The 57671-nt window shown below is 50.6% G+C and carries 52 protein-coding genes, 1 tRNA gene and 1 riboswitch (1 of these 54 running past the window's edge); of the genes, 39 read left to right on the top strand and 14 right to left on the bottom strand.

The window, feature by feature from the left end:
- From R2I50_RS01365 to R2I50_RS01330, 8 genes are all read left to right on the top strand, one after another.
- Nucleotides 1-5684: the 3' portion of a hypothetical protein gene (locus R2I50_RS01365; protein WP_316607282.1), read on the top strand. 1567 nt of this gene lie to the left of the window's left edge; 5684 of the gene's 7251 nt are visible here — the last part of the coding sequence; its start codon lies off the left edge, out of view; its stop codon occupies nucleotides 5682-5684.
- Between the two features lie 13 nt (nucleotides 5685-5697).
- Complete coding sequence (locus tag R2I50_RS01360) at nucleotides 5698-5856, top strand: hypothetical protein (RefSeq protein ID WP_316607281.1); 159 nt, start codon at nucleotides 5698-5700, stop codon at nucleotides 5854-5856.
- Between the two features lie 115 nt (nucleotides 5857-5971).
- On the top strand, nucleotides 5972-6994 hold the full coding sequence (locus tag R2I50_RS01355; RefSeq protein WP_316607280.1) for a leucine-rich repeat protein: 1023 nt from the start codon (nucleotides 5972-5974) through the stop codon (nucleotides 6992-6994).
- Between the two features lie 281 nt (nucleotides 6995-7275).
- Nucleotides 7276-7515 (top strand): PqqD family protein, encoded by a 240-nt coding sequence (locus tag R2I50_RS01350; RefSeq protein ID WP_316607279.1) that lies wholly within the window; start codon nucleotides 7276-7278, stop codon nucleotides 7513-7515.
- A complete protein-coding gene (locus R2I50_RS01345) occupies nucleotides 7508-7960 on the top strand; it encodes a S24/S26 family peptidase (protein WP_316607278.1) in 453 nt (150 codons plus the stop codon). The genes R2I50_RS01350 and R2I50_RS01345 overlap by 8 nt, the downstream gene beginning before the upstream one ends.
- Nucleotides 7961-7972: 12 nt before the next feature.
- Nucleotides 7973-8644, top strand: coding sequence for a hypothetical protein (locus R2I50_RS01340; RefSeq protein WP_316607277.1), 672 nt, complete (start codon nucleotides 7973-7975; stop codon nucleotides 8642-8644).
- A gap of 104 nt (nucleotides 8645-8748) precedes the next feature.
- Nucleotides 8749-10425, top strand: a complete 1677-nt coding sequence (locus tag R2I50_RS01335) for an ABC transporter ATP-binding protein (RefSeq protein WP_316607276.1) — start codon at nucleotides 8749-8751, stop codon at nucleotides 10423-10425.
- Between the two features lie 54 nt (nucleotides 10426-10479).
- Entirely contained in the window at nucleotides 10480-11124 is a 645-nt protein-coding gene (locus R2I50_RS01330) for a hypothetical protein (protein WP_316607275.1), read from the top strand.
- A gap of 90 nt (nucleotides 11125-11214) precedes the next feature.
- Here the strand turns inward: R2I50_RS01330 and R2I50_RS01325 are convergent, their stop codons facing one another.
- The 3 genes from R2I50_RS01325 to R2I50_RS01315 all read right to left on the bottom strand — a co-directional run bounded on the left by R2I50_RS01325 (nucleotide 11215) and on the right by R2I50_RS01315 (nucleotide 15088).
- A complete protein-coding gene (locus R2I50_RS01325; RefSeq protein WP_316607274.1) occupies nucleotides 11215-11871 on the bottom strand; it encodes a redox-sensing transcriptional repressor Rex in 657 nt (218 codons plus the stop codon).
- 10 nt (nucleotides 11872-11881) lie between these two features.
- Nucleotides 11882-13093 carry an NADP-dependent isocitrate dehydrogenase gene (locus tag R2I50_RS01320; protein WP_316607273.1) on the bottom strand — a complete coding sequence of 404 codons (1212 nt, stop codon included), beginning with the start codon at nucleotides 13091-13093 and terminating at the stop codon, nucleotides 11882-11884.
- Nucleotides 13094-13159: 66 nt separating this feature from the next.
- The gene (locus R2I50_RS01315) at nucleotides 13160-15088 is read right to left on the bottom strand and encodes an aconitate hydratase (RefSeq protein ID WP_316607271.1); all 1929 of its coding nucleotides are present in this window, start codon (nucleotides 15086-15088) and stop codon (nucleotides 13160-13162) included.
- A gap of 303 nt (nucleotides 15089-15391) precedes the next feature.
- Between R2I50_RS01315 and typA the strand changes: the two genes are divergently transcribed.
- From typA to R2I50_RS01295, 4 genes are all read left to right on the top strand, one after another.
- On the top strand, nucleotides 15392-17212 hold the full coding sequence (gene typA / locus R2I50_RS01310; RefSeq protein ID WP_316607270.1) for a translational GTPase TypA: 1821 nt from the start codon (nucleotides 15392-15394) through the stop codon (nucleotides 17210-17212).
- A 71-nt stretch (nucleotides 17213-17283) separates the two neighbouring features.
- Entirely contained in the window at nucleotides 17284-18171 is an 888-nt protein-coding gene (locus R2I50_RS01305; protein ID WP_316607268.1) for a 3'-5' exonuclease, read from the top strand.
- Nucleotides 18172-18389: 218 nt separating this feature from the next.
- A complete protein-coding gene (locus R2I50_RS01300) occupies nucleotides 18390-18611 on the top strand; it encodes a hypothetical protein (protein ID WP_316607267.1) in 222 nt (73 codons plus the stop codon).
- Nucleotides 18601-18897: a sigma-70 family RNA polymerase sigma factor gene (locus R2I50_RS01295; RefSeq protein WP_316607266.1), complete on the top strand. Its 297-nt coding sequence runs from the start codon at nucleotides 18601-18603 to the stop codon at nucleotides 18895-18897. The genes R2I50_RS01300 and R2I50_RS01295 overlap by 11 nt, the downstream gene beginning before the upstream one ends.
- A gap of 48 nt (nucleotides 18898-18945) precedes the next feature.
- On the opposite strand, the gene R2I50_RS01290 is transcribed toward R2I50_RS01295, so the two are convergent.
- The gene (locus R2I50_RS01290; protein ID WP_316607265.1) at nucleotides 18946-20571 is read right to left on the bottom strand and encodes a hypothetical protein; all 1626 of its coding nucleotides are present in this window, start codon (nucleotides 20569-20571) and stop codon (nucleotides 18946-18948) included.
- Between the two features lie 47 nt (nucleotides 20572-20618).
- Nucleotides 20619-20825, bottom strand: coding sequence for a hypothetical protein (locus R2I50_RS01285; protein ID WP_316607264.1), 207 nt, complete (start codon nucleotides 20823-20825; stop codon nucleotides 20619-20621).
- A gap of 164 nt (nucleotides 20826-20989) precedes the next feature.
- Here R2I50_RS01285 and pgeF point away from each other — a divergent pair, with 164 nt between their 5' ends.
- The gene (gene pgeF, locus R2I50_RS01280; protein WP_316607263.1) at nucleotides 20990-21820 is read left to right on the top strand and encodes a peptidoglycan editing factor PgeF; all 831 of its coding nucleotides are present in this window, start codon (nucleotides 20990-20992) and stop codon (nucleotides 21818-21820) included.
- A 16-nt stretch (nucleotides 21821-21836) separates the two neighbouring features.
- Here the strand turns inward: pgeF and R2I50_RS01275 are convergent, their stop codons facing one another.
- A complete protein-coding gene (locus R2I50_RS01275; RefSeq protein WP_316607262.1) occupies nucleotides 21837-22805 on the bottom strand; it encodes an RluA family pseudouridine synthase in 969 nt (322 codons plus the stop codon).
- A 151-nt stretch (nucleotides 22806-22956) separates the two neighbouring features.
- Here R2I50_RS01275 and R2I50_RS01270 point away from each other — a divergent pair, with 151 nt between their 5' ends.
- Both R2I50_RS01270 and spoVM read left to right on the top strand, forming a co-directional pair.
- Nucleotides 22957-23100: a hypothetical protein gene (locus R2I50_RS01270; protein ID WP_316607261.1), complete on the top strand. Its 144-nt coding sequence runs from the start codon at nucleotides 22957-22959 to the stop codon at nucleotides 23098-23100.
- Nucleotides 23097-23189: a stage V sporulation protein SpoVM gene (gene spoVM, locus R2I50_RS01265; protein ID WP_316607260.1), complete on the top strand. Its 93-nt coding sequence runs from the start codon at nucleotides 23097-23099 to the stop codon at nucleotides 23187-23189. The genes R2I50_RS01270 and spoVM overlap by 4 nt, the downstream gene beginning before the upstream one ends.
- A gap of 94 nt (nucleotides 23190-23283) precedes the next feature.
- Here spoVM and R2I50_RS01260 read toward each other — a convergent pair whose 3' ends face one another.
- Nucleotides 23284-23589 (bottom strand): LysM peptidoglycan-binding domain-containing protein, encoded by a 306-nt coding sequence (locus R2I50_RS01260; RefSeq protein WP_316607259.1) that lies wholly within the window; start codon nucleotides 23587-23589, stop codon nucleotides 23284-23286.
- Nucleotides 23590-23881: 292 nt separating this feature from the next.
- Between R2I50_RS01260 and pulA (R2I50_RS01255) the strand changes: the two genes are divergently transcribed.
- The 3 genes from pulA (R2I50_RS01255) to thrH all read left to right on the top strand — a co-directional run bounded on the left by pulA (R2I50_RS01255) (nucleotide 23882) and on the right by thrH (nucleotide 30804).
- Entirely contained in the window at nucleotides 23882-26734 is a 2853-nt protein-coding gene (pulA, locus tag R2I50_RS01255; protein ID WP_316607258.1) for a type I pullulanase, read from the top strand.
- A 53-nt stretch (nucleotides 26735-26787) separates the two neighbouring features.
- The gene (gene pulA / locus R2I50_RS01250; protein ID WP_316607257.1) at nucleotides 26788-29949 is read left to right on the top strand and encodes a type I pullulanase; all 3162 of its coding nucleotides are present in this window, start codon (nucleotides 26788-26790) and stop codon (nucleotides 29947-29949) included.
- Nucleotides 29950-30204: 255 nt separating this feature from the next.
- Nucleotides 30205-30804: a bifunctional phosphoserine phosphatase/homoserine phosphotransferase ThrH gene (thrH, locus tag R2I50_RS01245; RefSeq protein ID WP_316607256.1), complete on the top strand. Its 600-nt coding sequence runs from the start codon at nucleotides 30205-30207 to the stop codon at nucleotides 30802-30804.
- A 46-nt stretch (nucleotides 30805-30850) separates the two neighbouring features.
- Here the strand turns inward: thrH and R2I50_RS01240 are convergent, their stop codons facing one another.
- From R2I50_RS01240 to R2I50_RS01215, 6 genes are all read right to left on the bottom strand, one after another.
- Entirely contained in the window at nucleotides 30851-31405 is a 555-nt protein-coding gene (locus R2I50_RS01240; RefSeq protein WP_316607255.1) for a folate family ECF transporter S component, read from the bottom strand.
- Nucleotides 31406-31454: 49 nt separating this feature from the next.
- Nucleotides 31455-31623, bottom strand: a riboswitch (THF riboswitch).
- Between the two features lie 23 nt (nucleotides 31624-31646).
- Nucleotides 31647-32651 carry a LicD family protein gene (locus R2I50_RS01235; protein WP_316607253.1) on the bottom strand — a complete coding sequence of 335 codons (1005 nt, stop codon included), beginning with the start codon at nucleotides 32649-32651 and terminating at the stop codon, nucleotides 31647-31649.
- The gene (locus tag R2I50_RS01230; RefSeq protein ID WP_316607252.1) at nucleotides 32648-33742 is read right to left on the bottom strand and encodes a glycosyltransferase family 2 protein; all 1095 of its coding nucleotides are present in this window, start codon (nucleotides 33740-33742) and stop codon (nucleotides 32648-32650) included. The genes R2I50_RS01235 and R2I50_RS01230 overlap by 4 nt, the downstream gene beginning before the upstream one ends.
- A gap of 1 nt (nucleotide 33743) precedes the next feature.
- Nucleotides 33744-34514 (bottom strand): DUF975 family protein, encoded by a 771-nt coding sequence (locus tag R2I50_RS01225; RefSeq protein WP_316607251.1) that lies wholly within the window; start codon nucleotides 34512-34514, stop codon nucleotides 33744-33746.
- Nucleotides 34515-34519: 5 nt separating this feature from the next.
- Nucleotides 34520-35881, bottom strand: coding sequence for a Sapep family Mn(2+)-dependent dipeptidase (locus tag R2I50_RS01220; protein ID WP_316607250.1), 1362 nt, complete (start codon nucleotides 35879-35881; stop codon nucleotides 34520-34522).
- Nucleotides 35878-38394, bottom strand: coding sequence for a YfhO family protein (locus R2I50_RS01215; protein ID WP_316607249.1), 2517 nt, complete (start codon nucleotides 38392-38394; stop codon nucleotides 35878-35880). Before R2I50_RS01215 ends, R2I50_RS01220 begins: the two co-directional genes overlap by 4 nt.
- 185 nt (nucleotides 38395-38579) lie before the next feature.
- Here R2I50_RS01215 and yfbR point away from each other — a divergent pair, with 185 nt between their 5' ends.
- The 3 genes from yfbR (at nucleotide 38580) to R2I50_RS01200 (ending at nucleotide 41132) form a co-directional block, all read left to right on the top strand.
- Nucleotides 38580-39152 carry a 5'-deoxynucleotidase gene (yfbR, locus tag R2I50_RS01210; RefSeq protein WP_316607248.1) on the top strand — a complete coding sequence of 191 codons (573 nt, stop codon included), beginning with the start codon at nucleotides 38580-38582 and terminating at the stop codon, nucleotides 39150-39152.
- Nucleotides 39153-39356: 204 nt separating this feature from the next.
- Nucleotides 39357-40580, top strand: a complete 1224-nt coding sequence (locus R2I50_RS01205) for an LCP family protein (RefSeq protein ID WP_316607247.1) — start codon at nucleotides 39357-39359, stop codon at nucleotides 40578-40580.
- A gap of 78 nt (nucleotides 40581-40658) precedes the next feature.
- The gene (locus R2I50_RS01200) at nucleotides 40659-41132 is read left to right on the top strand and encodes a GtrA family protein (RefSeq protein WP_316607246.1); all 474 of its coding nucleotides are present in this window, start codon (nucleotides 40659-40661) and stop codon (nucleotides 41130-41132) included.
- A 62-nt stretch (nucleotides 41133-41194) separates the two neighbouring features.
- On the opposite strand, the gene R2I50_RS01195 is transcribed toward R2I50_RS01200, so the two are convergent.
- Nucleotides 41195-42841 carry a DUF1653 domain-containing protein gene (locus R2I50_RS01195; protein ID WP_316607245.1) on the bottom strand — a complete coding sequence of 549 codons (1647 nt, stop codon included), beginning with the start codon at nucleotides 42839-42841 and terminating at the stop codon, nucleotides 41195-41197.
- A 252-nt stretch (nucleotides 42842-43093) separates the two neighbouring features.
- On the opposite strand from R2I50_RS01195, the gene R2I50_RS01190 reads away from it, so the two are divergent.
- The 18 genes from R2I50_RS01190 (at nucleotide 43094) to R2I50_RS01105 (ending at nucleotide 57438) form a co-directional block, all read left to right on the top strand.
- Nucleotides 43094-43555 carry a hypothetical protein gene (locus tag R2I50_RS01190; RefSeq protein ID WP_316607244.1) on the top strand — a complete coding sequence of 154 codons (462 nt, stop codon included), beginning with the start codon at nucleotides 43094-43096 and terminating at the stop codon, nucleotides 43553-43555.
- 45 nt (nucleotides 43556-43600) lie between these two features.
- Entirely contained in the window at nucleotides 43601-43960 is a 360-nt protein-coding gene (locus R2I50_RS01185; RefSeq protein WP_316607243.1) for a hypothetical protein, read from the top strand.
- Between the two features lie 2 nt (nucleotides 43961-43962).
- Nucleotides 43963-44598, top strand: a complete 636-nt coding sequence (locus R2I50_RS01180; protein ID WP_316607242.1) for a formate/nitrite transporter family protein — start codon at nucleotides 43963-43965, stop codon at nucleotides 44596-44598.
- 149 nt (nucleotides 44599-44747) lie between these two features.
- Entirely contained in the window at nucleotides 44748-45257 is a 510-nt protein-coding gene (gene ruvC, locus R2I50_RS01175) for a crossover junction endodeoxyribonuclease RuvC (protein ID WP_316607241.1), read from the top strand.
- A complete protein-coding gene (ruvA, locus tag R2I50_RS01170; RefSeq protein WP_316607240.1) occupies nucleotides 45257-45850 on the top strand; it encodes a Holliday junction branch migration protein RuvA in 594 nt (197 codons plus the stop codon). Before ruvC ends, ruvA begins: the two co-directional genes overlap by 1 nt.
- Nucleotides 45851-45923: 73 nt before the next feature.
- Nucleotides 45924-46988, top strand: a complete 1065-nt coding sequence (gene ruvB / locus R2I50_RS01165) for a Holliday junction branch migration DNA helicase RuvB (RefSeq protein WP_316607239.1) — start codon at nucleotides 45924-45926, stop codon at nucleotides 46986-46988.
- A gap of 80 nt (nucleotides 46989-47068) precedes the next feature.
- Entirely contained in the window at nucleotides 47069-47932 is an 864-nt protein-coding gene (locus tag R2I50_RS01160) for a class I SAM-dependent methyltransferase (RefSeq protein ID WP_316607237.1), read from the top strand.
- A 23-nt stretch (nucleotides 47933-47955) separates the two neighbouring features.
- Entirely contained in the window at nucleotides 47956-48792 is an 837-nt protein-coding gene (locus R2I50_RS01155; protein WP_316607236.1) for an energy-coupling factor transporter ATPase, read from the top strand.
- On the top strand, nucleotides 48789-49652 hold the full coding sequence (locus tag R2I50_RS01150; RefSeq protein ID WP_316607235.1) for an energy-coupling factor transporter ATPase: 864 nt from the start codon (nucleotides 48789-48791) through the stop codon (nucleotides 49650-49652). The genes R2I50_RS01155 and R2I50_RS01150 overlap by 4 nt, the downstream gene beginning before the upstream one ends.
- Nucleotides 49649-50458: an energy-coupling factor transporter transmembrane component T gene (locus R2I50_RS01145; protein WP_316607234.1), complete on the top strand. Its 810-nt coding sequence runs from the start codon at nucleotides 49649-49651 to the stop codon at nucleotides 50456-50458. Before R2I50_RS01150 ends, R2I50_RS01145 begins: the two co-directional genes overlap by 4 nt.
- Nucleotides 50455-51192, top strand: a complete 738-nt coding sequence (gene truA / locus R2I50_RS01140; protein ID WP_316607233.1) for a tRNA pseudouridine(38-40) synthase TruA — start codon at nucleotides 50455-50457, stop codon at nucleotides 51190-51192. The genes R2I50_RS01145 and truA overlap by 4 nt, the downstream gene beginning before the upstream one ends.
- Nucleotides 51193-51273: 81 nt before the next feature.
- Nucleotides 51274-52782, top strand: a complete 1509-nt coding sequence (locus R2I50_RS01135) for a DUF5711 family protein (RefSeq protein WP_316607232.1) — start codon at nucleotides 51274-51276, stop codon at nucleotides 52780-52782.
- A 145-nt stretch (nucleotides 52783-52927) separates the two neighbouring features.
- Nucleotides 52928-53485: a CvpA family protein gene (locus R2I50_RS01130; protein WP_316607231.1), complete on the top strand. Its 558-nt coding sequence runs from the start codon at nucleotides 52928-52930 to the stop codon at nucleotides 53483-53485.
- Nucleotides 53486-53529: 44 nt separating this feature from the next.
- The gene (locus R2I50_RS01125; RefSeq protein WP_316607230.1) at nucleotides 53530-54171 is read left to right on the top strand and encodes a CDP-alcohol phosphatidyltransferase family protein; all 642 of its coding nucleotides are present in this window, start codon (nucleotides 53530-53532) and stop codon (nucleotides 54169-54171) included.
- Nucleotides 54172-54192: 21 nt separating this feature from the next.
- On the top strand, nucleotides 54193-56526 hold the full coding sequence (locus tag R2I50_RS01120) for an ATP-dependent Clp protease ATP-binding subunit (protein WP_316607229.1): 2334 nt from the start codon (nucleotides 54193-54195) through the stop codon (nucleotides 56524-56526).
- A gap of 158 nt (nucleotides 56527-56684) precedes the next feature.
- Nucleotides 56685-56759 (top strand) — tRNA-Gln (locus tag R2I50_RS01115).
- A 102-nt stretch (nucleotides 56760-56861) separates the two neighbouring features.
- Nucleotides 56862-57122, top strand: coding sequence for a type II toxin-antitoxin system Phd/YefM family antitoxin (locus R2I50_RS01110; RefSeq protein ID WP_316607227.1), 261 nt, complete (start codon nucleotides 56862-56864; stop codon nucleotides 57120-57122).
- A complete protein-coding gene (locus R2I50_RS01105; protein WP_316607226.1) occupies nucleotides 57112-57438 on the top strand; it encodes a type II toxin-antitoxin system RelE/ParE family toxin in 327 nt (108 codons plus the stop codon). The genes R2I50_RS01110 and R2I50_RS01105 overlap by 11 nt, the downstream gene beginning before the upstream one ends.
- Nucleotides 57439-57671: the final 233 nt, after the last annotated feature.

Raw genomic sequence — 57671 nt, 5'->3', positions numbered from 1 at the left:
GCACCGGTTCGGAAGGCTTGGGTTATATTAACGTCGGTAAGCAGCACGACTCAGAGACTAATCAGATCGAGTATTCTATCGAAAGCGGCTCTAAGGTGCTGGAAGGTACTAAGGTACTCTTCGGCGCAAGACCGATCGCAGGCAAAAAATTTGTCGGTTGGTACAGCAACCAGGCAGGTACCGGTGATCCGCTTAGTACTTCTAAGGATTATGTTCCCGCTACCGCTTCGGGCAACTATTATGCGAAGTTCGCTGACGCTCCTGATACTCCTGATCCGTTGGAAGCGGGAAGTAGCGAACTCGTTCTGTTGATTTATTCACCTAATAATACTTACCTCAACTTATGGGGCGGTTATTCAAACAGCAATTATAACTTCGGCAGTGCGTCCACTACTACAATCAGTGGTACAACATATAGAGTAGTTAGATTGAATGTAACAAGCAATACGGCAGTCAGTTGTACCATTTATAAAGGAAATAATGACTGGACCACAGAATCATTAGAATTTTCCGGAATGACTAAAGGTAATACCTATAGGCTTTATTGGGATGGTACAGGAAAAAAGGAGGGTGGTACGAAGTATGATTACACACCTACTGCTACCCCCGATCCCGATAAAGCTACCACAACCTATTATCCCGTGAAGCTGAATATCACTAATCCGGATAAGGGTGTTGCGGCGAGCACCTATCTGAGTAATTACTTCTGTGCGAGAAGCTCGAGCGTCAATGTTTACGCAAAGCCTTCCGATACCACTAACATGAAGACCAGTATCAAGAAGGTATCCGGCTCCTCTGATACCACATCGGTCATCAAGTGGAATACTGCTTATTCTTCGATGACGATGAACGCTTCTGCTTCCTCTGCGACCGCGACCGTCACCTTCATCCCGAAGGATTACTACAAGGTGAACTTCTCAGCCGGTGCGGGCGGTACTGTTGCGGCTACAGCAGGCGGTACGACGATCACCTCCGGTACGCCCGTCATGGAGGGTACTTCGGTCACGATCACCGCTACTCCGAACAGCGGCTACTCTGTCAGCGGTTGGACAGCGTCCGGTGACATAACAACAACAAGCACAAGTGCGACGAGAACCTTTACTGTTTCCAAAGAAACTAATGCAAAGGTATACTTTTCCGCAAGCAAGGGCACCTCTAATACTAATACCTATTTCGGTTATGGCTATAACAACGATCCGTATAACTGGACGTTTACTTCAACCTATGTCAGAGATGGTCATGTATTTGCTTATATTGATACGATCGGTACAAATAAAACCTTCTATATAGGTGCTTATTCAGAAAATCCGGACACTACTGAGAAAAAGTATAATAAAATGTATTATTTTGATAATACCGGTACAGTATGGTGTTCTACAGAGTTCAGTAGTTATGTTACTAATCTGGGTAGAGATGACGATAAGGACTATTATGGCAAAAAGTGCAGCGAAGGTAAATTCACTGTATCAAACGCCGTTAAAGCACTAATCATCGACCTCGGTCCGGATGACGGTAATGGTAAAGCACAGACTCATCAGGGAGATGAAAACCATAAGTTTGCTGAGAACAACTACCGTATCATCCCTGTCTTTAATACAGATGTCAACAAGGTCAGCGTATATGCAAAGGACGCATCCTATCGTAATAATGAGACTTATGACTATCTGCCCGGTATCGCTGATACTACCATTACAGCTGTACCCAGTGTTGTAACAAACGTTACCTCTCATAGTGAGTTTATCACTGCAGTTGCAACCAAGGGTCAGAATATCACTGTTACTACAAAGATCGGTGATTCTTATAAAAATAATTATTATGTCAAAGGCTTCTCGGTCAACGGCGTTACCCCTGAGTTGTATGAATGGAGAACAGATGGTACATATACCATGACCTACAAGATCCCCGCCGATTTCGATGATAATTATCTGGAGATCACTCCGATCTATTATCGTAAGGATCTGTCTACTGTTAAGTTCTATATTGAGAACTATGACGAGGCATTCCAGAACACCGGTTGGGGCAACACCCTTTCGATCTATCCATATTATCAAGATACCGCAAATAAGAACAACGCGTTCGGTGGTTATCCCGGTCAGCCGGTCATCAACTACGGTGGTCGTCGCTTCATCGAGATCCCCACTTCTTATAACAACAAGACCATTCAGGGCGTCACCCTGTCAAACGATTACTTTGACATCGTACACCGTGACTATTGCCGCGAGGTCGACGACCATCTGCAGACCTACGACTACGACGACTTCTACAAGATCTATAAAGAGACCTCCGATGGTAAGGAAGTCAACGGCAAAGATACCGCTGCGGATCAGATCACCTTCGCGTTCAAGTACAGAACCGAAACCAACAACTTCTCGGATAGCGACAACACTGTGTCTTATTCCACAACCGGCAAGACTGTTCACGCTCCTTATTCGAGCTTTACTGCTGATCAAAAGGATTCTAAATTCAAGAACGGTTGGGAGCCGCTGCTCGACTATCACGACAGACCCATCGATCTGTTCGGTAAGCAGCTCTCCTCCGCCGATCAGACAAAAGAACCGTTGCTGGTCGTATCCGATGACTACGCGATCACTTATGCAGGTCGTTACGCAACCACATGGACGGTCTATCGCAAGAACGGTTCAAGCTATACCAAGATCGCTGAGATCGCTCCCTCCGCGCTGATCGTTGCGACACAGGCAAGACTCGGTACATCCACCTATCCCGCGGTTACCGACGCAACCGGTTATCCGTCTACAAATAATCATAAGCTCGCTGACTATTCAGATGAATATCAGACGCTCAAAGCGTATGCTAACACTCCCGTCCAGATCACTTATGAATCCGCGATCAGAAACAAGGACGACTATGAGAAGCACTGGAGCATGACAGGTGGTTCCTCTGAGGTTTCAAAGCGTAGTGACGGTCGTTGGTTCTACTCCTACATGAATGAGGAAATCAGCGCGAACCTGCGTATCGACTACACTGACGAGTATACCGGCGAGACTACCGATTGGACGACCGATACCTTCAAGGGCAACACCGGTAATGTTACCGGCGCTACCGTACACTTCACGAATAAATCAGGTGATGCGGATGGTCCTTATGCCTTAGAGGATTATCACGATACCGCGGATTATAACGGCAAGATCTACTCGAACTTCAATCATTACTACAAGTTCGTCGCTACCGAAGGCTCCGGTTACATCTTCCAGGGCTGGTACATGGAGCGTGACGGTATCTCCACTGCGGTCAACGCTGATGATATCAAGAAGCTGACCGGTCAGTCGCAGATGACATCTAACGCGACCTTCGTAGCACGCTACGTCAAGAACCCCGCGGGTCATATCACCATTAATCACACTCTGGATGACGGCTCCACTGGTACAGCTATTACCTATATAGGTATCGAAAAGAGCACAGACGGTACTAACTGGACATGGATCACCGGTAATGATACTAATCACTATGAGAGAGCTGACAAGTTCTCTGTCAATGATCCCGACGTTATGTCCTACAACTCCGGTTACACGCTGAGAGTAACGCTGAAAACCGAAGTTGCGGCTGATACCGCGTTCGACCGCTTCAGCGCGAATAATGACGAGCATTCTCCCAACTACTTCTCGTCTGATGTGGACACTTCGGGCACTACTTCGACTACTTCCTTCGAGGTTCCGGTAGACGATCTGTTCCAGATCGTAGACGGCTTCCCGAAGCAGCAGTTCGATACACTGACTTACTTCTCACACACCACCAAGCGTCCCGAGCTGACCATCAATCATAACATTGACCCGACCTCCGACTCGGCCGCTGAGGGCGACACCTATGTTAAGGTCGAGGTGCTGGATGCAAGCAGTAATGTTATAGAGACTTATGGCGGAAGTTACTCCAAAACAATTGATAACAATGTAGTAGTAAGCGACTTAGCAAAGGGCGATAATCTTACAGTTCCCTCTGACTACTTCTACGGAGGAAACAACGGCCGTAAGCTGAGAGTCACCTTAGTGACTGATATGTTAGGCTTTACTCAGTTCGATAAGTTCAGCATACTCGGTGAGAACCTCGGAAACCACGCTACTGAAACAGGTCAGTCAGTCATTATCTCTAATCAAAACAGTATGCGCACCAAGATGGCTGTGATCACCTTCCCGATCAAAGACTTGTTCAATGGCGATACACCTCTTGTGACCGAACTGCCGTATCTTTCCAGACTGATTCTGCCTGAGTACAAGTACGAGATCAAGTACACTTATCCGTCATATACTGATAAGGAGACAGCCGTCAGCTACACCGTAAAGGATGTATTCGCACAAGAAGACCTTAACACCTATATGAGTCTGACAAGCAATGATCTTGCGTTCAAGGATGATAACTATAAGATGTCCTTCGCTTGCTCTAAGGCTCCGTATGAAGATAACTTCCAGAAGATCCTCGACTGGTCAAAGGCAACCTTTGGTGACAGATCTTATAATGCTTCAACTTATACGCTGACGCTTCAGGTTATAGCAGAAGCTGAACAGCAAAAGCTGAATGTTCAGTTCAATCTGCCTTATGCTACTGATAAAGTAAATGGTAATAATTATGATCCTGTTGTCAGCGATGGTAAGATCATCAAGACCGATCCCAATAGAATTCTCTCAAATAAGCAAACTTACGGAAGAGATTGGTTCGTGATCAGCGGAAAACGCAACAAAGATATTACAGAGGGTACTGATCCCGTATTTGTCAAGGCGCCTCTGATCATCTATGATGAGAACGAACATCAGAATTATTACTTCAAGTATTGGAGCGTTATGACTGAGGAGACCGATAATAACAAATCCAGAGAATACACACGCTGCTATGACTACGAGTTCAACCTTGCGATCTTCCAGGATTGCATTATTACTCCTGAGTATGACAATGTGTCCTTTGCATCTCGCGGCATGGTGGCACCCTCCTCTACCTATGACGATTACGGCAGATTCGATCCCGACCTCAATAGAGATTATTATAAGACTGAGGATAACGGATTAACCATTACCTTCATCGAGAACTCTCGTAACCAGTACAACAACGGCGACGCCGGTAAAGCTCTCGAAGAGCGCAGCGGCGCGGCGGATAGACTGTATTCCGACTTTCTTCTCACCTATAACTACTATGATGCAAACGTTAATTATTCTAAGGTTGTCCTAAAAGATGATTACGCAGGTCAGAAGAAAGCCGGTATGGTGATCCAGCCTGTCGCTTATATGGAAAAGACAGCGGATGGTAAGGGTCGTATCGTTCAAACCGATGAGTATTATAGCACGACTACCAAGTATCAGGGCGCTACTGCTGAACAAATCAAGTCTTATATCCAGACCGGCAATCTTCCCTCCGGTATGCTTGGAGGACAGAAATTGCAGGATTCTCGTTTTGACGTAAGCTCTTTGGATAACAAGAACCGAATCCAGTACTTCTATGGTATGGATAATGCTGTGGCTAAGAAGAGCACAGATACTAAAGATGCTGACGACATTCTCAGAGTCGGCGCAGATTATAATAACAAATATCTTGTTTATAAAGCATTTGCGTATATCGGTGATGTTACCGAAGGCAATACGCTGACGAATGTTGTTGTCAGCAGCAGACCTGTATATTTCACGGTTTACACTGACGCTACCATTCAGCCCGGCTATTATATGCCGAAAACTTCCGGCAACTAAGGAGGAATGATAAATGAAAAAAGAATATAATTCTCCTGATTTCGAAATCACTTCACTCACATTGCGCGATACTCTGGCTGCTTCAAATTATTCAGCTGAACCTGAGGATCCGAATCGTTCAGGTGATGACAATGGTGAAGGTGATTTAACCAGCGGTTTAATTGATGATTAATCATTATCCGTGCTCCCCTGCAACTTAATCTAATAATCTGTACAGGCAGTACACCCGCTGTACTGCCTGTACTTATATCAAATTATTTGTCAACTCTGTTTGAATGGTGATGAATATGAAAAATAAGATAAAAAGGCTTTCTGTCTTGTTTTTAGCATTATTAATGGCTTGTGCTTCGATCGTAACGGTATATGCCGACGTTATCTACTATGATAACGGTCTGCTCTACACCTATCTGAATAACGATGAGGTAACGATCTGCGGCGCCGCCGAGGGTGTTACCGAGGTCAAGATTCCGTACTATATCAATATGCGTTATGTTGTGGATATCCGCAATCGTGCGTTTCTTGATAACACTGAGATCACTTCGGTCGATTTCTCGAATATCGCATTTCTCCGCCGTATCGGTTCCTATGCCTTCGCAAATTGCAGCAACCTCACCGGTGAAGTGGTGATTCCTAACACGGTCGCGACGATAGATACAGCCGCGTTCCAAGGCTGTACATCAATTGATTCTGTGATATTCAATGCAACGAACGGTTCGGTACCGAATCAGTGCTTCAACGGATGTACCGCGCTGAGCAGCGTGACGCTTAATGATACGGTAACACAGATCGGATTCTATGCCTTTGCGGACTGCCCGAACCTGACTTATATTGAGATTCCCCGCAGCGTTACTTCGATAGCGAACTCGTCTTTCATGAACGACAGTAATCTGACGCTCGGCGTGTATTATGATACGACAGCTTATCATTACGCGATCGATAAGGGTATGAGCTACGTTGTACTTGATCCGGAGAATATCCCCGTTGTGCCGACCGAGCCGGTAACGGAGCCGACCGAGACGCCTACAGAGCCTGTGACCGAGACTCCCGAGCCGACTCAGCCTGTTACGGAGGAGCCGACGGAAGCCGTGAGGCTCCTTCTCGGTGATGCTGACGGCGACGGGATGGTGGACGTTACCGACGCGACTGTCATCCAGCGCGTGCTGAATTACATCGACGTTTCTTCCTATAATGAGAACGCCGCCGATGTAGACCGCAGCGGTGATGTCGAGATCATCGACGCGACCTACATCATGCGTTATGCCGCGCTTTTAAATGTTGCTTATCCGATCGGTGAATGGATCACGCAGTAACTGAATAAATGAATATGCCCGTTTGCAGGTTCATTCTGCATCGGGCATATTTTTTTGCGATTTTGTGCTTTTTTGTCATATGATCGGCGTTCTTGTATTTCCTACTTGCAAATTGGGTGATGATAGGATATAATTTTTATATATTGATTATTATAGGCTGCTGATAAAACAGCTTTATCAGTGACCGATATAAGACTGATTCGGCATTGCACGTGTGTGCAATGTATCATTATAACGATGTTTGGAACGGTGATTACATGAAGGTTAGGGATAATTTTATATTGAAAAAGATCGCCGGCTCATTTGTGGTTGTCCCCGTGCGTACACGAGCGGTTGATTTTTCCGGTATCATCAAGCTCAGCGAGAGCGGAGCGATGCTCTGGGAGCTTTTGGCTGTGGGTGCTGAGCGTGACGACCTGATCGCGAAGCTTCTCGCGGAGTACGACGTTGATGAGGCGAAGGCCTCCGCTGATGTTGACTCCTTTATCGGCAAACTGCAAGAGGCTGATCTGCTTGAGTGAGCATATTGATTCCGCAGAGTTCGTTGCGGTGATGCAGGAATGCTTTGACAGGGGACAGGATGTCGAACTGTTGCCGACCGGTACCAGTATGCTGCCGATGCTGGACGGACAAACCGACAAGGTTACCCTCTCGGCTCCTATCAACAGACTGCGAAAGTATGATGTCGCTTTTTATATTCGTCGACGTACCGGACAGGTCGTATTGCATCGCGTGATCGGTTTCGATCGTGACGGCGGCTATATCTTCTCCGGCGATAACCAATATTACTACGAATTCGACGTGACGGATGACGATATCCTCGCGCTGATGACCGGTTTTACTCACAAGGGGCGTCGGTATGAAACAACAGACTTTTCCTACCGCTTGTATATACGCCGCATGATGCTGAAGAAACGTTTGCGGATGATCGTTTCAAAGATTTACAGATTAATCAGACATAAATAACGGAGGCAAATTATGGCTTTGTATCGGATCTCTGACCTGAATGTTGAGATAAAAACCAATTCTCCTACCCTTGCCGATAGTATTCGTCGCTATGCGGTAACTTATCAGGCTGACCCTAATGTTGTCCTCGAAATGTCCGACGACAGACTGATCGAGATGATGGAGGAGAACGAAGGCGTGACTTCTGATGTTATCGAGAATATGTATATCGCAACGCTTTTCTCATGGGCTTTGTTTGACTTCAACGGGTTTCCGATGCGTGCGGTCGGCGTGGAACACGACGGCGTTTGCACGCTGTTTGCGGCACCGGATGATTCTTCGGTTGATTTAAACGACGTGATTCCCGAAGAGCTGGCATTTGTTTATGATTATCCCGGTATCCGTATGCAGGATGATGACTATTTTGTTTTTGATACGCCTTTCGGTAAGAATGGTTTCCGTTCCAAAACCGGTAGGAAGCTCAAGCTTTCTTCGATCGTATTTGTTGACAGTAAACGCTTTGATTCCTTAAGAAAGATCGAAGCAAAGGATTTTGTACCGCTGTTCATGCATGCTGTATCAGAGAACTGCCGTCAGGAACGCACCAAGCACACGCTGTTTATCCTGGAGCGCGTAATGCACCGCGTCGATTTCTACGGCGTCAGGGACGTCAATGATCTTGATTTTATTTTAGAGAGAATATGATCGGTATGATAGAGTGGGGAAGAGGTACCGCTTCTGTATGTTTATCGCTCGTTAAACGATGAGCTGACTGCTTGTCAAACTGATTGATGTATTGGAGGATATTTGTGTCAAAAAATAAGAACGGCGCGTTACGCTGGATCATATCCGGCGCGAAGCCTCAGCTGCACAATATCATACTATTAACGATTATTTACGGTGTTTACGCTTTTATCGGTGTGTATAACACGATCTATGCGCGTGATCTGGTTGACGCCGCGGTAAAGGGCGTCAACGGCGGCAGCTTTGACGACGTGATTCATTACGGCTTGCTGTATCTCGGCGTTACGCTGATCCAGATAGCGTCGCTGGTATTGGCACGCGACCTGATTTTTAAGGTTAGTACGAAGCTTCAGATACAGCTTGAGAGAAAGCTGTTTTCCGATATTCTGGTCAAGGATTATGCGAGAATATCCGCCTACCACAGCGGTGAGCTGATGAATCGTATTACGGCGGATATCGGCGTTGTCACCTCGGCGATCGTCTCTATCATTCCGAATCTGGTTTTTTTTATCGTCAAGCTCATCGGCGTATTTGCGATTTTGCTGAGTATCGATATATGGTTTGCGTTGGGTTTTGTTGTTGTAGGAGGTGTTGTTTTTGCTGTTGCTACTTTATTTAAACCGGTAACCAAGCGTATGCACAAGGATGTGCAGGAGAAGCAGGGAAGAATACGCTCCTTGATGCAGGAAGGGCTGGGTTCGATTTTGATGATCAAAACCTTTGACGCTCAGGATCGTATGACAAAATCTCTCGGCGAATTGCAGCAGGATAGCTACCGCTCACAGCGTAAGAGAAACATTTTCTCTATTATAACCGGTACGGGTATGTCTGCGCTTTTTGCTTTAGCGTTTGTCTGGGGCCTGGGCTGGGGCGCCGTTCAACTTTATTACGGTGCGATCTCTTACGGTGTGTTGATGCAGATCACTTCGCTGGTCGGTCAGATCCGTACACCTATCCAGGGCATCTCCAATATTTTCCCGACTTATTTTACTGCGCTTGCCTCTGCTGAGAGAATCATGGAGATCGAGAGCATCCCCGAAGAAGCGGAGCTGCACTCAGAAGTTGATACCGACAAGCTGTATCAGAAAATGAACGCGATATGCTTTGACGATATCAGTTTTGCTTTTGATCGTGATATCGTACTCCAAAATACCTCATTAAAGGTTCAGAAAGGCGAGTTTATAGCCATCGAGGGTATTTCCGGTATCGGTAAGAGTACGTTGATGAAGCTCTTGCTGAGCGTCTATCAACCGATCTCCGGTGAGATATACATCGATTCTGATGACGGCAGATACATCGTGGATAAAAGCCTGAGAAAAATGTTCGCCTATGTACCTCAGGGGAATTTCCTTTTATCCGGAACCCTGCGCGAAAATATCGCTTTTGTCGCGCCTGAAGCTACCGAACAGGATATCCTCGACGCGGCAAAGACCGCCTGTGCATATGATTTTATCAGCGAACTGCCTAAGGGTCTCGATACGGTGATCGCCGAACGTGGCGGCGGTTTGAGCGAGGGACAGGTTCAGCGCGTTGCCATCGCCCGCGCCCTGCTCAGCGGCGCCCCGGTGATCCTCCTTGATGAGGCAACTTCCGCCTTGGATGAAGAGACTGAAGCGCAGCTTCTGCATAATCTCCGCGCATTAAAGAACAAGACCTGTATCATTATTTCACATAAGAAAGCCGCAGAGCAGATCTGCGACAAGACGGTAACGATCAGGAATAAAAAAATCGAAATGCAATAATTATTGTTGCTGAATGTACTTTGCAGACGATATTATTTAAAGGAGAGTTTTACCATGAAAAAGACACTGACAATTATCCTTGCTGTTATCATAGCGGTCTCGCTGGCTGCGTGCGGTGTAAGCTCGTCGTTCGCAGACAAGCTTTCGGACAAGCTTCCTACCGAATCCTCGCATACCGATGAGGAAAAGACAGATACCGATAAAGATGATGACGACAAAGACGACGCAGATAATGATTTTGATTTGGATACAGATGTCGATAAAGAAACGGTTCTGGAAACCGATGACTTTAAGATCACCGTTCCGGAAGGTTATCATTTTATGAATAGCTTGATCCCCGATGATTCGGATATCGACTCGATCATCACTGATAAAAAGAACAATGTTCTGGTAACTCTTTTAAAGGAGAAGATCAGCGACTTTGAAGATACCGGAGTGAAAACAGTGGACGATTATCTCAACCTGCATCATGAAAGCGCTAAGGGAACCAATGTGAGTGAGATCGAGGAAAAAAACGGAGAAAAATATTTCACCTACGAATTTCTGAATGAAGACCTTGGTTATACTTATAAATATCTGACTATTTGTAGGAAGAGCGATTCACACTATTGGGTGCTTCAGGGCGGAGCGTTGAAGAGCAGTTACGACGATTATGAAGATACATTCTTTGATATTCTTTCATCTGTAGAGTTTAAGTAAAGCTATAAAAGTAACGGGGCTGTCTGACAGACAACCCCGTTACTTTATCTTATTCTGTTATTTGATACTAATCCTTGATAAAGGTTTTTATTAAGGATTAGTATGAGTTTCGAGAGATTGCTTCCTTTCGTTTATACGATAGCACAGCGTCATCAGGCTGTCGCTGAGGTGGACGTTTTCAACAATCGTATCGACATATTTGCGCGAGATATCGAAATGGCTGAAGTTCCAATAATTGCGGATTCCCAGCTCATAGAGCTTGTCGATCAGTGCTTCGACAGAGTCCTTCGGCAACGCGAGCATAGCGGTATCAACGTTATGAGTGCTCACATAATTTTCAATCTCGTCATCGGGGAGTACCTTAATACCTCTGAGCATTGTACCGACCAGTTTATGATCTTTTTCAAAGATCGCGTCCAGCTTGAAGCCGAGGTGCTCGAAGTTGAGGTGAGTCGCGATCGCCCTGCCCAAGTTTCCGGCACCGAGCAGAATCGAGTGATGCGTATCATCGAGCCCGAGAATCTTTCCGATCTCTGCCCTGAGTTCGGAAACAGAGTAACCGCAGCCCTGTCTTCCGAAGCCGCCGAAGCAGTTGAGATCCTGTCTCACCTGTGAAGCGGTAGCGCTCATGATGGAAGCGAGCCTGGTAGACGAAACCTGTTCCACGCCGTTTGCCTCCAGCTCGCTCAGGAAACGGTAATAACGAGGTAATCTCCTGATAACCTGTATCGAAACGACTTTAGACATAGTTCTCTCCTTAAGCGATTTCAGCGAGTTTATCGTGGATAGCATCGAGGAATTCCTCGGTGTTGACCTTCTTCTTGTTTTCGAGCGAGCTCAGCAGGTAGAGGTCGCCGGTCATGATACCGCTTTCGATAGTATCGATGGTAGCTTTCTCGAGCTTATCGGCAAAGTCGCACAGCTCGGGCAGCTCGTCGAGCTCGCCGCGCTTTCTCAGCGCGCCGGACCATGCGAAGATGGTGGCGACGGAGTTTGTGGAGGTCTCCTCGCCCTTGAGATACTTGTAGTAGTGGCGCTGTACGGTTCCGTGAGCCGCTTCATACTCGTAAACGCCGGAAGGGGAGACCAGCACGCTGGTCATCATGGCAAGGGAACCGAACGCGGTCGCGATCATATCGCTCATGACGTCGCCGTCGTAGTTTTTGCAAGCCCAGATGTAACCGCCCTCGGAGCGGATGACGCGGGCTACAGCGTCGTCGATCAGGGTATAGAAATACTCGATGCCTGCCGCCTCGAATTTTTCCTTATACTCGTTATCATAAATATTCTGGAAGATATCCTTGAAGGTGTGATCATACTTCTTGCTGATGGTATCCTTCGACGCGAACCAGATATCCTTGTTCTGATCGAGCGCATAGTTGAAGCAAGCTCTCGCGAAGGAGCTGATGGAGCTGTCGAGGTTGTGCATACCCTGGATGATACCGTCGCTGTTCTTGAAGTCGAAGATCAGCTCGCGGGATTCGTTGCCGTCCTTATCGGTCACGCACAGCTCCGCTCTGGAGCCCTGCTGTACCTTCATCTCGGTGTTCTTGTAAACGTCGCCGTAAGCGTGACGCGCGATGCAGATGGGTTTTGTCCAGCTGGGAATATAGGGGGTGATGCCCTTGACGAGGATCGGCTGGCGGAATACGGTGCCGTCGAGGATCGCGCGGATCGTGCCGTTGGGGCTCTTCCACATCTCCTTGAGGTTGTATTCGTCCATACGCGCGGCGTTGGGTGTGATGGTAGCGCATTTTACCGCTACGCCGTACTTCTTGGTCGCCTCGGCGGAGTCGACGGTGATCTGATCGTCGGTCTCGTTACGCTTTACCAGACCGAGGTCATAGTACTCGCTTTTAAGATCGACAAAGGGAAGGATCAGCTTGTCCTTTAACATCTGCCAGATAACTCTGGTCATCTCGTCGCCGTCCATCTCGACCAGCGGCGTTTTCATCTGTATTTTAGCCATGTTTATTACTCCTTCATACTGATAAAAGTCATTGTGAGATTCTTTTGAATCGCGGCAATCTCAATCTTATTTACTCATCGTGTAGTTGAGCAGACCGCCCGCGAGGATGATATCCTTCTGGCGTTCTGTCAGGACGCAGTTCGTCTTGATCTCAACGTTCTTGCTCTTGTTGATGATGGTGATGCCGTTATCCGCGGCGATCTGACCGCGGATATCCTCGATGTAAAGGTTATCGCCCAGCTCGATGTTGTTGTAATCATTCTCGTCGGCAAATTCCAGCGGGATGATACCGGCGTTGATCAGGTTCGCTCTGTGGATACGCGCGAAGCTCTTGACCAGAACCGCCTTGACGCCGAGATACAGAGGAGCGAGCGCCGCATGCTCACGCGAGGAGCCCTGACCGTAGTTGGAGCCGCCTACGATGATAGAGGAGCCCAGCTCCTTGGCGCGCTTCGGGAAGTCGGAGTCACATACGGTGAAGCAGTACTCGGAGATAGCGGGGATATTGGAGCGCAGGGGCAGGATCTTTGCGCCCGCGGGCATGATGTGGTCGGTGGTGATGTTGTCCTCGACCTTTAAGGAGCAGGTCGCGCTGATATCCTGAGAGAGCGCGGAGGTCTTGGGGAATTCCTTGATGTTCGGACCGCGCAGAACCTCGATCTTGTCCATTTCTTCAACGGAAGCGGGCTCGATAATCATATTGTCATTGATCAGGAAGTGCTCGGGCATATCGACCTTGTAGCCGTCCGCGAACTTGCGGGGATCGGTCATCACGCCGGTCAGCGCGGATACCGCGGCGACCTCGGGGGATACTAAGTAGATCTCGGCGTCCTTGGTTCCGCTTCTGCCGAGGAAGTTACGGTTGAATGTACGCAGGGAAACACCCTTGCTGTTGGGCGACTGACCCATACCGATGCAGGGACCGCAGGCGCTCTCGAGGATCCTTGCGCCGGCGTCGATCAAATCGGACAGCGCGCCGTTCTGTGCGAGCATGTTCAGTACCTGCTTGGAACCGGGAGCGATCGCGAGCGATACGCTGTCGGCGACGGTCTTGCCCTTGAGAATATGCGCGACCTTCATCAGATCGGTGTAGCTGGAGTTGGTGCAGGAGCCGATGCAGACCTGGTTGACGACCATGCCTTCGAGCTCCTCGACGGACTTGACGGCGTCGGGGGAGTGGGGACAGGCAGCCAGCGGCTTGAGCTCGCTTAAGTCGATGACGATATGCTCGTCGTACTCGGCGTCGTCGTCAGCCTTCAGCTCGGTATATACGTCCGCTCTGTCCTGAGCCTTCAGGAATTCAAGCGTGTTTTCATCGGAGGGGAAGATCGAGGTGGTAGCGCCCAGCTCCGCGCCCATGTTGGTGATGGTCGCTCTCTGCGGTACGCTCAGGGTCTTGATACCCTCGCCGGTGTACTCGATGATCTTGCCTACGCCGCCCTTGACGGACATGATGCGCAGCACTTCGAGAATGATATCCTTCGCGGAGACATTCTCCTGTAATTCGCCCTTTAACTCTACGTTGACGATCTTCGGCATGGTGATGTAGTACTCGCCGCCGCCCATCGCGACAGCAACATCCAAGCCGCCCGCGCCGATCGCCAGCATACCGATGCCGCCGCCGGTGGGGGTGTGGGAGTCGGAGCCGATCAGGGTCTTGCCCGGAATGCCGAAGCGCTCGAGGTGAACCTGATGGCAGATACCGTTGCCGGGACGGGAGAACCAGATACCGTGCTTTTTACATACCGTCTGGATAAAGCGGTGATCGTCCGCGTTCTCAAAGCCGGTCTGCAGGGTGTTGTGGTCGATGTAAGCGACCGAGCGCTCGGTGCGAACACGGTCGATACCCATCGCTTCAAATTCCAGATACGCCATCGTACCGGTCGCGTCCTGGGTGAGGGTTTGGTCGATACGGATACCGATGTCGGTACCCTTCTTCATCTCACCGGTGACAAGGTGAGCCTTAATGATTTTTTCTGCAAGTGTTAATCCCATAATTAACAACCTCCCGTAAATTAGATTTCATCTATCCTGTAAAGCGGGAGGGAGGTAGCGACCGCCGACCCGCCGGTGTTTCATCTTCGTTTATCGCGGCTCAGCGCGAGTCCGATTAACGAAAATATATAGTTATTATACATGATTTTCCTTACAAAGTAAAGCACATAATATTTTTTTCGATGTGATTTCTTTTTCGGTAAATTTTAACATAGCATTGTACTGTCAATAGTGCTATAATGATATGGTATTATAAGGAAGTTTGCGCCTGTGGCGCATATATGAAAAATCAAGGTGATTCAAATGTCAGAGAGAGAAAACCTGCGTAATATCGCGATCATCGCCCACGTCGACCACGGTAAGACCACCCTGGTCGATCAGCTGCTCCGCCAGAGCGGTATTTTCCGCTCGAACGAGGTTGTTAACGAGCGCGTCATGGACTCGAACGATCTGGAGCGTGAGCGCGGTATCACGATTTTGTCCAAGAATACCTCCGTCATGTACGGAGATACCAAGATCAATATCGTTGATACCCCCGGACACGCCGATTTCGGCGGCGAGGTAGAACGTATCCTGATGATGGTCGACGGCGTTCTGCTGCTGGTTGACGCTTTCGAGGGTTGTATGCCGCAGACCCGTTTCGTGCTGAAAAAGGCACTCGGACTCGGTAAGAAGCCGCTGGTTGTCGTCAACAAGATCGACCGTGACGGCGCCCGCCCCGAGGAGGTCATCGACGAGGTGCTCGATCTCTTTATCGAGCTCGGCGCCGATGATGATCAGCTCGAGTTCCCTGTCGTATATGCTTCCGCGAGAGAGGGCGTATCCTCCCTTGATCCGTATGAGATGACCCCTGATATGAAGCCGCTGTTCGAGGCAATCATCCGCGAGATCCCCGCTCCTCAAGGTGAGGTCGACGCGCCGCTCCAGCTGCTCGTCTCCAATATCGAGTATGACGAATATGTCGGACGCATCGGCATCGGCAGAGTCGAGCGCGGACGTGTCAAGTCCGGTCAGCAGGCGGTTCTCTGCCATCAGGACGGCACCACCACCAACGTCAAGGTCAGTAAGCTTTATGAGTTTGAGGGCTTGAAGCGTGTGGAGTGCGACGAAGCCGAGATGGGTGATCTCGTCTGTGTATCCGGTATTGCGGATATCAACATCGGTGAGACGATCTGCGCTCCCGATCACATCGATCCGCTCCCGTTTGTCAAGATCGACGAGCCGACCGTTTCGATGAACTTTATCGTCAATAATTCTCCTTTCGCGGGCAGAGAGGGCAAGTACGTCACCTCCCGCAATATCCGTGACAGACTGTTCAAGGAGGTCGAGACCAACGTTGCCCTGCGCGTGGAGGAGACCGACTCCGCCGATACATTCAAGGTCAGCGGCAGAGGCGAGCTGCACCTGTCTATCCTGATCGAGACCATGCGCCGCGAGGGGTACGAGTTCCAGGTCAGCCGTCCGCAGGTCATCACCAAGATGATCGACGGCGTCCTCTGCGAGCCGATCGAGTACCTGATGATCGAGGTGCCGGAGGCATATGTCGGCGCCGTTATGGAGAAGCTCGGCTCCCGTAAGGCGGAGCTGATCAACATGGGAACGCGCGACGGCGGCTCGACTCACATCGAGTTCCGCATCCCGTCCCGCGGCTTGATGGGCTATCGCCCCGAGTTTCTGACCGATACCAACGGTAACGGTATCATGAACCACGTTTTTGATTCTTACGAGCCGTATAAGGGCGATATCGTCACCCGCCATCAGGGTTCGCTGATCGCGTTCGAGACCGGCGAGACCGTCACCTACGGCCTTTATGCCGCTCAGGAGCGCGGCAGACTCTTTGTCGGACCCGGCGTAGACGTCTATGAGGGTATGATCGTCGGCGCCTGTCCCAAGGCGGAGGATATCACCGTCAACGTCTGTAAGAAGAAGCATATCACCAATACCCGCGCTTCGGGCTCGGATGACGCGTTAAAGCTCACGCCGCCCTCCATCCTCTCTCTCGAGCAGTGTCTGGAGTTTATCGCGGATGATGAGCTGGTCGAGGTCACTCCCGTCAGCATCCGTATGCGTAAGGAGATCCTCAGCAAGGAACAGCGCATGAAGCACCAGTTCCGCAATAAATAATTTTGGTCAGTAAATATTGATAAAATCTGTTCGGGCAGGGGTGCCCCGCACATACCCCAAACCCTGTTTGCATGAATTACATTATTCTTGATCTTGAATTTAACGCCGCGTATTCCAAGCACAGACATCGCTTTGTTAATGAGATTATCGAGTTTGGCGCCGTTAAATGTGACGAACAATTAAATATCATCGATACCTTCTCCGAACTGGTCACACCGCAGATCAGCAAGAAGCTCAATTCGCATGTATCCGCCTTGACGCACATCACGATCGACGAGCTCAAGGAGAGCCACAATACCTTCTCTCATGTGTGCTCAAAGTTCCGTAAGTTCCTCGGTGACGGCGTGCTGCTCACGTGGAGCAACAGTGATATCCTCGTGCTGATGGAGAACTACCGCTATTTCTTCGGAAATAACAAGGTTTCGTTTTTACAGTACTATGTGAATTTACAGAAGTACTGCGAGCGCGCTTTGAACTACACCGACCGCCATCACCAGATGGGTCTGTCCGCATGCGCCGAAGCGATCGGACTTACCTTTGAGGAAGGAAAGCTCCATCGGGCGTATCAGGACGCGGAGCTCTCCGCTGCCTGCTTCAAGGCGCTTTATAACGAGGAACTGTTGAAGGAGTTCATCTATCGCTGTGATGATGACTTCTACAGCAGGGTCACCTTCAAGAACTATAATATCTGTGATTTGAAGGATCCCGGCGTTGACAGACACCAGATGTACTTCAACTGCGAGCAGTGCGGTAGACGCGCTCTCAGGCGCAGTAAGTGGCGTTTGAAGAATCGCAGCTTTCGCGCGAACTTCCGCTGCCTTAGATGCGGAAAAGATTTCGAGGGCCGTATCGTGTTCAAGCGGTGCTACGATCATGTCGAAGTCATCAAAAAGACCGCTGAAGTCCCGCCTAAGGAATCCCGCAGACAGAAATCGGAGAAGAACAGTACTGAACAATAATATCAATCGTCGGCGATTTTTCGGAATCGCCGATATATTTTTGAAAATAATTCGAACAAATATTCTAAAATCACTTGCTTTATCTGTATTTCTATGGTAAAATAGAAGTATCGAAAGGGAGAATGATGCTAAATCCCTGCCGATGATGAGCGAGCCCCATGCTCAGTGAATACGTCCGGTTTTATAAAAGTAAATGCAGATGAGCGAAAGGAACAGACATGAATTATCTTGAATGGGCACAGGAATACCGCGAGAATGCTTCCCGTGTACAAGCCGTGATTGAGAAGAAGAAAGCCCTTTTGAACGATCGAAACCTGACCGCCGATATGCGGAAGCAGATCAGCGACGCGATAATCTCCTACCGGGTGATCTATCGCGAATTGCTAAAGACCGCCGAGCTGTTGAGCAGTCGAGCACAGGAGCACAGCGATGCGGCATGAGCGTATGTACTTGACGGATGAAAGCAGCGATCTGATCGCTTTTCATCTCTATCAACATGGTTCTACCAACCGTCCCGAGCGTGAGCGGATGCGAAAGATCCTGCTCCGCGCGATCCGCCACGAGCTGACCGACCGCCAGCGCAGCTGTCTGACGATGTATTATTTGGAAGGTATCAAGATGAAGGACATCGCTAAGACGATGTGTCTTTCTAAATCCACTGTCTCTCGACATATCAGCGCCGCTACGCGAAAGCTGAGGAAGGTCGCCTCATACTATCAACGCTAAAATTGAATAAAGAGTGCCCGTCACAGTCGACGGGCATTTTTGTGTCTATTATTCTGTTTCAACGGGTGCCTTTTCGGTTTCCTTGTTCAACTTGCTTTTTATTTTCTTTAACAGAAAATAAATTGCTTTGGTGCTTTCGATCATCCCATAAGCCGCGAGGGGGATGAGGAAGATGAAGTACGGCAGCATATATTGGCTTTTAGCTTCATACAGCATGTGGTATAGGATGCCGCCTGTGACTGACAGCGGTAGGATCAGCGTCTGCGGACAGAGCGCTTTTCGCAGGATCAGCCATATCATCCCCGCTGACGAGAACAGCAGTACCATCATGTTGAAGTAGTGGAACCAGTTATCGAGCAGAAGCTTCAAGCCGCCGGTATATACGGATTCTACGATGGGGGAGAGCTTCTCGTTCGTCGGGAGATCATGTTCCCTGACCTGACTCAGCCAAATGGACTGGAAGGTAGGCTCGTTGATTTGGCTGAGAAGCTTTTCCTTAAAGAACTCGACGGTACGACGGGACGCGGATAAGCTCTGCGTTCGTTCCTTGATGCCGAGCTTCGCGGATTCATCCGCCGCCTTCATATCCATATTTGAGCCTAAGAGCGTGTTGAAGTCAACCGCGTTATACCAACACGGCGCCATGCCGGATTCGCTGATACCCGCGTAGCGCTTGACGGTTGACGAGAGGTGGGTATTGAGCTTGCCGCCGCTCGCGCTTCTGTAGCCCGCGACGACCAGCTTCTGTGCGCCGAAGGCACAGAGCACCATCAATGCCGCCATCGCGATCGAGAGCCACTTCTTCCTGTCGACCGCATGAAGCACCAGCGCGATGCATACCGCGATCAGGATCACCATGTATTCGGGGCGGAGTATATAGCCTAGAATCGCCGTCAGTATGCCGAGTCCCGCGTACAGCAGCTTGTTCTCCTTCATGAAGCGGAGTGCGAAAAAGATCGCCCATACGATGAACGAAAGCCCGATCAGATAGCTGTAGACGTAGGTTGTGATGAACATCGGCTGTAGGAACAGCGTCAGTAGAATCGCACTCAGATTCGTTACAGAAGGACGGTCAAATGCGTACTTGACGATCATCACCAGTCCGATATAGACCGCGTCCAATGCGATCACGTTGATGATCTGGAATACCAACGCGCTCGTTCCGCTGCCGAAAAGGGTATAGAAAAGCTGTTCAAACAGAACAAAGCCCAGTTCGTTCGGATAAAAGTCAAAGTAACTGTGGTTGCCGTAGCTCGCCCCGGAGTTGACCAGATTTCCGAAGTTGCCTTGTGAAGCGCTCTTTGCGGTATTCAGCAGGGTCATGCTGTCACCCGAGGGTACCGACCGAACCATATTCACCCACGCGAGCGAGAGCACCGTTGTGAACAGCAGCATTACCCCGACGATGAAGCGAGTATTCAGTCTGCTGATCTCGATATGCTTTCGCATCATCGTAAGAGCTGCCATGACGCTCAGTCCGATCAGCGCCAGATTGGTGAATATCAGATCGCTGTCAAAGGTGATCCGCTCGCTGTATGGATTGGCGGGGTCGATATGACTGGTCTGCACGATGCTCCCGACCGCGATGATCGCATACAGCAGTGCCAGCAGGTACACGGCGACCGCGGAGCAGATACGGATGACCTTGTTTTTGGTGTAGAGTGAGTTTTCCACCGTGATCTCCTTATAATTTATTATCGATACATAGCTTGAACGATCGTTTACAGCTCGAAGTCCTCTTTGGAAAAGCTTTTCAGGGGAGCCATCCCCTTAGGCTCGCGCATGATAGGGTTGTATTTGAATTTGCTGCATTTACCGTTTTTCAGGCTTTTGTTCTTGGTGCAGTACTGTGATTCACCCTCGGTTTTAGAATGTTCGCAGTACACGCACGACACGGCTATATTATTTCCAAACAGTTTCTTTTTCATAATATCACCATCATAATTAATCAGTATATCGCACAGCCGAAACAATTGTTTAAGCTGTGGCAGTTTTGACCTGTCTGTATCTCAGTATAACATCTGTTTTTGACTATTGCAAGATGTTCGTGAACGTAGTATAATAACAGCAACTTTAAAAAACAGGTGATGTAATGACTTTTCGATCCGATGTGTTCACCCTCAATAACCGTGAGGGCGTTTCTTATCTGACCTATGACAGCCTCAGCGCCATTCCCTTTATCCGCCACGCTTTTTCGACAAAGATTGGGGAGGGTACCCGTACCATCCACCCGATGGATATGAGCTTTGATCATGACGATCCCGAGGCGGTCACCGAGAACTATAAGAGATTCTGTAAGGCGGCGGGCTTTGATTTCAGCTCTTTGGTCGCGTCCTCTCAGGATCATCATACCTTTGTCAGGGTGTGTACCTCCGCCGAGAAGGGTATCGGCATTTACCGGGCGAAGGATATCGAGAGCGTAGACGGCCTCGTGACCATCGAGCCGGGCGTGACGTTATGCACCTACTATGCCGACTGCACACCGCTTTTCTTTGTCGATACCGTGACCCATGCGATCGGTCTGGCACACGCCGGATGGCGCGGCACTGTCGGCAGGATCGCCGAGAAGGTCATCCGAACCATGACCGACAGCTTCGGTACCGATCCCGCCGATCTTGTCTGTGCGGTCGGTCCGAATATATCAGTCTGCTGTTATGAGGTCGATGAGCCGTGCGCGAAGGAGTTCTACGCGCTCGGTCTTGATTCCGATAAGTTCGTATTTCCCAAGGACGGCGGCAAGTACATGGTCGATATGCTCGAGTGCAACCGTCAGATCCTGGTGTCCTGCGGCGTAAAGCCCGGGAATATCACCTTGAGCGACATCTGTACACAGCACAACAGTGATCTGCTCTGGAGCCATCGCGCTACCAAGGGTGACCGCGGTACGATGTGCGCAATGCTCAGGATCAATCCCGAAAAGTAATTGTCAGGCTCCCCGTTTACAGGGAGCCTTTGATATTGAGCTTTCCGTGTTCTGCAAACCATACGTTCTTTACTGAGAAACTTTTTCCGTTCAGCCCCTCCAGACAACCGGCGGGAGAGGTGAAGCGGAAGGTCAGCTTATATGAATACAGCGCCTGTCGCTTCATATGCAGTTTTGCGTTGAGCTTTCTGTCGCCGTACTTTTCATCCCCGAGCAGCGGGTGTCCGATATGCGCCATATGCGCGCGAATCTGGTGCGTTCTGCCGGTATGCAGGAGCACCTCGCAGAGCGATAAGCCGTCAGCGGAATCCAAAACCGTGTATTCGGTGATGATCAACTTATCGCCCTCGCGCTGTTTGTCGTGTATGATGACCGTATTGGTGCGCTCATCCTTAGAGTGATAGGCTGTGAGGATCGCGTGCTCGGGCTTCGGCGTACCTTTGACGGCGCACAGATAGTATTTTTCGATCTCCCTGTCGCGAATCTTTTGATTCATCACGCGGAGCGCTTCGGCATTCTTCGCCGCGATCACGATTCCGCCGGTGTTGCGGTCGATGCGGTTGCATAATGCAGGGGTAAAGCTGTGCTCCGTATCGGGCTTGTATTCTCCATTGTCATACAGATAGCGCAGAACGCGCAGGTTCAGTGTATCGCTGTCGTAGCGGTTGTCCTGATGACAGATAACGCCGATCTTTTTATCCAGTAGGAGGATGTTCTCGTCCTCATAGAGGATATCGAGCTGTTTTCCGGCTTTCATAAAGTCGTAGCTTCTCTGCTCCTCAAAGAACTCGTCCCTGATATAGAAGGTCAGCACGTCGCCCTCGCTGAGGAACACCTCGGGCTGTACCTTCTTTCCGTTTAACTTGATATATTTTGTGCGCAGGTATTTATACATCAGCGACTTCGGCATGGTTTTAAACCGCTTGGAGAGGTACTTGTCCAGCCGCTGACCCGCGTCATTCTTCGTTACTTTTACTTCTCTCATGATATCACCATATCATTAATTATGTCATTGCGAAGCCCGTCATGGCTGCGGCAATCTCAATCGAATACATTTCCTATTGTATCAAAAGTCCGTCGATATTTCAACGGTAACATTTCTGCGCCGTTTGCGTAGTATATACAGGGTGATGAAAATGAGATGTCGTAAGAACAGCTGTGCCACAGCGATCTCCTTCGGACTGGGGCTGCTGACAGCCTCGATCCTACCGACAAAAGCAGTGTGTGTGATAGCGGCGATCGTGCTCATCATCACCTGTTTGACAAGGAGGCAGCGATGAAGGTAGTTGTATTGGATCATCCGAAGATCCTCTCGTTCTTCCTCAGGAAGATCTACGGGATCAAAAAGGTCAAGGAGCCTTCGGCATAAGGCGACCGAACAACGGCGGCAGCGCAGCTGTCGCTTTTGTCATATACATATAAATTTAGAATTGCCGCCGCTGTATCTCAAGCGGCGGCGTCGTTCATTTCGTCAGTCTCAGTATTTGGCCGGGATAGATGATGTTGGGATTCTCGAGCTTATTCAGGCTCAGGATGTTCTCGAGCTCTAAACCGTAGCGATCTGCGATCGACAGGATCGTATCGCCCGGACGTACTACATAGTAGCGCGGCGACCGGATCTCCTCGATCGGGAGGAGCAGCTCCTGCCCGGGAAAAATGGTGTAGGGAGGCACCAGTCCGTTTGCCTCGGCGATTTCTTCGGGATTTGTACCGAAGAACTGCGCGATCGCGTAAAGGGTATTGCCCGGTCTGACTGTATATGTTACCATCGATACATGGCTCCTTTCCTGTTACTGTTATATTCTATGCAGCGGAGCGTTATCGGTGACGATGGAATATCCTGTAAAATATTGTATAATATTTATAAATATAATTCTAATTCGGAATTAAATATGTAGTCTTATTTGATATGATAATGATGTATAAACATGCTAAATTGAGGTAGTCGAATTGAGTTATAAACGTGTAATTTCACTATTTTTGGCTTTTATTTGCCTTTGTACGGTCGCTTCTGTCGGCTTTTATGCAGAGGGTGAGACCGAAGTACAGGAGGTTGAGACCATGCCTGAAGCGCCTACGATTGCAGAGATTATCGAAACCGAGCCCCCGACCGAGCCGCCCACCGAGGCGCCTACCGTGAAACCGACTCAGAAGCCCACCGAGCCGCCGCTCCATCCAAAAAGCTACGGCTATGACGGTTATGCCAAGAGACTTGACAAAACGGTCTACAGCGACAATGATCTTGGAGCGAACTACACGCCGGATTATACCAATTTCAAGCTTTGGGCGCCGACCGCGGATGAAGTTAAGGTTTGTATCTATAAAACCGGCTCCGATGAGGAGGAGGGCTTCAACACCATCGCTATCAAGCCGATGAAGTTTTCCAAGACCGTCGGAACATGGTATATCACTCTGCCCGGCGACTATAAGAATATGTATTACACTTATAAGGTGACCGCCAACGGTGAGACGCATGAGGTCGTCGACCCTTACGCAAAGTCCGCCGGTGTGAACGGCAACCGCGGTATGATCCTCGATCTGCGCGATACCGATCCCGAGGGCTGGAAGGATGACAGCTTCAAGCGTGTCGGCAGCGCGACCGATGCGGTCGTATGGGAGGTCAGCGTGCGTGATTTCTCTGCTGATCCCGATTCGGGCGTCAGTGAGGCAAATCGCGGTAAGTTCCTTGCCTTTACCGAGGAAGGCACGACCTACGAGGGCAGGGAAGAGAACCTCTCTACCTGCGTCAGCTACTTAAAGGAACTCGGCGTGAATTATGTCCAGATCAACCCGTTCTACGATTTTGCCTCTATTGATGAGTCGAAGCCTATCGACGATCAGTATAACTGGGGCTATGATCCGAAGAACTATAACGTTCCCGAGGGCTCCTATTCCTCGAATCCTTACGACGGTATAACCCGCGTCAAGGAGTGTAAACAGATGATCCAGTCACTTCACAAGGCGGGAATCGGCGTTATCATGGACGTAGTCTATAATCATACCTATTTCTCGGAGGATTCCTTCTTCCATCATATTGTTCCGTTTTACTATCATCGTTTCAACGAGGACGGCAGTTGGTCAAACGGCTCAGGCTGCGGAAACGACGTTGCTACCGAACGTTTCATGGTCAGTAAGCTGATCCGTGATTCGGTGAAGTACTGGGCGAGCGAATATCATATCGACGGCTTTCGCTTTGATCTGATGGGATTGATGGACGTAGGTACCATGCAGGGCATCCGCGCCGATTTGAATACGCTTCCCGACGGAGAGAAGATCCTGATGTACGGCGAAGCGTGGAACATGCAGACTACCGTGCAGCCCGACGTCAAGCTCGCTAATCAGAGCAATATGTATCTGCTCCCCGGGATCGGCGCTTTCAATGATACCGGACGCGACGCGATCAAGGGCTCGAACTTCAACGCGAAGGAGCCCGGCTTTGTACAGAAGGGCTCGTCCAAGTCCGGTGTACGAAGCACCGTTGAGGGCGACGGCGGCGGCTGGGCAAAGACGCCCGACCAGTGTGTGAACTACGCTTCCTGCCACGATAATCTGACTTTATATGATAAACTCACCGATTCGGTCCATCACGACGGCAAATATTCCGAACGCCGCGAGGATCTGGTTAAGATGAATCGCCTGACGGCCGCGATCGTCCTGATGAGCAACGGTATGCCGTTCATGCTTGCGGGTGAAGAGATGGCGCGTACCAAGCAGGGGGATGAAAATTCCTATATTTCTTCCGTTGAGATCAATCAGATCGACTGGAAATCGCGGTATAAGTACGCGACGCTTACCGATTATTACAGCGGCCTTATCGCGATCCGCAAGGCGGTTCCCGCCCTGCGCGACGGTTCCGCGAAGCGTGAATCGCTCGAGACGGATACAAAGTCAGCTTTGGCGTACAGCGTAGCGGCAAGCGGCTCCGCCTCCGCGGTCGTCATCTATAACGGCGATCAGGAGAAGAGCGCAAAGGTCACCCTGCCTGTCGGAGCATGGGTACAGGTCGCCGACGGTGAATTCGCGGGCTTGCGCGCGATGGATAACGTTTCCGGTACAATCATGGTTCCCGCCGGCTGCGCCGCTGTTTTGATTGACAAGGAGGGCTTTGCTTCTGTTGCTCAGAAGGAGCCTGAGAGCGTTGTTTACATGCGCTATACGGATAAGAAGAGCGGCGAGGTCATCTGTGAGGAGCGCCTCGAAGGTAAGAAGGGCGAGTCCTACACAGCCGAAGCTCCGTCCGCTCTGCTGTTCAATTATAACATCGTTTCCAAGGGCAGCCTGAACGGCAGCTTCAATAAGCTGTATGAGGTCGTCAACGTTCCCGTTGAGCAATACGAGGGAGATTATTCCACCGTCACCATCCGTTTCCTCAGTGAGAAGGACAAGCAGCTTGCCGATACCATTGTTATGACAAATCGCGTCGGTCAGCGTTATTTCACCCCGACGATTCCCGGTGTGAAGGGTTATTCGCTCGATCTGGATAATCTTCCCGATAACGCTGCCGGTAACTATACCGATGAGCCGATCGACGTTGTTTTCCGATATAAGCAGGTCGAGGAGAAGAAGAAAGAGGACAAAAAGGTCGACGGCGATTATCAGTGCCGCGCAAATGTGATCTATCTCGCCGAGGACGGCAAGATCCTCGACCGCAAGTCCTACATGGGCGTAGAGGGGGATAAGCTCGAGCTGGAGATACTCGATTTTGACGGTTACGAGTATTTTGAGGAGAGCAACAGCAACGCTTTGTTCACACCCGTTGAGCTGAACGTGCTGGTGTACTACCAGAAGCCCCGCGCCGATTACCTGATCTATATCCTGATCGCCGGCGGCGCTATCGTTCTGCTCGGTGTGATCGCGATCATCCTCAGAACGAATAAAAAACGTAAAATGAAGGCAATCAGCATTGATGACTGATTGGTTAACCAATGCTTTTTCATAACATTTATATTATTTAAGGAGGAAACTGCATGAAAAAGACAAAGAAGGTTATAGCTCTGCTGCTGACCTTAGCGCTTGTTGCGGGTATGCTCAGCGTAGCGGTCGTTTCCGCTTCCGCTGCCGACAATCCCTACAGCGACGCCGCTATGGCTCTGGACGCAGAATATGCCTACGACGGAGAATTAGGCGCGATCTATTCTCCCAATGCCACCACCTTCAAGGTATGGGCGCCCCTGGCGACTGAGGTCAAGCTCAACCGCTATGCGACCGGCTCCGACAGGGAAGAGGGCGCCGCCAACCTCGGCACCACTCAGATGGAGAAGCTGATGGACGGTGAAAAATGGACGGGCGTATGGACCGTTACCGTAGACGGCGACATCGTCAACACCTATTACACCTACACCATCACCAATCCCGATCACATCTACCACAGCTCCGGTTTCGTGACCCATGAGACGCAGGATATCTACTCTCATGCAGTCGGCGTGAACGGCGACCGCTCCATGGTCGTTGACCTCGACAAGACCGATCCCGAGGGCTGGAATGACGATCATCACGTCTTTACCGATTCTCAGACCGACGCGATTATCTGGGAGGTTCAGGTCAAGGACTTTTCCTACAACCCGAACTCCGGCGTGTCTGACGCGAACCGCGGAAAATTCCTCGGCTTCACTGAGACCGGAACTACTCTCAACAACGAAGGTGTCCTCTCAACCGGTATCGACTACTTAAAGCAGCTCGGTATCACTCATGTTCAGATCAACCCCTTCTATGACTTCGCCACCATCAACGAGGCGGGCGATGACAGCCAGTTCAACTGGGGCTATGATCCTAAAAACTACGGCGTTCCCGAGGGCTCCTTCTCTACTAACCCCTATGACGGCAACGTTCGTATCAACGAGTGCAAGCAGATGATTAAGGCGCTCCACGACGCCGGTATCGGCGTTATCATGGACGTTGTGTACAACCACACCTACTCCGTTGATTCCTGCTTCACCTATTCCGTTCCCGAGTATTATTATCGAATGGCTGCCAACGGCACCTACAGCCAGCAGTCCGGCTGCGGTAACGATACCGCCTCCGAGCGCGCGATGTACCGTAAGTACATGCGCGAGATGCTCAACTACTGGACGAACGAGTACCATATCGACGGTTACCGCTTCGACCTGATGGGCGTTCATGACGGCGAGACCATGACCATGATCCGCGACGATATGGATCAGATCGACCCCCGTATCCTTATGTACGGCGAAGGCTGGGCAGGCAATACCGTTTATGATCCCGTAACCTGCTCCGGTACCGCTACCTACATGACCGTTCAGACCAACGCATCTAAGCTCCCGACCCGCATCGGCTTCTTCAACGACCAGATCCGCGACGGTATCAAGGGCGGCGTATTTGACGGCGCTACCGCAAGAGGCTTTGTCAACGGTTCCAAGATCCTTGCTCCCGACGTTGCGGCGGGTATTCGCGCCAACTCCGTAGGCAAGGGGGGCAGATGGACTGCCGTCACCCCCGAGCAGACCGTAACCTACGCTTCCTGCCATGATAACATGACCCTGTATGATAAGCTGGTTGCCGCTTCCGAGGGTACCAGAGCCGATTACCGCGCGCGCTACGCGAAGGCTATCGCCTCCAATAAGCTTGCGAGTGCGATCATCAACACCTCTCAGGGTATCGACTTCTTGCTCGCCGGTGAGGAGATGGGCCGTTCCAAGGACGGCGACGAGAACTCCTACAAGAGCGCCGCGACCCTCAACATGATCGACTGGTCACTCTTAAAGACCAACGCCGACCTCGTTTCCTACTACAGAGGTCTCTTCGAACTGAGAAAGAGCTTCTCTCCCTTCACCGCTAAGGTCACCCAGAAGGACGGCGGAAACTACGAGTACTTTGTAGAGACCTCCGGTTCCGTTGATACCATCGTTTACACCATCCATAACAACACCGAGGGCGAGTGGAACAAGATCGCCGTATTCTACAACGGCTCCACCTCCGACAAGACCTATACCTTCAAGTCCGCTAAGCTGAGAAAGGACAAGACCATCGACGAGAATACCGAGTGGGTCATCGTTGTCAACGACAAGGCTGCCGGTATCACCAAGCTCGACGAGTGCAAGGGTCTGACCTTCAAGCTGCCCGCAAGCTCCGCGATCGTAGCGGTCGAGAAGAGCACCTTTGAGGAGGCCAACCTCAAGAGCGAGTTCTCCAAGATCACCCTGAACAATATTGTTGACGCGACCGGTGAGGTTCTCTCCAGCAGTTCCGTTCTCGGTAAGCCCGGCGAGGGTTATTCCGTAACCGCTGACGACGCGGTTCCGCTCGAGTATGAGCTCGGCAGCGTAGAGGGCAATACCGAAGGCGTCTTCACCGAAGAAGATCAGGTCGTAAACTTCAAGTTTGTCGACTATGTTCCCACTCCCTTCCGTGTCCCGAACGGCGATATCGATGACAGCGGTGAGCTGGACGTTATCGACGTGACCGTTCTGCAGCGCTTCCTCTGCGAGGTCATCACCCTGGATGAAGAGCATGAGAAGCGCGGCGATTATGACGTAAACGGCGAGACCGATATCCCCGACGCTACCATGCTGCAGCGTTACCTTGCCGGAATGATCAAGCCCGTTTACACGATCACCACCCGTCACGCGACCCTTAAGGAAGACGGCTCCAAGCGTGCGCTGACTCCCGCGGGCGAGACCCGTATCCGTTACGGCGAGCCTTACACCACCGAGCCTCAGAGGATCGCTTACTACAAGCTCGATAAGGCGCCCGCGAACGCTTCCGGTATCGTGACCTGCGACAAGTATGTCGAGTATCTGTATGTTTACAGTGTTGCAAGTCCGATCATGCACGTCAAGCACACCGGCGACGATTCCTGGGATCCCAACCTGTGGGCATGGGCTTATGACGGCACCGGTTCACCGATCAACTGCTATGATTCGTGGCCGGGTCTGACCCTGAGCAAGGAAGCCGGCGCTGAGTGGTATGACGTCACCTTCCCGATTCCGGGCGGTCTTGATTACTACTTCATCATCAGCGAGGGCACCGGTTCTCCGCAGACCAAGGACTACGGTCCGATCTCTTATGACGAGTATCCCGAGATCTGGGTAGTGATTGACGATGCGAACAGAAATTCCGATGATCAGGATTGGTGCAAGTTCTATAACTACAATCCCGATACACAAAACTAATCAATGAACGTTAGGGGGCTGTCACGCGACAGCCCCCTTTTGCAGCGTGCATTTATGAAATAGTCATTGCGAAGCGTCTTTTGGTACGCGTGCATTTATGAAATAGTCATTGCGAAGCCACTTTAGGGGCTGTGGCAATCTCAACCGATTTAAAATAGGTCTGCTTTCACCCCGGGAAGTTTATTACTTGACAAATCCGCTGATCTGTAGTTTAATATGCATATATGAAAACTACTCGTAAAGGAAGGATTTATCATGAATATTGTATGCTTGGATCTTGAAGGCGTACTGGTTCCCGAGATCTGGATCGCATTTGCCGAGGCTTCCGGTATCCCGGAACTCAAGCGCACGACCCGCGACGAGCCCGATTATGATAAGCTGATGAAGTATCGTCTGGATATCCTTGATCGGCACGGTCTCGGCCTTAAAGAAATCCAGGAAACCATCGCAAAGATCGACCCGATGCCCGGCGCGAAGGAGTTTCTCGACGAGCTGCGTTCGATCACCCAGGCGGTCATCCTCAGCGATACGTTCTCTCAGTTCGCGAAGCCCCTGATGGAGAAGTTAGGCTGGCCGGCTATCTTCTGCAATGAACTGGTCGTTGATGAGAACGGTAAGATCACCGACTATAAGCTCCGTTGTGAAAAGACCAAGCTGACTACCGTCCGCGCACTCCAGAGCTGCGGCTTCGAGACCATTGCCAGCGGCGACAGCTTCAACGACCTCGCGATGATCCAAGCGAGTAAGGCGGGCTTCCTGTTCCGAGCTCCCGACAGCATCAAGGCGGATTATCCCGACATTCCCGCCTGCGATACTTATGACGAGCTTCTGACTCTGATCAAAGCGGCTTTATAATTAAATCTGATATGAAAAAAGCACCTCAAAACCGAGGTGCTTTTCTTTATGCTTTGATAAACTTGATCCGATCAAGCAGCGGTTTGATAAATCGCATGATGATGACCTCCACGACGCCGAACGGCACCAGTACAGCCGCACGGTACAGCAGTAATTGCAGATAGGGGATATTCATCATCCCGCTGAGCACGATGGTGTTCAGCGGCAGGGTGCAGAGTACAAGCACAGCGACCTTCGATATGATGATCCGTTTCAGCGACATATCGCTTTTGTACAGGATCATACCGTACAGGATGCCTTCCCACACATAACACGCGGTCAGCGCGGGGTTCATCGAGAAGGCGGTGGGGTTTGAGATGATGATCGAGAGTATATCGCCCGCGCCGGAAACGATGCCCGCGCATACGGGACCGTACAGATAGGCGACGATCACGATCGGGATGAACGAAAAGCCGATTTTGACGAAGGGCATGATCGCCAGCGTGAAGTTTGAGAAGATACCGAGTACTACGCGCAGCGCAAGCAGCATCGCACATACAGCGAGCGTTTGAACGTGTCCGAGTTCCTTGGATGATTCTGCAAATTTTTTGATGATTGACATAAAAACCTCCTTCTGCATTCCTATGTGCATAAGGAGGTTATCCATATGCAACAGCGGGATGCAAAGAATACACCGCGGGACGCATGCGCCTCTTTCTTACTCTGTCAAAGATTCAAACTTGACAAAGGCGATAACAGAAAATGCAGGCGCGCCTGCCCTTCGTCCTGCTGTCAACTCCCCGTACAGCAAACACTTAACGCGTATTCTTTTACTCTGTCTTTCTTTTGATAATGGTGTTTGATTACTCCGGAACAGTGTCGGATTCGCTTGTCGATTCTTCAACCGTTACCGTAATTGATTCATCAGCGGTTTTTGCGATCGTTTCCTCAGTTGATTCAGTAACTGCATCATCGATCGTTTCCTCAACCGGTTCCGATCCATTTGTTGATCGAGAAATCTTGTATTCCATGCACGGCGTATCCAGATCGAGCGCAACCAGATCGTGATGCGGCACCTGCTTGTCCTCGGGCGGCATCTCCATGTAGTCGCCGAACGCCATGTGTAAGTACTCGTCATAGCCCTGCGGCAGGGGCATGGATAAGCCCTCAAAGTCATGGTACTCCGCTTTCTTGAACGCCTCCTGCGGGTACTCGTTGAGCATATAATGCGGACCGGCACAGAGCTCGGTGCATTTCTTGTGCGTGTTAAAGGCGTAGCGCGTCATCTTCTTCTCGTGCTTTTTCCAAATCTTGGTGCGCTTATCACGGTTCGGGAAGAGCTTCAACAGCAGCTTGCCGCCCAGCTCGATCAGCTTGCCGTGCTTAGTCGGTACAGTTTCGGTGATGAACAGGCTGTACATCATCGCGTGATAGTACTGCATGTAGCGCTGCAGGCGCTTGTCGGGACATCCGTCCATCGGGAAGATATCCGTGACGATTCCGTGCGGTACGTCGATATTCTGCTGGTTTTCTTTTACTATAGTTGCGGAAATATCCACCAGCGTCGCAAAGCTGTTGCCGGTGAATACTTCACCGTCCGTTTTCAGCATCAAAAAACGCTCGGAGCTTTCCTCCCGCTTCCATAGCCTCAGCATCCGTTCATAGTCCCTTCTGGGCATGATGATGTCGACGTCGTCATCCCACGGGATGAAACCGCCGTGACGGATCGCGCCGATGACGCATCCGCCTAACAGATAATATCTAAGCTCGTATTCCTTACAAAAGTTGTCGAAATATACTAAGGATTCAAGCTCCTTTAATTGCAGTTTTCTCAGTAGCTCTCTGTCGAGCTGCAGTACTTCACTCATAATACCTCTACCTGTTCTTCGTCGTAGATGACGGTGTTGTTTTTGACAGCCTGCTTGACCTCCTCGATCCTTCTCTGTGAACTGCCGTCAAGACTCTTTTTCCAGCGGGGCAGCTTGATCAGTCCGACCAGCGTGCCGACGCCGTAGCTCAGGTGCAGAATAGGGAAGAGGAAGGGCAGAATCAGGAACATCGGGTTCAGCGTTTTCTTCAGGATGAAGGCGCCGACCGTGTTGACCATGTTGAACATCGCGTACATCGCGGCGATGATCGCGAGCAGCACCGGCTGGCCTGTCACGATCCAGAAGAGCAGACTGCCGATGATTGACAGCAGGAATACGAAGGGGATGAAGTGGAAGTAGCTGAGACATTTCGGACATACGCCGACGGTAAGACCGATCCAGTAACCGTTACCGTATTTCTGACTGATCATGTGCTTGAGGGTTGAGCGGGTATGCTGGAAGGAGATGATCTCCGGACAGCAGCAGATCTTGTAGCCCGCCTGACGTATGCGGTAGTGCATCTCGTTATCCTCTGTTCTGCCCAGATCCTCATTAAAGCCGCCTACCTTCGCAAAGACCTCTCTGCGATATGCCGCGTGAAAGAGGCTGTCGTGGTACTCTTTCTGAGCGGCAGGTCGGCGATAGTCCGCGACCGATGAGCCGAAGAGGCTTTCCTCAGCCGCCTGCAGGGTCTTTGTCCACGGATTGGGGTTAGCGCATATATTGGGACGACCGCCGCCGACGACGTTCTCGCCTTCTTTGATGTTAAAGACATTACGTGATACAAACTGGCGCGGGATCTGGGCGTGAGCGTCCACGCGGATGATGATATCGCCGGTGGCGTGCTCGATCGCAACGTTCCACGCCGCCGCCTGATTGGAGCCGTAGCAGGTATAGACCTTGACGGCATAGAAGCCGTTATCCGTTTCCTTGAACTCATCCATCAGCTCGTGGGTACGGTCAGTGGAGTTCGAGTCGACCATAATGATCTCAATTTTGTTGTGGGGGTAGTTCTGGTCTCTGAAATCTCTTAAAAGACCGTTTAACGCCCGTTCTTCGTTTCGGGCGATCGTACACAGTGATACTCTCATATCAGTTCTCCTCAAAGGACGCCTGCGTCATCCATTTCGCCGCGACGCACAGCGATTGCGTCATGTAAGGGATAACGTACAGCGCCGGTAGGATCAGCATGCATAACAGCAGCCACGGCGTAAAGCTGAGGATCAGCTTTGCCGCGGAGCCTGTCTTGTTTTTCATGATGTATTTGGAGTACTCCACCGCCGAGCTGAGGTTCAGCTCCTCCCTGTCCACACAAGCGGTGAATACGGTGAAATACTTGAGCGCGTAAAGCGTAACGGCAAGCGTAGACAGCACCGCGAGTAGAAAGTAGACGTCGCGGTAAACCAGCCCGCCGTAGAAGTCTCCGCCGATGTTGCTCGAGATGATCTCAAAGGCGATCAACGGAAGGTACAGCAGCACCGTCGGAATCAGCATACGAAGGATAAAACGGATATTAAAACCAAGTGTTTCACCGTATCTGCCCTTTTCAAGGTAGTAGAAAACATCCTTGAGATCCATTTCCTTTGTATAAGCGCAGCGATAGTATGCTCGGATATAGCCGTTGATGACCGGCGACAGCAGAAATCCCGCGATGAACTCTACCGGATATCCGACGGCATAAATCCAGAACTTCGCTGTTTCGCTGTCGGGGATCAGGTTCATAAACGCGCACGAGATCACAGTGGTCGTGCCGTCGATCATATACAGAGGTATCAGCGTGATCAGCAACGCAATAATTGCCCGGGGATAATTATGCTTCAGTGTTTCACGCGCTTGTTGTTTAACAATTGCTTCAGTAGACAAGTTATTCATCCTTTGGTATAGAGATTATACATGCTCTCCAGACAGATCTGGGCATGCTTGAAGAAAAGATCAACGTTCAAACATTCATTTGCGTTGTGGATATTGCTGACTTCACCCTCAAACACGGGACCGAACGCAACGCCCTTGCCGCCCAGCTTGCGGGCATAGGTGCCGCCGCCCGAGGTGTAGACAGAGGGCTTTTCGCCCATGACGGTCTCGTAGGATTCGCTCAGGATTCGGATGATATCCGAGTTCTCGTCAAGATACAGCGGCTTTTGATGCGTCAGCACCTTGACGTGGATGTCCTCGCGCTCCGCATGACGACGGATGGTTTCAAGGATCTCCTCACCGTCTGCGGTAACAGGGTAGCGGATATCGATGGTACAGGTCGCGTAACCGGAGTCGATGTGTACCGTACCAACGTTGACGGTCAGCGGACCGGATTCTTTATCGCGCATTTTGATACCCAGCATCACGCCGTCGGTATCCGTCCCGATGTAATGGCTGATAAACGCGGGAAGCTTCCCCATGGTAGGCAGCGAGAAGTTAGAGGTCAGCAGGTCTATCAGCGCCGTAGCGGCATTCAAACCCTCTTCGGGCTTCGCGGCGTGAGAAGCCTTGCCGCGCGAGAGAACCATCATTCCGTCGATAGTATAATAGAACTCAAACGAGCCTTCCTTAGCGTCGGCAAGACGCGCGAGCTGATGATCCTCGTTCTCGGTGCAGTCCAGAAGTGCATAGGCGGTATCGGGGACAGCGTTGGTGGTTTTGCCGGAGTGCAGCTGAGTCAGCGTCGTGCCGTCGTGAGTATCGGCGTACAGCTCGAGTTGAAGGATACCCTTCTCGCCCTTACAGATACCGTAAGCGGAATCGGGGGTAAAGGAAAGGTCGGGGATCGGCTCGTACTTGAAGTATTCGTCCATATCCTCCATACCGCGTTCCTCGCTGGTGCCGAAGATCGCGCGCAGGGTATTCTTTCCGACGACGCCGTTCTCCTTGAGTGCGCGCAGACAGTACAGTGTGATCAGCGCGGCACCTTTATCGTCCGCTACGCCTCTTCCGTACATATAGCCGTTGTCGCCGATCGACAGCTCGAACGGGAGCGAATCCCAGTTGTTGCCCTCTGATACGACGTCCAGGTGCGTCAGCACGCCGCAGAGCTTACCGCCCTCGCCCAGCTGTGCATGTCCCGCAACGTTGTTGATGCTTGATGCGGACAGACCGAAGCTGATCGCTTTCTTCATCATCCAGTCCAGCGCCGCTTTGCAGTCTTCATGGATGCCTGAAATAGATTTTATCGCGATCAGTTCCGTCAGATCGGTAATGATCTCATCTTTGTAATCGAGTATTTTTTCTCCGAAACTCATGTTAATCCCCCTGTCGAACCTAAAGATATTGATTCTGATTTCTGTTTGATTCTGTATTTTCTGCGAGCTTTCCGCTTTGCACGAAAACCTCTGTTGATGACGAAATAGATGATGAATATGCCTGCCCCGATAGCGGATATGATCATGCCTTCGGTAAGCATCGGTGTGCGGTAGGTGAAACGGATCTCGCTCTTTGTATTTCCCTTGACGCGGATCGCCATGAAGCCGACATTGACCTTTTCAATCTTAGCAGGCTCGCCGTTCACCTTGGCGCTCCAGCCTTCGTCGAACGGTACGCTGAAGAACAGCAGATTGTCGTCGCCTCGATTGTCGAACTCGGCGCTGAAGCCGTCACTTGTATATTTAAACGAAGAACAGGCGCTTTCGGCAAGTCTGTCGGCGTCTTTCATGTATTCTTCCTCACTGTACCGAAAACTTTTTGTAATGCTTTCATATCCTTCGTATTCGGGATGCAGCTGATCCTGCGGATCATTCGGATTATGTCTGAAGTTCAGGTTAAGGTATTGACCGTCGCGGTAGCCGGTGATATCGGCATACGCCGCCATCTGATCCTGCGAGAGCACCATCGCCTTCATCAGTGCAAGATGCTTGCCCTCGTTTGAGATATCGCGAAACTCCTCCTCAGTGATAAAGCTGTCATAAACGAACCCCATCGGGACATAATGCTCGTTGACGTATTCGCGGTAGCCGTTTTCGGTATTAACATAGCGAAAGCCGGGAAGAGGAGGGACGTGATCGGAGTTGTTTGTTTTACTGTTCTCTTCTTCAAAAAGATATTTGACGGATAAAAGGCCTCTCAGTCCGTAGTATTCCGCTCCGGGATTTGACGCAACATCACGTTTTACGCCGACGCTGTTGTAGAAGTCAATGGTCGATCCCGGTACGATGCTGTGAAACGTCTGGATATTCTGTATCTTCCAGAACAGCCCGATATTATCCGCAGATTGATAAAAGTCGGATCGTACCTCATGAATATCCGGAAGCGTGACGTCCTTCCCGCCGTTTAAGGCGCTTTCGATCATGAAGCTGTCTGAATGGTCGGTGATGCGCTTTCCGCACCACAGGTAGATCGAGCTGTATCCGATGATGAACAGACTCAGCGCAAGCGCGGTGCTTCTGAATAACACAAGGGGCTTTTTCTTTGCGATCCAATATAGAAGAAAGCTGAGTATCAAACCGCCTATCGCCATCGCTGCGAAGATCCAGAAGCGCTTGGGATACTTCGAGATACCGAGCTTGATGATCTCTCGCTTTGCGTTATCTTCTGTTTTTTGCGGGGTCAGTCCGATGATGAGGGTAATGCTAAGGGTAATGACCACGGTTGGGATAAATCCTTTTCTTACCGCTTTGAGGTCAAGCTCTTCGATCCCCTTGATCGTAACCGTGATCATCATCAATGTCAGCATATAGAACCATCGCGCGTAGTACGCGCTGTTCAAAGCCTGAAAAGCGGTGTTCAGCACCGGAATCAGAGCCATGATGAAGAGAATGACCAATAATCGCTTGAAAAATGTCTTTTTATGAACTCTGAGATACGCGATAACAAAGGTCATTGAGAACATCGGCAGATAAGCGGCTACCGACGCCCACTTTCCGCCCGCGTCAGGGGTAAAGTTGTTTTGCGCAGGGATATCGGAGGGGAAGAAGAAGGCGTTCAGTATCTGAATGTAGCGCTGGGTTCGCGGATAGAGGATAATGTTCCAGCCGTTGATCAGCGATGAAACGCGGTAGTTACCGATGATCGCTGCGACAGAGGGCAGAAGAAGGAAGCACGACAGACATACGCCGATCGACCCCTCCAAAAGCAGCGTCAGAAGACCTTTTAAGGAGAAACGATATGCTTTGACGGACAGCTTCACAAAATAATAAATGACCGCGAACAGCGCCTGACCGAAGAAGAAGTAATAATTGATCGTAGCACACAAGAATACCGCAGCCGCGACGAGGCCCTTTCGTCCGGTCGCGTGATATTCATCAAGCGCCGCCAGCAGCAGGGGGAGGACGATCATCGCCTCGTGAAAGTGGAAGAAAAAGACGTTGAAAAGCGAGAATCCGGAGAACGCATACAGTAAACCGCCCATTACCGCGTAACGCGGGTCGCGGACATAGCGCTTGAGGTAGATGTACGCCGTCATGGAAGAGAAGCTCAGCTTGAGCGCAAGCAGGGGACCGATCGCGTAAGGCACCCAGCCGGAGGGCAGCGGCAGCGTCAGCAGAAAGAACGGAGAACCCAGCAGATAAAAGCTGTAGCTCCCGACAAAATTCGCGCCCAGATCCGTCAGATGGCTCCAGCCGGTATTTCCGCTGAGGATACTGTCGTGACACAGCTGATAAAAGGGAATTTCCTGCACGTTGAAATCACCGTAATACAGGAAGTATCCCTGATCCTTTATCATGATCGGAACGATGATCGCGACCGACAGTATCAAAGCCCACAGAAAGGCGAACAAAGCATAAGGACGGCGTTTTTGATCGTTTTTTATCAGTTTCAAAACGTCCCTCCCGTGAAAAATGCTTTACCTTTGCGGATTAGTATGCTACAATAATATACATTAACTTATGTATTATAGCACACAATCTTTTAAATTGCACTATATTTTTGAAAATATATCTTATATTATTAATTATAATCGTTCAGTAGCTGCTGATTAACCCAAAGAGCAAAGGAGAAATATCCATGAACCGTTTTTTCGCCATGATCTCACGCATGAAATATATCGACCGATGGGGATTGATGAACAATACCCAGACAGAGAATATCTCCGAGCACAGTCTCGAGACCGCTGTCCTTGCGCACGCGCTGGCTCATATCGCCAACGTTCGTTTCGGCGAGCATATCGACGCCGATAAGGCGGCTGTCGTAGCGATGTTCCACGACGCGGGGGAGATCATCACCGGCGATATGCCCACACCCGTCAAGTACTTTAACCCCGATATCATCTCTGCTTATAAGGCGGTTGAGAAAGCGGCGGAGAACAAGCTGCTTTCCATGCTGCCCGGCGACCTTCGGCCAGCCTATGAACCCTTGCTTTCAAATGACGATCCCGTTCTTGCCGTCTATGTCAAGGCGGCAGATAAGCTTTCCGCGCTTATCAAATGTATCGAAGAGGTGAGAATGGGGAATAATGAGTTCATGAAAGCGAAGGAGGCAACCGAGCGCTCGCTGCAGCAGATGGATCTGCCGGCGCTCAAGGTTTTTATGGATGAGTGCCTTCCCGCTTATTACCTGACTTTAGATGAACTCGGATAATAGATTAAATCGGTAAAATATACAAGATATATCCTCATTTTGCGCTTTATCTACTATAACTTGTAAAAATTTTATTAATTCGACTTATAATTCTAAATAAGAAAATTAATTCATCTTTACATAGTATAATAAGATGGTATATTTACAGTCGGGTGGTATGTCCGACCGTAATAAATCAGTTGTGTTATGAAAGGCGGTTTATAGATGGCAAAACGAGATAACGATTTTGTTGATATTTCATCCTCCGCTGATGTTGACAGATTTTATGACGATGACGATATGCCCCGCAGAAAGAGAGGTACCGGCAAGCGTGTGTTTGTGCTGATCCTCTCCATTCTGATGCTTTTATCGGGTACGGTTATGGTTGTTGGTAAAACGATGCTTGAGAACGTGCTGAACGGGATCAACTATGTTAATGATTCTACCGAGCCTCAGGCGCCGTCCCAAGCGATCACCGAGACTACGACGGTCAGCATCAAGTCAGGCGGCGACAGCCTCCTCTCCAGCGACAACGTCCTGAATATTCTGCTTTTCGGTCAGGATTCCAAGGGCGACGGCGAGGACTACGGTCGTTCCGACACCATGATCCTGATGTCGATCGACAATGTTCATAATAAGCTCAAGCTCACTTCCTTCCAGCGCGATACTTACGTGCATATCCCCGGACTCGGCGATGATAAGATCAACGCCGCATATTCCTTCGGCGGAGAAAAGAAGTCTATCGAAACGATCGAAGCAAACTTCGGTATCAAGGTTGATAAATACGCGACGGTCGACTTCGACGCGTTCAGAGATATCATCAAGATCCTCGGCGGCGTCGATATCGAGCTGAGTATCGAGGAGATCCAGTATATCAACGCTCAGATCGAGGTCAACGGTCAGGAGAATGTCACCAAAAAGCTCACATACGACGCAACGAAGAAGAAGCAGATGGTTCACCTCGACGGTTATCAGGCGCTCTGGTTCGCCCGCAACCGAGGCGAGTATCAGCTCGGCGGTAATCCCGAGTACAGCTTCTCCGGTGACGACTGGGATCGTACCCAGCGCCAGCGCAATCTGCTTGAGACCATCATCAAAAGCCTGCGTAACGATACCGATATCACCAAGCTGGTCACGATCGCTAACAAGGTCGGTCCTTATGTTACCACCAATTTGACCAAGGGCGATATCACCTTTCTGCTGACCAATATGCTCACTTATATGAAATATGATATGGAGCAGATGTCTATGCCGGTCGAAGGCACCTGGCGCTACGGTACTACCGACGACGGACAGAGCGTTATCGTTATCTCAGATTGGGACGGCGCCCGTAATGCGATGGCTAGATTTATCTATGAGGACGCTGTTTCCAGTAAAACCACCACCGCCACCACTTCGATGGTGACTCCCGGTTACGTTCCTCCCGAGAACAATGATTCGGAAGAGTAACCGACCCTGAAAGCCTTTTAAAAGCGGAAACTCGGACAGAGCTTCCGCTTTTTTAAACAAAAGATATGAGGTTAGCTTATGAATGATAATAAAAAGAAGGAACTGATCCGATCCGTTAAGTTTACGCTGCTGTCTATTTCGGCGGGCGTCATAGAGCTGTCGCTGTCCGAACTGTTGAACGCCGTAACGCCGCTGCCGAAGTGGGCGACTTACCTGATCGCTCTGGTTGTATCCGTGGTATATAACTTTACTATCAATCGAAAGGTTACCTTTCATTCCGTAGCCAATATCCCCGTTGCAATGGCGAAGGTTGCCGGCTATTACTGCGTTTTTACTCCGCTCTCAACATGGTTCGAGCATTATTTGACGGCGACGCTCGGCTGGTACAGTGTCTTTGCGACAGCTTTGAATATGATTCTGAACTTTGTCACCGAGTTTCTGTTCACCCGCTTTGTGGTTTACGGCAAGCAGGTCGATAACGATCCCAAATACATTGAGAAGGAATACAAAAGGTCCAAAAAGAATCTTGAAGACAGCATGAAAAACGAATAATTCATGAAAAACACCCGGCGGGAATTCCGTCGGGTGAATTTATTGATAAATCACACGTTTACTTAGTCGATCTTTTCGAATCGGCGCATCTTTTTACCGTCGCGTTCGATGATCTCCTGGAACATCTTGTAGGGGCGGACCCACAACCCGTGATCGCCGTACAGTGCGCGATAGATGACCATGGTCTCGGTCGTTTCGCTGTCCTTCGCGAAGTCGATGACCTCGTACTCGTTGCCCTTGAAGTGTCTGTATTTACCCTTCACAATCTCCTCGGGGACAAGCTCCGGCTCTGCTTTTGTCTGCTCAACCGGTTCATGCTCGGGGCGGGGAACGGGAGAAGCCTCCTCAAAGCTCATATCCACACGGAAGGAACCGTCGTTCTCGACGAGTATCATCGAGCTCATCGGCGGTATGTCGATCTCGAACCACCCGTTGCAGCCATACTGCTGATTATCGTTCAGCACATCGGTCAGCACGCCGTTGAAGCCGGTGTTGATGCCGATTTTTCGATATTCGCCGCTCTGGTTAAGCATGACGTACAGCTTCTGAGAGTCCGACTTCATCGAGAAGCACATGTACTCGAGCTGGATCAGCTCGTTTTTATACTTACCGGTGTGCAGTGCGTCCAGCGCGTGCTTGAGCCTGCCGAGCTTGCAGATGTGCTCAAAGAGGCTGTAGTCGGGGTTTTCCAAGGCGTTGAGGTTCAACTCGCGGCGCAGATCATCGTCGGAGTGCTGCTGCTTGCGACCCTCCATACCGAATTCACTGCCGTAGTAAACGGACGGCACGCCGGGCATCGTATAGAGCATGGTGTACACATTTTTCAGCAGCGCTTTGTCCCGAATGATGCTCGCGAGTCTTGTGACGTCGTGATTATCGGCAAAGTTATACATATACAGATTTTTGTACATGCCCCAGTCACCGCACTGCCGATCGATGGAGTGAGCAAACTCAAAGTAGTTGCGGTCGTTGTGACAGGAGTAAAGACCTTTGTAGATCTCATAGTTCGTGACGGAATCGAGCATTTCATTGTTGGCGATACGGTTATAGTCGCCGCCGACGATCTCGCCGTACATCCAGAAGTCCGGCTTTAATTCTCTGCACGTCCATTTCAGCCGCTTGAAGAAGTTGACGTCCATGACGTTTGCGGCGTCGAGCCTTAATCCGTCTATACCGAACTCATTGATCCAGTAGCGGACAGCGTCCAGCAGATGCTCAACGACGTCGTTATTCTGTAAATTCAGCTTGACCAGATCGTAGAAGCCCGCCCAGCCCTCATAGCTGAAGTGATCGCCGTAGGGACTCTGCTGATCGAAGCGGATGTTTTGAAACCACGAGGTATAGGGTGAGCCCATCCCGTGCTCCTGAATATCTTTAAAGGCGAAGAAGTCGCGGCCGACGTGGTTGAATACGCCGTCGAGGATGACGCGGATGCCGTTCTGATGTAAGGTATCGCAGATCTTCTTGAAGCTTTCGTTGTCACCCAGTCGGCTGTCGATTTTGCGGTAGTCGATGGTATCGTAGCCGTGTCTGGTGCTCTCGAATACGGGGTTAAAAACGATCGTATTTACGCCCATTTTCTTGAAATGGGGGATAAAGTCATAGATCTTGTCCAGCCGATAGGTCAGCTGAAAGTCGTTTTCCTTTGGCGCTCCGCAGAAGCCGAGCGGGTAAATGTTATACATAACTGCGTCGTGAATCCAATGCATCGTATGACCTCCTTTATTGGAATCTCCTAAGAGTATAACACCTTTTTTCGGAATGTCAATTCACAAATTATTCATCATTTTATGGATTACAGTCCCTGAGAGGGGAGGAGTCGCGGAGCGAGGGCAGGGCATATCAATCGGATACACCTGCCGCTCAGAGCGAACGGATTATCATCTTTTTCTAAAACCGGTTGAATTGTTCGCCGAGTTGTGATAAAATAACTGACAGTATCAAAGTAATCGAGGTGCATTATGTCGAAATTGGTATCGGTAGAGACGAATATCGAGTCTAAATCCGAGAAACATATCCGCTGGTTTTTAGTAGTCATGTATTTTATCCAGACCTTTGTCACGACCTTCCCCTTTGTACAGGGGCATGCCGAGAACGGCAAGCTTGCCTCCGTTACGGCGTTCAATCTGCTTGTCCAGCCCGACGGCTACACACAGAAGGGCGATATCGCTCTGGCGATCATGGGCGGAATCCTGGTCGTTTTCCCGCTTGTTTGCTTCTTCTTCTGCCTGCTTGACAGAAAGTCGAAGATCAAGTGGATCGTTAGCGGCTCATGCTGTATGATCTGCGCGATCGTGATCACCTTCGGTATCGGCGGCAGCCTCGGCTTCGGAGCGCTGGTCACGCTGATCATCAACCTTGTCTGCATGTTCATGACGACCCAGGGCTTTCAGGCGACCCGCATGAGGGAACGCAACTCATAATCATAATGCTTTTACGCCGCGCATAAACTGGATCGGGTGATGGTTATGCGCGGTAAGCTTTTTTTGATTTCGGTTTTGATCCTGTGTATGTTCACGCTTGTCGCGTGTACGCCGGTGATCCGCAATTCTGCCGATGAACTCACGCTGTATCACTGGCGCTGTGAGGAAGAGAACGGAAAAACAGCTGATCTGTCCTTTGACGGTGACGATGGCTGTCTGTCCGTCAGCTCAGGGGGAGCGGAGCTGACGATCCGCGGGATCTATGCCGTCACGGATGATTCACTCCTGATCTGCGACCGTTCGACAGGCTCGGATTATCGGTTCGGCTATCGGCTGTACGGCGACAGGATCGAGCTGAGCAGCAACGGCAGCGCGATCACGCTGCAAAAGATAACGGAGGGTTAAAAATGACGTTTGTAAAAAATCTCTTTTCCGCTGTGATGGCGGGTATCATGATCTCATTCGGCGGCGGCGTATATCTCGCGTGCGTCGCGGTTGAGAAAGCGCCTCTCGGTGCTTTCCTGTTTTCACTTGGACTGACCGTCATTCTGATGTTCGGTTTTCTGCTGTTCACGGGTAAATCGGCGTATCTCTTAGAGAATAAACCTTTGAAATATATCCCTTACCTTCTGATAATCTGGATCGGAAATATCCTCGGCTGTATGCTGATGGGTGTTGCCGTCGGCGCGGCAAAGCCGAATCTTCATGATGTTGCGGTGACGCTGTGTGAAGCGAAGCTCGGACAAGCCCCGTGGCAGACGATCATCCTCGGCGCGTTGTGCGGAATCCTCGTCTATATCGCGGTCGATAACTTCAAAAGCGACAGTGACAAGACGCCCATTCACAAATATCTCCTGGTCTTTACCTGTGTTCCCGCATTCATCCTCTGCGGATTTGAGCACAGTATCGCGGATATGTTTTACTTTGCCGCTTCCAACATGCTCTACAGCGGAAAAGGTATCGTTTACATTCTGCTCGTCACCCTCGGTAATCTGGTCGGGGCGGTAGTGTTCCATACCGTCAGAAAGGCCGTCGCAAAATAGTCAAACTGAATAAAGAATCATCCACAAGAAAGTCGCAGTTTATTGCGACTTTTTTTCTTTTTTGGTTGCACGGTGTTATGAAGTATGCTATAATAAACTGTCATAATGTGCGTAAAAGTACTATTTTGCGTTATAAGGAGAAATACAGCTTGATTATTCTCGGAATCGATCCCGGCTACGCGATCGTCGGATGGGGCGTAATTGAATATAAAGGCGTGACCTTCCGACCTGTCGCCTTCGGTGCGATCACGACCGAGGCGCATACTGATTTTAACCTTCGACTCAAGCAGATCTACGATGATACCGTCGAGCTGCTGCAGCACAGCAAGCCTGACGCGGTTTCGATCGAGAAGCTCTATTTCAACACCAACACGACTACCGCTATCTATGTCGCGGAGGCGCGCGGCGTGATTCTGCTCGCCGCTCAGCAGGCGGGGGTTCCCGTGTATGAGTACACGCCTCTGCAGGTCAAGACCGCCGTCACCGGCTACGGTAAGGCGCTCAAGCCGCAGGTGATGGAGATGACTCGCAGGCTGCTCCATCTGAAAGAAGTCCCCAAGCCCGACGATACCGCCGACGCGCTGGCGATTGCCATCACGCATACTCAGGCGGCGGGTACCGGACTGCGTGATTATATGATGAAACGAGGGATTAAGTAATGATATATTCCGTTCGCGGAACGCTGATCTTGATGGACGCGGGTATCGCCGTTGTCGAGTGCGGGGGAGTCGGCTATCGTGTGCAGACCTCTATCTCGACCCAGAAGACCCTGAAGCTGAACAGCGAGGTCATGCTGTACACTTATATGAATGTCCGCGAGGACGCGATGGAGCTCTTCGGCTTTGCGAGTAAGGGCGAGCTTTCTACCTTCAAGCTGTTGATCGGAATTACCGGAGTAGGCCCTAAGGTCGCGCTGGCGATCCTTTCAGAGCTAAGTTCCGAGCAGATCGCGATGGCGGTTTCCGCCGGCGACAGCAAGACTTTGACCCGCGCCTCGGGCGTCGGCCCCAAGCTTGCTCAGCGTATCGTCCTTGAGCTCAAGGACAAGATCCGGTCCGTCGCGACAACAGAAGGCTTTGATCCCGGCAGCAAGGGTACGGTGATCGCCGATACAGGCAACATACCGAAGGCAGTCGCGGCGCTTGCGGTGCTCGGCTATTCCGCCGCCGACGTGACTCCGATCCTCTCTCGGCTCGATCCGAACATGTCGGTCGAAGCGATGATCGCGGCGACCTTGAAACAGATGGCTTGATTATAAATGTCGTTGCGAAGCACGTCAGAGCTGCGGCAATGCTAAACGATTATTGAATAAAGGACAATTCTGAATGGATTATAATACTGATTTTGAAATGGATTTCGAGGATCGTATCATGGATACCTCCGAGATACCCTCCGACGCGCTTGACTCCGATAACCCCCTGCGTCCCAAGACGCTGGACGAGTACATCGGTCAGGACAAGGCGAAGGAGAACCTGAAAATTTTCATTGAAGCGGCGAAGAAGCGCGGCGAGTCCCTCGACCACGTTCTGCTGTACGGCCCTCCCGGACTCGGCAAAACCACTCTCTCGGGCATCATCGCCAACGAGATGGGCGTGAATATCCGTATCACCTCCGGTCCGGCGATCGAAAAGCCCGGCGATCTCGCGGCGCTGCTCACCAACCTCAATCCCGGCGACGTGCTGTTTATCGACGAGATCCACCGCTTGTCGCGTTCGGTAGAGGAGATCCTCTATCCCTCGATGGAGGACTTCGCGATCGATATCATCACGGGTAAGGGTCAGATGGCGGCTTCCTATCATTTGCCGCTGCCGCGTTTCACGCTCGTCGGCGCTACTACCCGCGCGGGTCAGCTGACAGCCCCTCTGCGCGACCGTTTCGGCGTAGTATTACGTCTTGAAATGTACACGCCTGAGGAACTTGCGCAGATCATCACCCGCTCGGCGAATATCCTCGGTATCAAGATCGATGAGGACGGCGCTTTGGAGCTTGCGTCACGTTCGCGCGGTACGCCGCGAATCGCGAACCGCCTCTTGAAGCGTGTCCGCGACTTCTCCGAGGTCATCTCGGACGGCGTAATAACCGTTGAGGTTGCGCAGACAGCGCTCGACCGTCTGGAGATCGACGAGCTCGGTCTTGATCAGAACGACCGCCGGATGCTTGAAGCGATGATCAAGTATTATCGCGGAGGTCCCGTCGGACTGGAGACCCTCGCCGCGGCGATCGGTGAAGAGGCGGTTACCATCGAGGACGTTTACGAGCCGTACCTCATGCAGATCGGCTTCTTGTCCCGTACCCCGCGCGGCAGATGCGTTACCGCGGCCGCTTACGAACACCTCGGCTATAAGGTGCCCGCAAATACCGCCGCGGCTCAGGGCAGTCTGTTTGACTGATAAAAGTCATCATGAGGGATAGTGTGTGTATCTTACCGCGATAATCCCGACTGATAGTCTATTTAATAGTGTGAAATAATATGAGAAAATCTGATTTTTGGCGTGATTATGAGCTCATCGATTCCTCCTCGGGCGAGCGACTCGAGCGCTGGGGCGATATCATCCTGATCCGTCCCGACCCGCAGGTCATCTGGAACACCGAGCGAAAAAATCCGCTTTGGCACAATGCACATGCCCGTTACCACCGTTCGAATACAGGCGGCGGAAAGTGGCAGGTATATAAGAGAATCCCCGATTCATGGCAAATAAAGTACCGCGATCTGGTCTTTAACGTTAAGCCGATGGGCTTCAAGCATACCGGTATCTTTCCGGAGCAGGCGGTCAACTGGGATTTTGCCTGTGATATTATTCGCGGCAGCGACAGACAGCTGAACGTGTTGAACCTCTTCGGCTACACCGGCTGTGCGACGATATCAGCCCTTAAAGCAGGCGCGAAGGTCTGTCATGTCGACGCGTCCAAGGGTATGGTCGCATGGGCGAAGGAAAACGCCGCTTCCTCCGGCGTGATCGATAAGCCTGTCCGCTGGATCGTGGACGATTGCGGCAAGTTTGTTGCCCGAGAGATTCGCAGAGGCCGTTTTTACGACGGGATCATCCTCGATCCTCCGTCATACGGCAGAGGACCTTCCGGCGAGATATGGAAGCTGGAAGAACAGCTATATTCTTTTATCGAATTATGCGCAGATGTTTTATCTGATGACGCAAAGTTTGTGATCCTTAACTCCTACACCACGGGGCTGTCGCCCTCGGTGATGGAATACATCCTGGGTACGGTCATCAAGAGCCGCTTCGGCGGCGAGGTCAGCTCCGATGAGATCGGGCTGTCTGTGACCGATACGGGGCTGACCCTCCCGTGCGGCTCGACCGCAATCTGGCGCAGATGACGCGCCGTTAATTTGGAGAGTATATGGAATTTATTTCTGTACAAAACGTGAGCTTTCAGTACGCTGAAGAAGAAAACAGCCGGCAAGTACTGAATGATATATCCTTTGAGATAAAGAAAGGCGAATTTGTCGCCCTGCTCGGACATAACGGCTCAGGCAAAAGCACGATCGCGAAGCTCCTCAACGCCCTGCTCGTTCCGCAGAAGGGCAAGGTATTCGTCGACGGTATGGATACTTCCGATGAGAGTCTGACCTATGATATTCGCAGTAAGGTCGGACTGGTGCTGCAGAATCCCGACAATCAGCTTGTCGCGAGCGTCGTCGAGGAGGACGTCGCCTTCGGACCCGAAAACCTCGGGATCCCCGCCGATGAGATCCGCGTGCGTGTGGATGAAGCGCTCAAGGCGGTCGATATGTACGATCATCGCCTCAAAGCGCCTTACAAGCTCAGCGGCGGACAGAAGCAGCGCGTCGCCATCGCGGGCATCATCGCGATGAGACCCGACTGTATCGTGCTCGATGAGCCGACCGCTATGCTCGACCCCAAGGGCAGAGAAGAGGTTCTCTCGACCATCAAGAAGCTCAATAAAGAATACGGCATCACGATTGTGATGATTACTCATTATATGGATGAGGCTGTTCATGCCGATACGGTCTATGTCGTCGACAGCGGCAGCTTCGTCACCTCCGGCACCGCCGAAGAGGTCTTTTCTCAGGTGGAGCTGTTGAAGAAGCATCGACTCGACGTCCCTCAGGCGACCGAGCTGTGCCATAAGCTGCGCGCCTGCGGCGTACCCCTCGAACGGCTGCCTCTTACAGAGGAGGATTGCGTTTCCATGCTCAGGGAGGTGATGCTGTGAGTCTGTTACAGGTACAGGAGCTGTCATACGTCTATTCACAGGGCACACCCTTTGAAAATACAGCGGTCGATCATGTCAGCTTTTCTGTTGAGAAGGGTGATTTTGTCGGCATTATCGGACATACCGGTTCCGGTAAATCTACGCTGGTGCAGATGCTCAACGGGCTGATCCGTCCCACCTCGGGAGCGGTTCTGCTTGACGGCGCGGATATTTGGGAGAAGCCCAAGGAGATACGAAGGATCCGCTTTAAGGTGGGACTGGTGTTCCAGTATCCCGAGTATCAGCTGTTTGAAGAAACGGTCGAGAAGGATATCGCCTTCGGCCCGATGAATATGGGACTCAGCCCCGACGAGGTCAGGAAGCGCGTTATCGACGCTGCGAACTTCGTCGGACTCAAGCCCGAGCTGCTTGAGAAATCTCCCTTCGATCTTTCGGGCGGAGAGAAGCGCCGCGCCGCGATCGCGGGTGTGATCGCCATGGATCCCGATATCCTGATCCTCGATGAGCCCTGCGCGGGTCTCGACCCCTTGGGCAGGGACGTTCTGCTGACCCAGATCTATCGCTATCATGAACAGCGCGGCAACACCGTTCTGCTGGTCTCCCACTCGATGGAGGATGTGGCGACGGTCTGCGACAAGGCGCTGGTCATGAATCACGCTCATCTCGAAATGTTCGATACGACCCAAAAGGTCTTTTCACAGGGAGAGAAGCTGCGCGCAATGGGACTCCGCGTGCCGCAGATCACCTCGATCGTCGATTCGCTTTCCGCTGCCGGCGTACCGCTTGAAAAAGGTACCCTGACCGTGGAAAAGGCGGTCGAAGAGATCACCGAGTATTTGAAGAGGGAGGGACGTCTATGAGAGATATCACGCTCGGACAGTACTTCCCGACCGATTCGCTGATACATCGTCTTGATCCCCGCGTCAAGATTATCAGCCTGATCGCTTATATCGTGCTGGTTTTCTGCACGTTCAATTATTATGCCCTCGCCTTGATGGGCGCCTCGGTATTCGCTATCGTATTGATGACGAAGGTACCGCTTAAAATGTACCTCAAGAGCCTCAAGGTGATTATCGTCATCGTACTTATCACTTCGATCTTGAACCTGTTTTACGGAACAGGCGAGCCGATCTTTCAGTGGTGGATCATCAAGGTTACCTGGGCAGGCATCCATAACGCCGTTTTCGTCTGTGTAAGGATCGTTTGCCTGATACTCTTAAGCTCCGTGCTGACCTTCACCACATCTCCGACCGATCTGACCGACGCTCTGGAACGGCTGATGAAGCCGCTGACCGTCTTTCATATCAAGGTGCATGAGATCGCGATGATGATGACGATCGCCCTGCGTTTTGTGCCGACCTTATTGGAGGAAACCGATAAGATCATGGCGGCGCAGAAAGCCCGCGGCGCGGATATGGAGAGCGGCAGCCTCTTTTCGCGTATCCGCGCGATGGTACCCGTACTGGTGCCGCTGTTTGTTTCCGCGTTTCGCCGCGCATATGAGCTGGCGGTCGCGATGGAATGTCGCTGCTACAGAGGCGGCGACGGCAGAACCCGTATGAAGCAGCTCCATATGTCAAAGCGTGACGCTGTTGCGATTGCGCTGGGTATTGTGCTGATAGCCGGAATTGTTCTGCTGGATGTTTTTATGGGTCATATACTATGAGAAATATACTGTTAACTCTTGCATATTGCGGCAAGAACCTCCACGGCTGGCAGATACAGAGCAACGCCGTGACCGTGCAGGAGGTCTTTCAGGACGCGCTGTTTCAGATCATCGGCGAACGCCCCGATATCAAGGGCTGTTCCCGTACCGACAGCGGCGTTCACGCCAACATGTACTGCGTGTCCTTGAAACTCAGACATCCGATCACGAACGATCATCTGATGCTTGCGATGAACCGCTATCTTCCGGATGATGTCGCGGTGTTCGGCGTCGTAGATGTTCCCGACGACTTTCATGCCCGTTATTCCTGCAAGGGCAAGGAATATGTCTACAAGGTGTGGAACAGCCGCGTTCGCAATCCGTTCCTCAACGGACTGGCGCTCCATTACCGTTATGATATGGACGTCGATATGCTCAACCGTGAGGCACAGGCGTTTGTCGGATCGCATGATTTCACCTCTTTCTGTACCCTCGATAAGCGCGAGAAGGGCGATTTTACCCGAACGGTGCAGTATTTCCGTGTTGAGCGGGAAGGCGATCTGGTGACCTTTACGGTTGCCGCCGACGGATTCCTTTATAATATGGTGCGTATCATGGTCGGTACGCTGCTCGCGATCGGTCAGGGGCGCATCCCGCAGGGGGCTTTGCCTGAGATCATTGCGGCGGAGGATCGCGGCAGAGCGGGCGGTACCGCTCCCGCGTGCGGACTGTATTTGAATAAAGTATTCTATTGATACACTGCCGTTTCAATAATCCCTGAAATTACGGCAGGTTCAACCAATCAATAACCCACAATCTTTGATTCAGGTGAGAATATGGAAAGACAAGGAAGGCGCTTTGCTGATGATATAGAAGCTACTAAGGTGATCGAGAAGCTTCAAAAGCAGCCAAAGCAGAAAGAAAAACCGAATAACATTAAAAATAATCCGAAGCCTGAGAAGGAGAAAAAGCCTAAGAAAGAAAAGACTCCCTCAGAGAAAGAACTGCTCCGTGAGCGAAAGAAGCGGGAAAAACAGCTTGAAAAGGATCGGCGCCTGAAAGAAAAGAATGCCAAAAGGCTCGAGAAGCTGATGAAAAAACAGCGGAAAAACAACCATAACGCCGTTCATACAGACGACCGCGATCCCGATTCGCTTAGAGATAATGCGTCAGCCTCCGACGAGTCTTCTGCACCTAAGAACAGCTTCGTCAAGATTCATAAAAGGCGTATCATCGCCGCCGCGGTGATTGTTCTTCTGCTGTTCGCGGTGGTTTTCGTGATTTCCAATCCCGCGCGCTTCTCTCTGCAGAGTATCACGAATTTTTTTAACTATGGTGTGCTGAATCGTAACAGCGACGAGCGCTTTCCGCTGGATATCAGCGGTGAAAGCGTCAGTCCGGGCGATTTCTACGGTAAAGGGATTAATATCTGTTATTCCTCCGATACAAAGACCCAAGAGCTGAATAACTACGGCAGGGTCGTTTTTACGTCGCCTCATTCGTTTATCAATCCTGTATTGGTCTCCGGAAAGAAACAAACGCTGGTTTATAATCTCGGCGGAACAGGCTATCAGGTGATTGACGCAGAGCATAACGTCCGCACACTCGAAGCGAAGGATAATATCATGGTTGCCGATATAACCGATTCCGGCGTTTACGCGCTGGTAACGCAGAACGGCGGTTATCTGAGTAAGCTTTACGTATTTAACGAGGACGATGATCAGATCTTCGCGTATTCTTTTGCGGATTACTATGTTACCTCCGTGACCCTGAGCAATACCGGCAGACAGGCTGTCGTATCCGGATTATCCGCGTCCGAGGGTATGGATATCGCCGCTCTGTATGTGCTGGATTTCACTAAGGATACGCCGCTGTATCTGGAGCAGATCGAAAACAATATCATCTATGATGTGTGTTATATGAACGATCACAGCGTTGCGGCTGTGGGCCGTTCTGCCGCTTACGTGATCAATACCGGCAACGGAAATATGGAAACGATCGATTATGAGGGCAAGTCGATGACCGCGTATGATATCAACACCGATACCGATACCTTTACGATTTCCCTGTCCGGCTCCGGCGACGGCAGAAACTGCGATATCGTAACGTTCAATTCTTCCGGCAGAGCCGATAAGAGCTTCCATATAGACGAGAAGATCACGGATCTTTCAACTTATAAAGGTCGTGTGGCGCTGCTTACCGGTGATTCGGTGCTTCTGTACTCAAAGGACGGCAAACAGATCTCCGAGAAGGAGCTTCGTTCCGACCCGCATACCGTCGTTTTATATACCGGTTCCGACGCCTACGTGTTGTGTACGGGCTATATCGACTCGATCCGTCTGTGAGGCTCGTATGATATATGACGTGATAATGGCCGCGATATTTCTCATACTGATTATTGTGAGCGCATATCGCGGCGCGGCACGGTCAATTGCGCGGTTCATTTCCGTCTTGATCGCTTATGCGCTCGCGGCCCCTTTGGGAAAGCTGATGTCAGCATGGCTGTATCAGACCTTTGTCAGACCGGAGATCGATAAAGCGGTCGTATCGGCATTTTCTACGCTTGTTACCGGAAACGTCAAGGGTGCTGTCGATTCGATCCCCTCATGGCTCGGCGCTATGATGAAGGGCGCTGACATCGATCTGTCTGCGTTCGCTGCATCCGCAAAGGATCCTACCGCTGTATGTAATGCTGTCAGTGAAGCGGTCAAACCCGTTGCGATCGGTATCCTCACCGCTCTGGCGACGGCAGTGCTTTTTCTGCTGCTGATGATCCTGTTCCGCTTGATTATCTCAAAGCCGCTGGCGCATGTGTTTGATCTGCCGGGGCTTCGCGGGATCAATCGACTCCTCGGCGGCGTGATTGGCGTTGTCGACGCATTTTTATTGGTTAGCCTGCTCGCGTATCTGCTCAGACTGCTTCTGCCTTATATGCAGTCGGGTCCCGATTGGCTTAATGAAAGAACAATTTACAATTCATTCATATTTTATCACTTTTACAGTGGTAATATATTCACAACCGTTCTCAAAGCGATCGGATTGTCGTAATGATGTTTCTTGATCGATGAGACCGGATGTCAGAGGTTCAGATTATGAAGAAAGAAAGTAAAAACGAAGTAATCAGTAAGGATCTGATGACGATTCCCAACGCGATTTCATTTGCTCGGATCGTCCTGATCACCCCGTTTGTCGCGTTCTTTATCGCGGCGAAATATATTACCGGGAACTATATCCCCGCGATCGTGATCATTGCGCTGTCCGGAATATCGGATTTCTTTGACGGAATGATCGCCCGCAAGTTCCATCAGGAGAGCGAGCTCGGTAAGGTGCTCGATCCTCTTGCCGATAAGCTGACATTGATCGCGGTGGGTATCTGTATGATATTGATAGAGCCGTACGTGCTCCCTTTGATGATTATTATGGTATTAAAGGATATCCTCATGATCATCGGCGGAACGCTGATTATCAATAAGGGCGTTATTCCGCCCAAGTCATCATGGTATGGCAAGTTGAGCACGTTTATGTTCTATATATCGGTCGGCATGGTTGTGTTGATGGCGATTTTTGATTATCATAACGAGACCCTTTCGCTTGCAGTTCTCGGCGTAACGGCGGGTATGATGATTTTCTCGCTTATCAATTACGCGATCATTTTCTTCAAGATCCTGAGACAGCTGAAGGAATCCGAATCCGATCAGGGATCGGTACAGGCTTCCATTACCGATAAACAGTAAATACAATAAAGGAGTGTTTACATGATTTGTTCCAGATGTAATAAACGCCCCGCAGTGGTGTTTGTATCCAGCAACAAGAACGACAGCCAGCCGCGCGGCTACTGCCTGCTCTGTGCGAAAGAGCTGGGTATCAAGCCCGTTGAGGATATCATTCAGAAGATGGGCATCTCTCCCGATGATCTTGAGAACGTTCAGGAGCAGATGGATTCCATCATGGAGAACATGGGAGATATGGGTGATATGTCCGAGCTTGCCCAGAGCATGGGATTGACCAACGAGTCCGCTGAGCTCGCTCCCTCCGACGACGGAGATGATGACGACGATGATAAATTCACCCCCGGCGGCGCACCGTCGTTCCCGAATTTTTTCAACATGTTCGGCGGCGCTCAGAAGCCGCAGTCGAACGGCACCGATAAAAAGCAGGGTAAGGAGAAGAAGCAGAAGAACCGTAAGCATATCGGACTCTACTGCGAGGATCTGACCCATAAGGCTCGTACCGGCAAGATCGATAATGTTGTCGGAAGAGATAAGGAGATCGAGCGCGTCATCCAGATCCTGTCCCGCCGTACCAAGAACAACCCCTGCCTGATCGGTGAGCCCGGCGTCGGAAAGACCGCTATCGCCGAGGGACTGGCGCTGCGTATCGCGCAGGGCAAGGTTCCTCACCGTCTCAAGGATAAGGAGATCCAGCTTCTTGACCTTACCGCACTGATCGCCGGTACCCAGTTCCGCGGTCAGTATGAGAGCCGTATCAAGGGCTTGACCAAGGAGGTCAAGGAAGCCGGCAATATCATCCTGTTCATCGACGAGGTACATAACCTGGTCGGCGGCGGTGACAGCGAAGGTACGATGAACGCCGCGAATATTCTGAAGCCCGCTTTGTCCCGCGGCGAGATCCAGGTTATCGGCGCGACGACCTTCAATGAATACCGCAAGTATATTGAGAAGGATTCCGCTTTGGAACGCCGTTTCCAGCCCGTCAAGGTGGCGGAGCCGAGTATAGGCGACACTATCGATATCCTCAACGGTATCAAGGAATATTACGAGAAGCATCATAACGTCAGGGTAGGGGAGGATATCGTCCGCAAGGCGGCAGTGTTCTCCGAGCGCTATATCACCGATCGTTTTCTGCCCGATAAGGCGATCGACCTGCTCGACGAAGCTTGCGCCTGCGCTTCCTTACGCAACAAGGAGCGCGAGCAGTACGAGGACTTGATCGACGAGAAGAAGGCGCTGCAGGCGAATAAAGAAGCGCTCTCGTCCGAAGAAACCATCGATTATGAGGCGTTGGCGACCGTGACGTCCGAGCTTGCCCGTGTTGACGAGCACCTCAACGGTTTTGATGAAGCGACCCTCACCGCTGAGGTGACCGAGGTCGACCTGGCGAACGTCATCGAGCTTTGGACGGGTATCCCGCAGTCCCGCGTTCGTGAGAACGAGCTTTTGAAGCTCAAGGATATCGAGGAACACCTCAGGAAAAAGATCATCGGACAGGATGAAGCGGTCAACGCCCTCGCAAAGGCGATCAAGCGCTCCCGCGTTCAGATCTCGCCCCGCCGCCGTCCCGCGTCCTTCATCTTTGTCGGACCGACCGGCGTCGGCAAGACTGAGCTGGTCAAGGTGCTTTCTCAGGAGCTGTTTGATACGCCCGAGACGCTGATCCGTCTGGATATGTCCGAGTTTATGGAGAAGCACTCCGTCAGCAAGATCATCGGATCGCCACCCGGCTATGTAGGCTATGACGAGGCAGGCCAGGTGACCGAGAAGGTGCGCCGCAGACCGTATTCGGTACTGCTGTTTGACGAGATCGAGAAGGCGCATCCCGACGTCATGAATATTCTGCTCCAGATTCTCGATGAAGGCAAGCTGACCGACGCTCACGGCAGAACGGTCGACTTTTCCAACACCGTTATCGTAATGACCTCAAACGCCGGTTCCAATCGTGTTGAGAACTCGCTCGGCTTTGCCAAGAGTACCGAGAATATCGAGCACGAGCGCGTGATGAAGGGCTTGCGCGAGTTTCTGCGCCCCGAGTTCATCGCCCGTGTGGATGAGATCATCGCCTTCAAGAGCCTTACTGCCGACGATTTTGTCAAGATCGCCGATCTTATGCTCTCTGAATATGTCGATACCTTACGTGAGAAGGGGATCACCTTCCGCTTTGACGAGTCAGCGTGCAAGTATCTTGCCGAGAAATCCTGCAACGGTCAGTCCGGCGCGCGCGATCTGCGCAACCTTATTCGCAAAGAGGTCGAGGACATGATCACCGAGCAGATGATCCTCCACGGAGAAGGGGGCATCTCCGCGATCGCTCTGTCATCCGACGGAGAGAAGCTGACGATCGAAACTATCTGATACATAATACGAGAGGCGGGGATGACTCCGCCTCTTTTTTACTGCGCAGAAACAGGCGATGGCTATGCGAAATGCGCGCAAAGCGCGATTTCTTGCCGAGAAATCCTGATGATTCTCGCTTGACATAATCAAAAATTATGTTATACTATAGCTGTCGCTGGGAAGTAGCCAAGCGGTAAGGCAACGGACTTTGACTCCGTCATTCGTGGGTTCGAACCCCGCCTTCCCAGCCAATATCGAAAGCTGTCGGATTCGTTCGGCAGCTTTTTTCTGCTTTATTATTGACTTGTGGCTATATTTAGTGTATAATATAGCCACAATACAAATGAGGTGATATGATGCGAATCGTTCCTATGAGAGATTTAAAAGATACTGTGAAAATTGAGGCTCTTTGCAGTGAGGAAAATGGTCCTGTTTTTGTAACCAAGAACGGCTACGGCAGATTAGTGGTTATGGATATCGAGTACTTTGAAAGAACAATGAATAAGCTGTATGAAGCTGCTGCGCTCGCAAAAGGAATTGAGGATTCAGAAAAGGGAAATACACGTTCCGGTGATGAAGTAATGCAGGAAATGAGATTGAAATATGGCTTATAATTATTCATTTACCCGTGAAGCCGAGAAGGATTTTGATGAGATTCTTCATTATATGAACGATACGCTTGATAACCCAAATGCGGCGTCAGCTTTTATGAAGAAGATGGAAAAGGCAATTTCAGAAATAAGACATTTTCCGAAATGCGGTTCATTGGTCGAGAACGAGTTTATCACACAGAAAGGTATCAGGAAGATACCAATATCAAATTATTTGCTTTATTATAGATTGAACGAGATCGACGAATGTATTCACATTTTGAGGATTATTTACGGCAGACGAAATATGAATAATATTCTAAACGAAATGAATGCTTAACGCTTCGAGGATTCAAAACTGTACGGATTTTGAGCGGAAACAATCTTTTTTGTACACCAAGCACAATACCTAAAGCTGTCGGATTCGTCCGGCAGCTTTTTGATTTATATGATCTTTATCTACATTGCTGATTCATACTAATATTCATTAAAACACTTTAACATTTATTGTGTAATATTCCGCATAGCTGTGTTGTCGTCGTCGTTCGCTGTACTCGGTAGGCATATCCGGTT

It is taken from the genome of uncultured Ruminococcus sp. (genome assembly GCA_902785355.1).
GTDB lineage: Bacteria > Bacillota > Clostridia > Oscillospirales > Acutalibacteraceae > Ruminococcoides.
Note: the sequence above shows the minus strand (reverse complement) of the source record. Positions and strands in the feature narration are given on the sequence as shown.

Coding starts and splice junctions, on each gene's coding strand:
- R2I50_RS01270 (WP_316607261.1), top strand. CDS start 22,957: ATGAGATGTCGTAAGAACAGCTGTGCCACAGCGATCTCCTTCGGACTG.
- R2I50_RS01110 (WP_316607227.1), top strand. CDS start 56,862: ATGATGCGAATCGTTCCTATGAGAGATTTAAAAGATACTGTGAAAATT.
- R2I50_RS01205 (WP_316607247.1), top strand. CDS start 39,357: ATGGCAAAACGAGATAACGATTTTGTTGATATTTCATCCTCCGCTGAT.
- R2I50_RS01360 (WP_316607281.1), top strand. CDS start 5,698: ATGAAAAAAGAATATAATTCTCCTGATTTCGAAATCACTTCACTCACA.
- thrH (WP_316607256.1), top strand. CDS start 30,205: ATGAATATTGTATGCTTGGATCTTGAAGGCGTACTGGTTCCCGAGATC.
- R2I50_RS01125 (WP_316607230.1), top strand. CDS start 53,530: ATGAAGAAAGAAAGTAAAAACGAAGTAATCAGTAAGGATCTGATGACG.
- R2I50_RS01305 (WP_316607268.1), top strand. CDS start 17,284: ATGAATTACATTATTCTTGATCTTGAATTTAACGCCGCGTATTCCAAG.
- R2I50_RS01355 (WP_316607280.1), top strand. CDS start 5,972: ATGAAAAATAAGATAAAAAGGCTTTCTGTCTTGTTTTTAGCATTATTA.
- R2I50_RS01155 (WP_316607236.1), top strand. CDS start 47,956: ATGGAATTTATTTCTGTACAAAACGTGAGCTTTCAGTACGCTGAAGAA.
- R2I50_RS01240 (WP_316607255.1), bottom strand. CDS start 31,405: ATGTCAATCATCAAAAAATTTGCAGAATCATCCAAGGAACTCGGACAC.
- R2I50_RS01145 (WP_316607234.1), top strand. CDS start 49,649: ATGAGAGATATCACGCTCGGACAGTACTTCCCGACCGATTCGCTGATA.
- R2I50_RS01135 (WP_316607232.1), top strand. CDS start 51,274: ATGGAAAGACAAGGAAGGCGCTTTGCTGATGATATAGAAGCTACTAAG.
- R2I50_RS01260 (WP_316607259.1), bottom strand. CDS start 23,589: ATGGTAACATATACAGTCAGACCGGGCAATACCCTTTACGCGATCGCG.
- R2I50_RS01185 (WP_316607243.1), top strand. CDS start 43,601: ATGCGCGGTAAGCTTTTTTTGATTTCGGTTTTGATCCTGTGTATGTTC.
- spoVM (WP_316607260.1), top strand. CDS start 23,097: ATGAAGGTAGTTGTATTGGATCATCCGAAGATCCTCTCGTTCTTCCTC.
- R2I50_RS01220 (WP_316607250.1), bottom strand. CDS start 35,881: ATGAGTTTCGGAGAAAAAATACTCGATTACAAAGATGAGATCATTACC.
- ruvB (WP_316607239.1), top strand. CDS start 45,924: ATGGATTATAATACTGATTTTGAAATGGATTTCGAGGATCGTATCATG.
- R2I50_RS01330 (WP_316607275.1), top strand. CDS start 10,480: ATGAAAAAGACACTGACAATTATCCTTGCTGTTATCATAGCGGTCTCG.
- truA (WP_316607233.1), top strand. CDS start 50,455: ATGAGAAATATACTGTTAACTCTTGCATATTGCGGCAAGAACCTCCAC.
- R2I50_RS01120 (WP_316607229.1), top strand. CDS start 54,193: ATGATTTGTTCCAGATGTAATAAACGCCCCGCAGTGGTGTTTGTATCC.
- yfbR (WP_316607248.1), top strand. CDS start 38,580: ATGAACCGTTTTTTCGCCATGATCTCACGCATGAAATATATCGACCGA.
- pgeF (WP_316607263.1), top strand. CDS start 20,990: ATGACTTTTCGATCCGATGTGTTCACCCTCAATAACCGTGAGGGCGTT.
- R2I50_RS01235 (WP_316607253.1), bottom strand. CDS start 32,651: ATGAGTGAAGTACTGCAGCTCGACAGAGAGCTACTGAGAAAACTGCAA.
- R2I50_RS01180 (WP_316607242.1), top strand. CDS start 43,963: ATGACGTTTGTAAAAAATCTCTTTTCCGCTGTGATGGCGGGTATCATG.
- pulA (WP_316607257.1), top strand. CDS start 26,788: ATGAAAAAGACAAAGAAGGTTATAGCTCTGCTGCTGACCTTAGCGCTT.
- R2I50_RS01195 (WP_316607245.1), bottom strand. CDS start 42,841: ATGCATTGGATTCACGACGCAGTTATGTATAACATTTACCCGCTCGGC.
- R2I50_RS01275 (WP_316607262.1), bottom strand. CDS start 22,805: ATGAGAGAAGTAAAAGTAACGAAGAATGACGCGGGTCAGCGGCTGGAC.
- R2I50_RS01105 (WP_316607226.1), top strand. CDS start 57,112: ATGGCTTATAATTATTCATTTACCCGTGAAGCCGAGAAGGATTTTGAT.
- R2I50_RS01295 (WP_316607266.1), top strand. CDS start 18,601: ATGCGGCATGAGCGTATGTACTTGACGGATGAAAGCAGCGATCTGATC.
- ruvA (WP_316607240.1), top strand. CDS start 45,257: ATGATATATTCCGTTCGCGGAACGCTGATCTTGATGGACGCGGGTATC.
- R2I50_RS01320 (WP_316607273.1), bottom strand. CDS start 13,093: ATGGCTAAAATACAGATGAAAACGCCGCTGGTCGAGATGGACGGCGAC.
- R2I50_RS01315 (WP_316607271.1), bottom strand. CDS start 15,088: ATGGGATTAACACTTGCAGAAAAAATCATTAAGGCTCACCTTGTCACC.
- R2I50_RS01285 (WP_316607264.1), bottom strand. CDS start 20,825: ATGAAAAAGAAACTGTTTGGAAATAATATAGCCGTGTCGTGCGTGTAC.
- R2I50_RS01340 (WP_316607277.1), top strand. CDS start 7,973: ATGGCTTTGTATCGGATCTCTGACCTGAATGTTGAGATAAAAACCAAT.
- R2I50_RS01190 (WP_316607244.1), top strand. CDS start 43,094: ATGTCGAAATTGGTATCGGTAGAGACGAATATCGAGTCTAAATCCGAG.
- R2I50_RS01160 (WP_316607237.1), top strand. CDS start 47,069: ATGAGAAAATCTGATTTTTGGCGTGATTATGAGCTCATCGATTCCTCC.
- R2I50_RS01300 (WP_316607267.1), top strand. CDS start 18,390: ATGAATTATCTTGAATGGGCACAGGAATACCGCGAGAATGCTTCCCGT.
- R2I50_RS01230 (WP_316607252.1), bottom strand. CDS start 33,742: ATGAGAGTATCACTGTGTACGATCGCCCGAAACGAAGAACGGGCGTTA.
- typA (WP_316607270.1), top strand. CDS start 15,392: ATGTCAGAGAGAGAAAACCTGCGTAATATCGCGATCATCGCCCACGTC.
- R2I50_RS01130 (WP_316607231.1), top strand. CDS start 52,928: ATGTCAGCATGGCTGTATCAGACCTTTGTCAGACCGGAGATCGATAAA.
- R2I50_RS01325 (WP_316607274.1), bottom strand. CDS start 11,871: ATGTCTAAAGTCGTTTCGATACAGGTTATCAGGAGATTACCTCGTTAT.
- pulA (WP_316607258.1), top strand. CDS start 23,882: ATGCCTGAAGCGCCTACGATTGCAGAGATTATCGAAACCGAGCCCCCG.
- R2I50_RS01200 (WP_316607246.1), top strand. CDS start 40,659: ATGAATGATAATAAAAAGAAGGAACTGATCCGATCCGTTAAGTTTACG.